We start from the raw sequence: 57,671 nt of genomic DNA, 5'->3' as shown, positions 1-57,671 counted from the left end.
GCCCGACGTGGTGCTCACCCATCCCACCGAGGACCCGTACAACGGCGACCATCCGGCCGCCAACCGCATGGCCCTGGAGGCGCGCGTCCTCGCGCAGACCATCGGCTACCCCGGCCCCGGCGAGATCATCGGCGCCCCGCCGGTCTTCTACTTCGAGCCGCACCAGCCCGAGATGAGCGGCTTCAGGCCCGAGGTGCTCCTCGACATCACCGAGGTGTGGGACACCAAGCGCAAGGCCATGGAGTGCCTCGGCGCCCAGCAACACCTGTGGGACTACTACACCGACCTCGCCGTCCGCCGCGGCGTCCAGCTCAAGCGCAACGCCGGCCCGAACCTGGGCCTCGCCCACCGGACCATGGCCGAGGCGTACATGCGCCCCTACCCGCAGATCGCGAAGGAGCTGGCGTGAGCGAGCCGAGGTGCGGCGGAGGCCGGCGGCCCGCGGAGCGAGACGGAAGGGGCACCCGGCCGCGGCGGAACCGAGGCGGAGCCCCGCAGAAGGAGGACGTATGAGCGGCGTGATCGTCACCGGCCCGCCGAAGGCGGAGCTGAAGGACGTCGACGCGCTGGCCGGCCACGGCGTGGCGACGGTGAGCGAGGCCATGGGCCGCACCGGCTTGCTGGGACCGGGGATCCGGCCCGTCCAGCAGGGCGTACGGGTCGCCGGCACCGCCGTCACCGTGCTCAGCTGGCCCGGCGACAACCTCATGATCCACGCTGCTGTCGAGCAGTGCGGCGAGGGCGACATCCTGGTCGTCACCACCACCTCCCCGTGCACGGACGGCCTGTTCGGCGAACTGTTCGCCACCGCGCTGAAGCGGCGCGGGGTGCGCGGGGTCGTCGTGAACACCGGCATCCGCGACACCCAGGAATTGCGCGACATGGGCTTCGCCGCCTGGTCCCGCGTGGTCTCCTCGCAGGGCACGGTCAAGGCCACCGGCGGCTCGGTCAACGTGCCGATCGCCATCGACGGCCAGGTGATCCGCCCCGGTGACGCGATCCTCGCCGACGACGACGGGGTCGTGGTCGTCCCACGCGAACGCGTCGCCGAGACGGTACGCAGGTCCGAGGCTCGCGAGGCCAAGGAGGCCGCCACCCGCGCGGCCTTCCTCGGCGGCCAACTCGGCCTGGATCGCTACGGGTTGCGGGACCGGCTCAAGGAACTGGGCGTCGAGTACCGGACGTTCGAGGAGTACGCGGGGCACGAGGGAGTGTGGTCGTGACCGAGGAGGTGCCCTGTCTGCTGATGCGGGGCGGCACCTCCAAGGGCGCCTACTTCCTCGCCGCCGATCTGCCCGCCGAACCGGCCCCGCGCGACGACCTGTTGCTGCGGATCATGGGCAGCCCGGACGAACGGCAGATCGACGGACTCGGTGGCGCGCACCCGCTCACCAGCAAGGTCGCCGTGGTGTCCCCGTCCGCCGACCCGCGGGCCGACGTCGACTACCTCTTCCTCCAAGTCGCCGTCGAGCGACCGGAGGTGAGTAACCGTCAGAACTGCGGCAACATCCTCGCCGGCGTCGGTCCGTTCGCCGTCGAGCGGGGACTGGTGCCGGCGGGGGAGGAGTCGACCTCCGTCCGCATCCGCATGGTCAACACCGGCGACCACGCCACGGCGACCTTCCCCACCCCGGGCGGCCGGGTCGACTACACCGGCGACGCCGAGATCTCCGGGGTGCCGGGGACGGCCGCGCCCGTGGTGATCGAGTTCCCGGCGGGCGCGCGGAACCTGCTGCCCACGGGGAGCGTGCGGGACGAGATCGACGGCGTGCCGGTGACCTGCGTGGACAACGGCGTGCCGACCGTCCTGATCGCCGCCACCTCCCTGAAGGTCACCGGGTACGAGTCGCCCAAGGAACTGGAGGAGGACCCGGCGCTGGCCGACCGGCTGCACCGGATCCGCCTCAGGGCCGGCCGGCTCATGGGCCTGGGCGACGTCTCCGACACCACGGTGCCCAAGCTCACGCTCCTCGCCCCGCCTCGCGAGGGCGGCGCGGTCACCACACGCACCTTCATCCCGGCGCGGTGCCACCCCTCGATCGGGGTGCTCGGTGCGGCCGGCGTGGCCGCCGGCCTGCGGATCGAGGGCGGCGTGGGGGCGGATCTGGCGGAGGTCACCCCCGGCAGCGACCGCATCCGCCTGGAACATCCCACCGGCTTCCTGGACATCGAAAGCAGCCTCGGGGCCACCCCCGACGGCCTCCCCTGCGCCCGCCGCACCGCCGTGGTGCGGACGGCCCGCAAGATCTTCGACGGCACCGTCCTCCCCAGGGCCGCCGCACTACCCCGAGGAGGTCACCGATGACTCCGCCGCTCGGCGACATCGCGCACATCGGTCACACCCAGCTGTTCACCCCGGACCTGGACGCCGGCGTCGCCTTCTTCACCGACTACCTGGGCCTGACGGTCAACGGCGAGGACGGCGACACCGTCTACCTGCGGACCTTCGACGACTACGAGCACCACAGCCTGGTCCTGACCGCCCGCGACCGGCCCGGCCTGGGCCGCCTCGCCCTGCGCACCTCCAGCGAGGAGGCCCTCCAGCGCCGCGTCCGGGCCAACGAGGAGGCGGGCGGCACCGGAAAGTGGGTCGAGGACGAGCCGGGCCTCGGCAGGCTCTACGTCACCACCGACCCGGACGGCCATGAGCACGCCCTGTACTGGGAGAGCGCGCACTACCGGGCCCCCGAGGAGCTGAGGCCCGCGCTGAAGAACCAGCCGCAGGCCAAGCCCAACCGGGGTGTCGGCGTACGGCGGTTGGACCACATCAACTTCCTCGCCGCCGACGTGCTCGCCAACGCCGAGTTCCAGCAGACCGTGCTCGGCGCCCGGCCCACCGAGCAGATCCGGCTGGACAGCGGGAAGATCGCGGCGCGCTGGCTGACGTACACGAACAAGTCGTACGACGTCGTCTACACCTCCGACCGGACCGGCAGCGAAGGGCGGCTGCACCACATCGCGTTCGCGACCGACACCCGCGAGGACATCCTGCGGGCGGCCGATCTCGCCATCGACACCGGTGTGTTCATCGAGACCGGGCCGCACAAGCACGCCATCCAGCAGACGTTCTTCCTGTACGTCTACGAGCCGGGCGGCAACCGGATCGAGCTGTGCAACCCGCTCACCCGGCTGGTGCTGGCGCCGGACTGGCCGCTGGTCACCTGGACCGAGGAGGAGCGCCGGAAGGGGCAGGCCTGGGGCCTGAAGACCATCGAGTCGTTCCACACCCACGGGACACCGCCGGTGGCCTGAGCCGCGCAATGTCTTCCTCCCCTCCCCCTCCCTCGGCCTCGAGGGGAGGGGGAGACGGTCGGCGCCCCGCTTTCTCGGAGGGGGACGTCCCGTACCGGGAGCAGGCAGTCGCTAGTGCCGGGTGCGGACGCCGTCCAGGGCGATCGACAGGACCCGCTTGCGCTGGGCCTCGTCGTCGAAGGCCGTCGCGGTGATGCCCGCGACCATGCGCAGCAGCTCGACGAAGTCCATGTCGGCGCGTGCCTCGCCGGCGCGCTGGGCGCGTGCGAAGAGCGGGCCGCCGGCGGCGTACAGGGAGTCGCGGCAGGCCGCGATGATCTCGGACTCGTCGTTGAGGGCCTCGCGGACGGCCCGCTTGGTGACCATGTAGCCCGCGAACCGGTCCAGCCAGGCGGTCAGGGCGTCCCAGGGCTCCTGGTCCGCGACCTCTTCGGCGACCCGCACCAGCGTGTTCACCTCGTCCGCGTACACGGTCTCGAAGAGGTGGCGCCGGGTGGGGAAGTTCCGGTACAGCGTGCCGATGCCGACACCCGCCCGCCGTGCGATGTCCTCCAGCGCGGCCTCGGCGCCGTGCTCCGCGAAGGCCTCGCGGGCGGCGGCCAGGAGGGCGTCGTAGTTCCGGGCGGCGTCCTTCCGCGTCGGCCGACGGGACGCGACGATCTCGCTGACGAGGAACGACTGGGCGGTCACGACGTCTCCCAGAGGTTGAAACGGAGGTTCGCCTCCGTTCCGGGTTGAAGCGGAGGCGTGCCTCCGTTAGAGTGGAGGCACGCCTCCACTTTATCAGTCGAGGCGTACCCCTGCCCTTTCCGCGACCGCTTCCCATGAGGCTCCGGCCGCACCCAGTGCTCGGAGAGGCTCTCCATGCCCCGCACTTCCACCCGCCTCACCTTCGCGGTCCTCGCGACCGGTGCCGGCGTGTTCGCCATGCTGCAGTCGCTGATCGCGCCGGCCCTGCCGACCGTCCAGCACGCACTGCACACCTCGCAGTCCACCGCGACCTGGGTGATGACGGCGTATCTGCTGTCCGCGTCGGTCTTCACCCCGATCCTCGGCCGCGTCGGTGACCTGATCGGCAAGAAGCGCACCCTGGTCGCCGTCCTGACCGTCGTGCTGGCCGGCTGTCTGCTCGCCGCCCTCGCGCCGACCATCGGTGTGCTGATCGTCGCCCGGGTCGTGCAGGGCGTCGGCGGCGCCCTGCTCCCGCTCTCCTTCGGCATCGTCCGGGACGAGTTCGCCTCGTCCGAGGTGAGCGCCGGCATCAGCAACCTGTCCGCCGTGATCGCCGCCGGTGGCGGGGTCGGCCTCGTCGCGGCCGGGCCCATCGTCTCCGCGCTCGACTACCGCTGGCTGTTCTGGATCCCCGTCGCCGTCGTCGCGCTCACCGTGCTCATCGCCCTGCGTTACGTCCCCGAGTCACCCAACCGGGCCGAGGGCAGGGTCGGTTGGCTCGGTGCCGTGCTGCTGTCGGCGTGGCTGGTGGCCCTGCTGCTGCCGTTGAGCCGGGCGGGACAGTGGGGCTGGGGCTCGGCCCGCGTGATCGGCCTGTTCGCCCTCGCCGCCGTCCTGTTCGCCCTGTGGCTGTTCGCCGAGGCCCGCTCCCGCTCGCCGCTGATCGACCTGCGCGTCATGCGGCTGCCCGCGGTGTGGACGACGAACACCGTCGCGCTGCTCTTCGGCGCGGGCATGTACGCCCTGTGGTCCTTCCTGCCCGCCTTCGTCCAGACGCCGAGCTCGGCCGGGTACGGTTTCGGCGCCGGCGTGACGGCCTCCGGACTGCTGATGCTGCCGATGCTGGTGGCGATGTTCTGCTCCGGCGTCCTCGGCGGCCGGCTGGAACCCGTGGTCGGCGCGAAGGCGCTGCTGGCGACCGGCGCCGCGCTCGGTGCGCTGGCCCTCGCGTTCCTCGCCCTCTGGCACGCCGCGCAATGGCAGGTCGCCGTGGTCGCGGGCGTGTTCGGCCTCGGCATCGGACTGGCCTTCGCCTCGATGGCCAACCTGATCGTGGGCAGCGTCCCGCCCGAGGAGACCGGCGCCGCGACCGGCATGAACGCCAACATCCGCACCATCGGCGGCTCCATCGGCGCCGCCGTCACGAGCGTCCTGGTCACCGGCCGGCTCCAGCCCTCCGGCCTGCCCTACGGCTCCGGCTACACCCACGGCTTCACGCTGCTCGCGGTCCTGTGCCTCGCCGCCGCCCTGGCCGCCCTGCTGGTGCCGGTCCGCCGGGCCACTCGCGTCACGGCCGCCGCACGCGCCACGAACGAACCGTCGAACGCCGCGAGGCCGACCGCCGTACGCGGCTGACGTCCGCCCCCGTCACGTCCATGAGGTAGGGTTTACCTGCGTGTTCCCGCGGTTCACCCGCGGGGGAGACACCGGGACGTGGCGCAGCTTGGTAGCGCACTTGACTGGGGGTCAAGGGGTCGCAGGTTCAAATCCTGTCGTCCCGACGGTGTGAAGGGTCCTCACAGACGGATGTCTGTGAGGACCCTTCGTCGTTCCCCGAGGGGCGTGCCCAGTCGCTGCCGGTGGTGCGGCAGCGGCCCGGCGTTCGCCAGTACGGCGGCACAGGCGGCGTCGGCCGCGCAGACCGGGCCGGGGTACCGCAGCAGCCCAGAGGGACGTCCGGCCGGGTCTCGTCCCTGCGGTGCTACAGCGCGGGATGGTGTGGTCGCCGAGGGTCGCCCAGGGGAGCCCCAGGCGCGGCGGCCGCTCCTCAGGCCTCGCGGGTCGAGGGCCGTGGCCACGGCGGCGAGCGCGGCGGCCGCCCCGTCGCGGAACGTGCGGCCCTCGGCGGTGAGTTCCAGAGGGGGCGTGGAACGGCCGACCAGCCGGGCGCCCAGGTGCTGTGCCGGCCGGCGCAGGGTGCGGGGGAGCGCGGGCTGGGCCAGATGGGGGCGGGCGGTGGTGCGGGTGGCCGTGGAACACGGGCCTGACCGGACCGGGGAGGACCACCTCGTGGACGCCCTCTTGACGCCGTCCCGCGGGCGATCGACACTCCAGACGGGAATCCTAGTGAACAGGTAGGGAATGATGAGGCGTCTGGAGCCGGCCATCGGCCGAGTGAGCCGTACCTCGCGGCCGTCGCCCCTGCTGACCTCCCGCCGTCACATCGATCTCCAGCGCGTGTGCAGCGCGATGAGCCGCCTCGGCTGAGCCCGGCCCGCTCCGCGCCTCGCGCCCCGGTCCGCCCCGGGGCCCCGCCTGTCCTGGTCCGACGTCACTTCCGCCGCGTGAACGTCCGCGCGCCCATCCCGGGGAGATCCATGTCCGTCACACCGCTCGCCCCTGCCTCCGCCCCGCAGTCCGCCGCCGCGTTCCGGGGCCGGATCGGCCAGGACGCGCGCAGCGGGCACTACGCCGTGCCGCGCCGCTACCGCCTGCACCTGTCGCCGTCCTGTCCGGACGGACTGCGCATCGCCGTCGTGCACGCACTGCTCGGCCTCGACGACGCATGCCCCGTGACGCTCCTGGACGCGGTCCCCGACTGTCCCGACGGCGGCCACTCCGCGCTGCGCCCGCTCTACGAGGCCAGCGCGCACCGCTACCGCGGAGCGGCCGTCGGGCCGGTGCTCAGCGACGACTGGTCGGGACGCATCGTCAGCACCCACGCCCCGGACATCTCCCGGGATCTGGCCCGGCACTTCGGCGCGGACCGCCCGGCCCTGTACCCGTGCGGCGCGGAGTCCGAGACCGAGGCGGTCGAGCGGCTGTGCGCGCAGGACATCGAGCGGGCCGCGCAGGAGGCGGGCTCCGCGGGCGCCGACCCGGGCACACGCGCCGCGGCGCTCGAACGGCTCCTGGAGACCCTGGAGTCCCTGGAACGATGGCTCGTCGGACGCACGTACCTGATCCGGGATCAGATCACCGCCGCAGACGTCGAGTTGTGGGTGACGCTGGTCCAGCTCGACACCGTGCACCGCCACCACCTGGACGCCTCGGCCGTGCAGCGGATCGCCGACCACCCCGCCCTGTGGGCGTACGCCCGCCGCCTGGCCGCGCACCCGGCCTTCGGCCCGCAGCTGGACCTCGACGGCATCGCCCGCCGCCACCACGCCCGCTGTCAGGGCCTGGAGGCCGCGGGTTCCGCGGTGCAGATCCTCGACTGGGCGGCACACTCCGGCCGCGCTCGCTGACGTTCCACCTGATGGACCGGCGTTGACAGACGCCGGGCCAACTGGCTTCACTTACGGCACTCTTGGCCCCGAAGGGCCTTCGACACCCCGAGAACAGCGATGGTGACGGACATGTACGCAGCTCCCAGGACGGCCCCGCGCCGCGCCTCGAGCCGCGTACTGCCGTACGCCCGTCTCCTCGTCGCCGACCGGACCGTCGACCTCCTGCGTGTGAACAGCGCACTGTGTACCGCACCGGGCCGCGCCCGCTGTCGGGGCTGACACCTTTCCTCCGCAGCCCCCCGCGTTCCTGACGAACACCGCCCGAGCGGTGTGCCGTTGTCCGCCCAGCCCCCCGGTTCCCGTGCGTCCCCGCGTACACGCCCGCCGTAGAACGGCCGTCGTGACCGCGGCGTGAGCACCCGCGTCCGGGGGAACCAGACCTGCCGGAGCCCTCCATGAGCCAACCTCCAGGCGTCGCCGTGTCCGTCGCCGAAGCACCGCCGCCTCCACCCGATGTACCGTCAAGACCCCTGACCGCACAGCGAGTTCTGCCGCTGCGACGCCCCGGCCGCTGGATCGCCACCGCGGTCGTGCTGGTCCTCGCGGCCCAGTTCGTCCACGGACTGGTGACCAACCCCTTCTACCAGTGGGACCGGTTCGGCTACTGGTTCCTGCGCCCGACGATCCTCGACGGTCTGCTCATCACCCTCGAAGTCACCGCCTACAGCGCCGTGTTGGGCCTGGTCGGCGGCATCGTCCTCGCCCTCGCCCGGCTCTCCAGGAGTCCCGTGCTGCGGGCGGTCAGCTGGACCTACATCTGGGCGCTGCGCTCCATTCCGCTCATCGTCATCCTGCTCTTCCTCTACAACTTCAGCGCCCTGTACCAGACACTCAGCGTGGGTGTCCCGTTCGGCCCGGCCCTCTTCACCTTCGACGAGTCCCGGCTCGCCACCGACATGGTCGTCGCCGTCATCGGCCTGAGCCTGAACCAGGCGGCCTACGCGGCCGAGGTGGTCCGCGGCGGCATCCTCTCCGTCGACCAGGGGCAACACGAGGCGGCCGCCGCGCTCGGACTGCCGAAGACCTACCAGTTCCGCAGAATCGTCCTCCCGCAGGCCCTGCGCTCCATCACCCCCAACTACGTCAACCAGCTCATCGACCTGGTCAAGGGCACCTCCCTGGTCTTCTACGTCTCCCTGCTCGACCTGTTCGGCACCGCGCAGACCATGGGCGCCACCTACCCCGGCGACATCGTGCCGCTGCTGCTGGTCGTGACCGTCTGGTACCTGATCCTGACCACCGTCGTCTCCGTCCTGCAGTTCTACGTCGAGCGGTACTTCGCCCGGGGCGCCACCCGCACCCTGCCGCCGACCCCGGCGCAGCGGCTGCGCACCGCGCTCACCGACTTCCGCGCCCGCGTCCGCAGGGAGGCCGCCGTATGACCACCGAGACGGTCTCGACCGTGCCCGCAGCCGTCGAGGTGCACGACGTGCACAAGTGGTACGGCGCCCACCGGGTCCTGGACGGTATCGACCTGACCGTGCGGCCCGGCGAGGTCACCGTGATCCTCGGCCCGTCCGGGTCCGGCAAGTCCACCCTGCTGCGGGTCATCAACCACCTGGAGAAGCCCGAGATCGGGTACGTCAGCGTCAACGGCGAGCTGATCGGCGTACGCCGGCAGGGCGGGCGCCTGAAGGAGCGACGCGAGCGGACCATCCTGAGCCAGCGCGGCCGCATCGGGTTCGTCTTCCAGAACTTCAACCTCTTCCCGCACCTGACCGTGCTGGAGAACGTCGCCGCGGCCCCCGTCGCGACCGGCAGGCTCGACCGGGCCGGGGCCCGCGCACTCGCCGGTGAACTCCTGGAGCGGGTGGGTCTCGCCGACAAGGCGACCGCCTACCCGAGGCAGTTGTCCGGCGGGCAGCAACAGCGCGTCGCCATCGCCCGCGCGCTCGCGCTGCGGCCCGGCGTCATCCTCTTCGACGAACCCACCTCCGCGCTCGACCCCGAACTCGTCGGCGAGGTCCTCGCCGTCATCAAGGACCTCGCCAAGAGCGGCACCACCCTGGTGATCGTCACCCACGAGATCGGCTTCGCCCGGGAGATCGCCGACCGGGTCGTCTTCATGGACGACGGCCGGATCGTCGAACAGGGCCCGCCGTCCGAGGTCCTGGACGCACCGCGGCACGAGCGAACCCGGGACTTCCTCAGCAAGGTCCTGTGACCCGGCAGGGCCACACGACCCCTCTCACTCACCATCCACACCTCTCACGACTAGGACAGCCATGCCCATCCAGCACTCCCGCCGTACCCTGCTGCGCGGCCTCACCGCGGCCACCGCCGTCACCGCCCTCGCCGCCGGGCTCACCGCCTGCGGAGGCGAGAGCGACGCCGCGACCACGACCGACGCCGCCGGCACCGTCACCGTGGGCCGGGTGTCCAACGGCGCCGCCACCGAGACCCACATCAAGGTCGCCGAGGTGAAGTCCATCAGCGCCCAACTCCCGGACGCCGTCAAGAAGAAGGGCACCCTGGTGATCGGCTCGGGCATCCTGCCCTCCGGCAGCTCGCCGCTCGGGTTCATCGGCAGCGACCAGAAGACGCTCACCGGCTCCGAGCCCGACCTCGCCAGACTCGTGGCCGCCGTCCTCGGGCTGAGAACCGAAGTACGCACGTCCACCTGGGAGAACCTGTTCATCGGCATCGACAGCGGCAAGGTCGACGTCGGCTTCTCGAACATCACCGACACCGAGGAGCGCAAGCAGAAGTACGAGTTCGCCTCCTACCGCAAGGACGACCTCGCCCTGGAGGTGAAGAAGGACAACTCCTGGAACTTCGACGGGAACTACGAGAGCCTCGCCGGCAAGACGGTCTCCGTCGGCAACGGCACCAACCAGGAGAAGATCCTCCTCGAGTGGAAGGCCAAGCTCGCCAAGGAAGGCAAGAAGCCGCTCACCGTCAAGTACTTCCAGGAGAGCAACAGCCTCTACCTGGCGCTGAACAGCGGCAAGATCGACGCCTACTTCGGCCCCAGCCCCAACCTCTCCTACCACGCCGCCAAGACCGCGAACACGCCCCAGGCGACCCGCATCGCGGGCCAGTTCTCCGGCGCCGGCGAGTCCCTCCAGGGGCTGATCGCCGCGACCGCCAAGAAGGGCAGCGGCCTCGCGAAGCCGGTCGCCGCCGCGATCAACTACCTGATCGAGAACGGCCAGTACGCGCAGTGGCTCAAGGCCTGGAACATCTCCGGCGACGCCGTCGCCGAGTCGGAGGTCAACCCGCCCGGCCTGCCGCTCACCAACTCCTGATCTTCGGTCGCCGCCACCGAGCCCTGGGCGCCGTACGCCCCGGGCCGGTGTCCCCGTACGGATCTCCTGGAAGGCACCCCCTCGTGTCCCCTTCTTTCGGCTCTCCCGTCTCTCCCGGTTCCCCCGGTTCTTCTGATTCCCCCGCCCTGCACCTGGCCGTCGCCCTCGACGGCACCGGCTGGCACCCGGCCTCCTGGCGCGAGCCGGTGGCACGTCCCCACGAGCTGTTCACCGCGCGCTACTGGGCCGACCTGGTCACCGAGGCCGAGCGCGGACTGCTCGACTTCGTCACCCTGGAGGACGGACTCGGCCTCCAGTCCTCGGCCTTCGACGGGCTGGACGGCCGCACCGACCAGGTCCGCGGCCGCCTGGACGCCGTGCTGATCGCGTCCCGGGTCGCGCCCCTCACCCGGCACATCGGCCTGGTGCCGACCGTGGTCGCCACCCACACCGAGCCGTTCCACCTCTCCAAGGCGATCGCCACCCTCGACTACGTCAGCACCGGCCGCGCCGGACTGCGGGTGCAGATCGCGCCCCGCCCGGACGTGGCCGACCACTTCGGGCGCCGCACCCTTTCGCCGCTGAGCCTGGGGGAGTTGCGGAGCCCGGCCGGACAGGCACGCGTCAGCGACCTCTTCGACGAGGCCGCCGACTACGTCGAGGTCGTCCGCCGGCTCTGGGACAGCTGGGAGGACGACGCGGAGATCCGGGACGTCGCCACCGGCCGCTTCATCGACCGCGACAAGCTCCACTACATCGACTTCGAGGGCCGCCACTTCAGCGTCAAGGGCCCGTCCATCACCCCGCGCCCGCCGCAGGGCCAGCCCCTCGTCACCGCCCTCGCGCACCAGACCGTGCCCTACCGGCTGGTGGCCCGCCAGGCCGACATCGGGTTCGTCACCCCGTTCGACACCGGCCAGGCCAGGGCCATCGTCGCCGAGATCCGCGCCGAGCAGGAGACAGCGGGCCGCGCCGACCAGCCCCTCCACGTCTTCGGTGACCTGGTGGTCTTCCTCGACGACGACCCGGCCGAGGCCACGGCCCGCAAGGAGCGCCTGGACGCCCTCGACGGCGCCGAATACACCAGCGACGCGCGTGTCTTCACCGGCACCCCCGCCCAACTCGCCGACCTCCTCCAGGAGTTCCAGTCGGCAGGCCTGACCGGCTTCCGGCTGCGCCCCGCCGTCCTCGGCCACGACCTCCCGGCCGTCACCGAGGGCCTGGTCCCCGAACTCCAGCGCCGCGGCGCCTTCCGCACCGCCTACGAGGCCGACACCCTGCGCGGCCTGCTGGGCCTGCCCCGCCCCGCCAACCGCTACGCCGCCGCCTGAGCAGCCGGAAGGACCGAGCATCACCATGACCAAGCCGCTGAAGCAGATCCATCTGGCCGCCCACTTCCCGGGCGTCAACAACACCACCGTGTGGAGCGACCCCGCGGCCGGCAGCCACATCGAGTTCAGCTCCTTCGTGCACTTCGCGCGGACCGCGGAACGCGCCAAGTTCGACTTCCTGTTCCTCGCCGAGGGGCTCCGCCTGCGGGAACAGGGCGGGAAGATCTACGACTTGGACGTCGTGGGCCGGCCCGACACCTTCACCGTCCTGTCCGCCCTCGCCGCCGTCACCGAGCACCTGGGCCTGACCGGCACCATCAACTCCACCTTCAACGAGCCCTACGAGGTGGCCCGCCAGTTCGCGAGCCTCGACCACCTCTCCGGCGGCCGCGCCGCGTGGAACGTCGTCACCTCCTGGGACGCCTTCACCGGCGAGAACTTCCGCCGCGGCGGCTTCCTCCCGCAGGAGGAGCGCTACTCCCGAGCCAAGGAGTTCCTCGCCACCGCGAACGAACTCTTCGACTCCTGGCAGGGCGACGAGATCCTCGCCGACCGGGCGACGGGACAGTTCCTGCGCGACGCCAAGGCCGGCTCGTTCGTCCACACGGGCCAACACTTCGACATCCACGGCCAGTTCGACGTCCCGCGCTCCCCGCAGGGCCGCCCGGTCATCTTCCAGGCGGGCGACTCCGACGAGGGCCGCGAGTTCGCCGCGTCGAGCGCCGACGCCATCTTCAGCCGGTACGCCACGCTGGAGGGCGGCCAGGCCTTCTACACGGACGTCAAGAAGCGCCTCGCCAAGTACGGCCGCCGACCCGACCAGTTGCTCATCCTGCCCGCGGCGTCCTTCGTCCTCGGCGACACCGACCAGGAGGCCGAGGAGATCGCCAAGGAGGTGCGCCGCCAACAGGTCAGCGGGGCCACCGCCCTCAAGCACCTGGAGTTCGTCTGGAACCGGGACCTGTCCTCCTACGACCCGGAGGGCCCGCTCCCCGACATCGACCCGGACGTCAGCGCGGACCACATCTCCAAGGGCCGCGCGCAGGTCCGCATGTACCGCGACCCGCTGGCCACCGCCCGCGAGTGGCGCGAGCTGGCCGACGCCAACAACTGGTCCATCCGTGACCTCGTCATCGAGTCCGGCAACCGGCAGAACTTCGTCGGCTCCCCGGCGACCGTTGCGAGGACCATCAACGACTACGTCCAGGCCGACGCCAGTGACGGCTTCATCCTCGTCCCCCACATCACCCCGACCGGCCTCGACGTCTTCGCCGACAAGGTCGTTCCGCTGCTCCAGGAACAGGGCGTGTTCCGCACCGAGTACGAGGGGCCGACACTGCGGGACCACCTCGGGCTCGCCCACCCGGACCAGTCACCGGCTGAGCAGCGGGCGGCGTCGTGAGGCCCCCGCCTCCACGCTGACCGCGCCCCGCTCGGACCCGCTGTCGGAGGGGGCTCGGGGCCAACTCCGGGCGGGCCGCGCTACCGGATCACCCACAACGCGGCGCCCCAGCAGGCGGCGAGGAACACGGCGAGGGTCCCGGTCGCCACCGCGTTGCGTGCCGTGGCCGTCGCGGCGCAGGCCTCCCCGGCCGCCCGCAGCCTGCGCCCGACGCCGAGGAACACCGCACAGGACCCCGCGCACAGCCCCGCCGCGACCGGCAACAGCCACAGGACCGTCACCAGGAGATCCCGCAGCTCATCGCCCGACCCGGCGTCCGAAGCAAGCATGGGCGGATCCTAGGCCCTGTCGTCGACGACCGCGAGCGGTGGCGCCGACGACTCCGCCGTACTCCCGTGTCGGGGAACGCCGTATGGCCGGCGATCGTCTCCCTCCCCCGAAGGTGACGATCGCCGGCCATCCCCCGGCGCCGGACAGTGGACCGGCATCGCCCGTGTGCGGCCTGTATGTGCTGTCACCAGCACATGACCGCGGTTTCCCCCGAACCCCACGCGGAGTACAGGCGCACACGGACGAAGTAGCGGCGACCCTTGACGAGTCGGGCCCTGACGGTGGCATTGTGCGGCGCCCCGCCGTCGTCGTGGCCGGCGAGGTAGCGGGGTTCCCCGTCCCGCTCCTCGAAGACCACCACGACGGTGTCGGCGTCGCCGAAGGTGCCCACGGTGTACTCGCGGGTCTCCGGCGGCTCGACGATGAAGTCGGCCTGGTCGCCCGGTCCGAGACCGAGCGGAGCCGAACGGAACGGCACCAGCGCGGGCGACCGCGACGGGCCGGCCGACGGGTACCAGCGCAGGGCGTACTCCTTGTCCGAGGGCGAGAGCGTACCGGGCGGGTTGAGACCCGCGCGGTACTGCTCCGGCTCCAGGATCAGCCCCGCCGAGAACGGATACTCCATGATCGACTGCGGGTCCCAGGAGGAACCGTTCACCTCACGGACGTCCAGCTTGCGCAGGATGTTGACGTACGTCCGGTCCCGGGTCCAGTGGTTCGGCGGGCCCGCCAGATCGGCGTAGACGGCCTCCTCGTCCCAGTGGATCCCCGCGAACGGGTTCTGGTGCTCGTGGTGCATGCCGAGCGCGTGCCCGATCTCGTGCAGGGCCGTCCCGCGCTCCCCGGGCGCGGTCAGGTCCCAGCCGAAGTTCATGGTCCGCTCGTGCAGTCCGACCCGCAGCGCGTCCCTGCCCACGGTCGACCAGGAGCCGTCGCCGAACTGGAACCCGACGCGCAGTTCCGCCTCGCCGCGGGTGGCGACCTCGGTGAAGGTGACGCCGATGCCCAGGTCCTGCCACTCCTGGAAGCACCCGCGCACGACGTCCTGCTGCTCCTTCGCGCCGACCCACGACACCCGCCGGGTCGCCCCGCTGCCGGGTACCGCGATCACCGAGGCGTCGGACTCGCCGTCGAAGAAGTAGTAGTGCAGGACGGTGTTGTTGACCCACATCCGGCTTCCGCCGATGAGCGCACTGAGCCTCTCGGCGGCCAGCCCCGGTGTGAAGACGGGAGCCGGCTGCTGCGCGAGGGAGCAGTAGCGGGAGGTCATGCGCCAAGAGTGCCGTCGGTGCGCCATGGGCGCCTGAGTCGAGGGCTACTCAAGTCCCTGTGTATCAGGGGTGAGTACTCGGGCTCTTGTTGTCGTGACGACTTTCGAACGCGCTGCGAAGACCCTGGAACTGCCCTGGCCGTTCACCGGCCGGGAGGACGAACTGGAGCTGATCCGCCGGTCCTCGGCCGCCGGTCACCACGGCATCGTGGTGACCGGCCCGGTGGGCTGCGGCAAGACCCGGCTCGTCACGGAGGCCGTCCGCGGCACCGACTGCGCCAGGGTCGCCGGGACCCCCGAGACCCGGCACCTCCCCTTCGCCGCGTTCGCCCACCTGCTGCCCGAGCCGGTCTCCCTGCACCGCGCCGTCCAACTGCTCTCCGCCGTACGGCTGTTGCTGGTCGACGACGCGCATCTGCTCGACGACGCCTCGGCCGCCCTCGTGCACCAGCTTGCGGTGCACGGCCGCACCCGGCTGCTGGTGGTGGCCGCGGACGGCGCCCTCGTCCCGGGCGCGGTCTCCCGCCTGTGGACGGGTGAACTGCTGCCCCGACTCGTCCTGGAACCACTGCCGTACGAGGAGACGGCCCAGCTGCTGGCCGCGGGCGCCGGGGGCGGGCTGGAGCCGCTCACCGTGAACCGGCTGCACCGTCTGTGCCGGGGTGATCTGCGGCTGCTGCGGGAGCTGCTCACCGCGGTGCGCGAGGGCGGGCTGCTCCGGCGGCTGCCGGGGGCGGACGCGTGGGCGTGGCGGGGGCCGGTGCCGGTGACGGCGACCGTGCGGGAGCGGGCGGGCTGCGTCCTGGACCGGCCGCGCCGCGAGGAGCGCGAGGTGCTCGAACTCCTGGCGTTCGCCGAGCCGTTGGCCCCCCACATGGACGACTTCGACCTGCGGGCCCTGGAGGACCTGGAGGCCGAGGGTCTGGTGCGCGTCGACGACCACGGTGCCGTATGCCTCGCCCACCCGCTGCACGGTCCCGTCCTGCGGGCGGCGGCCGGGCGACTGCGGGCGCGGCGGCTCGCCCGGACCCCGGAGCAGTGCAAGGCGGCCCTGGAGGAGGAGGCGGCCGAGCTGTCGCGACGGATGGAGCGGGCCGATGTGACGAGGTCCTGCGCGCCCGTGGGGGAGTGGCTGGTGGCCGAGGGCGAGCCGGTGCCGGCCTGGTACGGGGCCGTGCGAGCGCGGTTCGCCCGGCTGCGGGGAGAGCTGCGGGAGGCGGCGGCCTGGGCGCGGGAGGGGCTGCGCCACGCTCCGGGCGACACCTCCTGCCGTGCCGAACTCGCCCTGGCCGCATTGCAGTCCGGTGAGGTCACGGACGCCGGGGCGGACACCGGACCCCAGACGGCGGCCTGGCACGCGGCCGCCCGCGGGGACCTCGACACAGCGCTCGAAGCGGTCGGCCGCACCTATGACGCCGTACGTCTGGGCACACCCGGCAGGTGGGCCGACACGGTGTCGGGGGAGCACGGTGACGACGTCACGCGCGAGGGCGGGCCCGAGCGGACCCGGCATGCCGACATGCGCGCGCCGGGAGACGGGCCGCGGTGGGGCGACGACGGCGACGTCCGGCAGGCGCGCGGTCCGCGGAGGCCCGGTCTCCACGCCGGACATCGTGCCGACGCGACGCGCCCGTGGACGAGCCGGCCCCGGCCCGGGCCGACGTGTTCGCCCTGCACGCCGACGCGCTCGCCCGCGGTGACGGGGCCGCCCTCGACCGGGTGGCCGAGCGGCTGGAGGAGCGCGGGTTCGTGCTCTTCGCCGCCGAGGCCCGCGCCCAGGCCGCGCACGCCCATCGCGACCCGAGTGCCGCGCGGACCTCACGTACCCGGGCGGTCGCGCTGGCCCGGCGCTGCCAAGGCGCCCGGACCCCGGCCCTGTCCGGTCTCGTCCTCGGTGAACTCACCGCCCGCCAGCGGCAGATCGTCACCCTCGCGGCCGCCGGCCTCAGCAACCGGCAGATCGCGGAGAAGCTGACCCTGTCCATCCGTACCGTCGGCAACCACCTCTACAGCGCGTACGCCCGACTCGGCGCGGGCGGCCGGGGCGCACTGCCCTGGCTGGTGGAACTCCCCGACGCCCAACCGGCCTGAGCCGGTCCCGTACCGGCGGTCTGACCCCCGTGACCGGGGGAGGGGTCAGGCCGCCACCCACGTCAACCGCGACGCGCCGGGCCGACGCCCGGCTCCGGTCCAGGCTCGCCCCCGCTCGCCCTCACGCGCCCCCGAATGCCGAGAACGCCCACCCCGTCGCCTGGTGGGTGGCGTCTCCCGGTAGGGCCGCTCGCGCGTCGCGCAACGCTTCCGCGAGGGAGAGTCCGGTGTCGAGTCCCTTGTGCAGTGCGAGCATCAGCGGCACCACCGCGGCGTCGTTGACGGGTGCCGTGCACGCCACCACGCCCGCTGTGCCCAGCGGCAGCAGCGCGGTGACCAGGCCGAGCAGCTCGTCGGCGCCGACGGAGGCGAAGCGGGCGGTGTCGCAGCAGGACAGGATGATCCGGTAGGGGCTGCGGTCCAGGCGCTCGAGGTCGTGCACGATGAGCGGCCCGTCCGCCATCCGCAGCGACGAGAAGAGCGGGCTGTCGGCCCGGAAGGTGCCGTGCGCGGCGATGTGCGCGAGGGCCGCCCCGTCCAGCTCCTCCAGTACCCGCGGCACCCGCGCCTCGTCGTCCTCCAGGACCGTGGAACCGCCGTACCGGTCCGCCAGTTCGGACACCTCCGCGCCCTCGGTCGCGAGCCCCGGCCCGCGCACCAGCACCTGGCGCCCGCCGGGCGGCGGCTCGGTCTCCCGCGCGCGCAGCCAGCCGCTCGCCGACGGCGACACGCTGAGCACCCGCTCCCGCAGTGCCGGCAGCAGCGCCCACGGCACCCGGTGCAGCCGGGCGGGGGGTACGACGACGACCGGTCCGGAGCCGAGCTGCGCCACCGCCGGACCGAGCAGCAGCTCCTGAAGTCGGCGCCCCGCCTCCAGCACCAGTGGAAGGCGCGCCTCCGCCCCGGGGTGGGCCAGCCGCCGCAACCCCGCCTGCACATGCTCGGCCTCGGTCTCCGCGTCGGCGAGCCGACCGGCCTCGAACCGCCGCACCCGCCCCTGCCCGCACAGCAGGACCTGGACCCTCCCGTCCAGCACGACGAGCTCGACGAGCCGTACGTCGTCCCCCAGCCGCTCCAGCAGCCGCGTGGGGTCGAAGCGGGTGCCGTAGCCGGGCACGTCCCCACGGATGTGCAAGGTCCGGGAACGTATCTCCCGTTCCAGACGGCGCTGTTCGCGCTCCAGCGCCGGTATCGGGCGGCCCTCCATGCGGGCCTCCTCCGCGCGGGCGGCGATCTCCCGGAACGCGGTCAGGTCGCCCAGCAGGGTCGGATCGGCGGGCGGCCGGGTGGGCGGCGTGGACAGCGCGGTGGCCCGCCAGCGCTCGCTCCACACCAGCAGCCGGCGCGGACCGGAGCCGAGACTCGCCCGCTGCGCCAGCGCGGCGAGTTCCGCGCCCTGGGCGGTGGCCCGCGCCCGCAACTCCGCTGCCCCCAGCGTCATCCGGTGGTCGTCGAGCACGTCCAGGCCGCGCCGGCACGCCTCCAGCACGCCCCGTCCCGACCCGGCGGCCCGGGCCCTGAGCGCCTGTGCCGCCCACCCCGTCATACGGGCCAGCGGCGGACCGCTGCGCCGGCTGCGCGCGGCCACCGCCAGATGGCGTTCGGCGTCGGCCGTCCACCCCAGGTCGAGCGCGATCCGGCCCGCGAGCAGCGAGGCCTCCGGAGCCGCCGGCGCCCCGAACGCGGCCAGTCGGTCGGCCACGTCGGCCGCGTCCGCGACCAGGCGCCCGGCGGCGCGCCCGGCGGCGACCCGTGCCTCGATCAGCACCAGCCGGGCGTGCGTCTCCCACCACGGGCGCCGCTGCCCGGCGAACAGCCGCACCGCCAGCGCGGCCCGCGCGATCGCGGTGTGCGGATCGCCCGCGAGCCGGGCCGCCCGCGCCGCGGCCAGCAGCAGCTCCGCCTTGCGCGTGGACTGCCCGCCGATGCGGTCCAGCACCCCGATCGCCGTGTCCGCCTCGGCCAGCGCCTCCGGGGCGAGCCCGGCGGCCATCAGCACCTCGCAGCGCCGGATGTAGAGCATGAAGGACGGCGTGCCGAGCTTGGCGTACCGCTCCTCGGCCTCGTCGAGCAGCCGGAGCGCCACCGGGATATCCCCGGAGCGGAAGGCGGCCAGGCCCCGGCTCTCCACCACGTCCGCCTTGTCGTGGTCCTGGCCGGTGGTGTCCCACAGCGTCTCCGCGGCCGTGAAGTCGGCGTCCGCCCGCTCCACCGCGCCGAGCGCCAGATGCACGGTCGCGCGGAGCGTCAGCGCGCGTGCCGTCCAGATCACGTCGTCCGCCTGCCGCAGCACGGGGATGGCCCGGCGCACGTCCACCAGCGCCTCCTGGTGCAGACCCAGCACCCAGGAGGCGAAGGCCCGTCGGAACAGGACGCGCGCGCGGGTGTGCCCGCTGCCGATCGCGACCCCGCGCTCCAGCGCGGCCAGGCCCTGCCGGGTGCGCCCCGCGTGCACCAACGCCACCCCGAGCGCGGCCAGTACATCGGCCTCGCGGTCCGCGGACTCCGCGCGCGCCGCCAGATCGCGGGCGCGCCGCAGATGCTCCAGCGCGATCCTCAAGTCCCCCCAGTCCCGCTGCCAGATGCCGATGACCTGGTGGGCGACGGAGGCGTGCAGCGGTGAGGGATCGGAGCCGAGTACCTCTTCCGCCCGCGCCAGCGCCTGGTGGGGGGCGGCGAACACCATGGGCAGCAGTTCGAGAACCGGGTCGCTTCTCGCCGTCACTCAACGGATGGTAGTCGTCCGGGTAGTGCGCCACACAGGTTTGGCGCTGTATCAATCAACGGCCCCGCGACTCTGACTGACGACCGCCGCCCCTGTGGGAGGACACGCCATGGCACCACAGCGATTCCACGAGCAGTTCGACCAGATCCAGCGTTCCATGCCCGACGTCGCCCTGGCCCTGGGGCCCGACGACTCGGCCGAGTTCATCTACGAGAAGGGGGTGGTCCTCGCGCGCGACGGCGAGGAGGCCCGGCTCGTCGAGGACACCGTGCGCGACCACTTCACCGCCGCGACCGGGCTGAGCGGCGACGAGGTGCGCCGGGCCGGCCCGGAGACCAACCGCTCCGGCATCACCCGCATCCAGGTCGGCGACCCCGGCCACGGCGACCGGCGCGCCGACCGGGCCGTCGCCAACGCCCTGCGGGTCATGCGCGAACCGGAGGGACGCGCCGGGCGCCGTCTGGTCAGCCGCAACCACGTGGTGACGATCGCCGTCAACTCCTGTCCCGGTGACGAGCCGGTGCCCGCCCCGCTCAACCGGGGCACCAACCCGGCCCCCGCCGAGGCCGGGCACGACGCGGACACCGCCGTGGACGTCCTGGTCATCGACAACGGCCTCACCCACGACTACTCCCTGGTCTCGCTGCTCTCCCACGTCCAGGGCGACCTGCACGGCACCGAGACCGACGAACACGGCAACCTGATGCAGTACGTCGGCCACGGCACGTTCATCGCCGGGATCCTCGCGTCCGTCGCGCCGAACACCAACATCACCGTGCGCAACACCCTCAACGACGCGGGCGCCATCCTCGAATCCGACTTCGGCGAGGCGCTGTTCGCCGCCGTCGACGAGGGCGGCTGGCCGGACATCATCAGCCTGTCCGCCGGCACCTCCAACGGCCGCACCGACGGTCTGCTGGGCGTCGACGCCTTCATGCGCGAACTGCGGCAGCAGCGCACCCTGTTGGTCGCCGCCGCCGGGAACAACGCCAGCGCCACGCCCTTCTGGCCCGCCGCCTACGCCTCCCTGCCCGACTACGCGAGCTCCGTGCTGGCGATCGGCGCCCTGCGCACCGACGGCGACCACGGCGCCTGCTTCACCAACCACGGCTCCTGGGTCAGCGCCTACGCGCCCGGCGAGCGCCTCACCAGCACCCTCACCGGCTTCGACGCGCCGATCCCGTACGTCTACCAGCACTCCACGTACGACGTCTGCCGGTTCCACTTCACCTACCTGTGCACCTGCCAACACCCCCGTCACGCGGGCATGTTGAGCGAGGACGGCAGCTCCGCGAAGCCGGACCAGGTGATGTTCGACGGGTTCGCGCACTGGAGCGGCACCTCCTTCGCGACCCCTGCCGCGGCCGGCATGGTGGCCGCGCTCATGACCGCCGACAAGGAGACCGACCCGCGCACCGCCCGGCAGCAACTGATCGCGAACAACACCGAGTTCGCGGAGGTGCGGGGGGCGCACGTCGCCGCCCTCATCCCGCCGACCTGGCGCCCGAGCACGGCTGTCCAGCGGTGAGGGCCGAACTCGCCCCCGTCACGGCGTACGATGACATGCCGTACACGAGGGGTGGGGCCGTGGACCGAGCAGAAGTCGGCGCGTTGGTCCAGTCCGCCGTCGACGGCGACGCGGCGGCCTGGAAGGCGCTCGTGGAGGGGCTGAGCCCGCTGGTGTGGTCGGTCGTGCGCGCGCACCGGCTCTCCGACGCCGACGCGCACGAGGTGTACCAGACGGTGTGGTTCCGTTTCGCCCAGCATCTGGGCCGCATCCGGGAACCGCAGAAGGCCGGCTCCTGGCTCGCGAGCACCGCGCGCCACGAGTGTCTGAAGGTCCTCAAGAGCCTCAAGCGGCTGACGCCCACCGACGATCCGCAGGTGCTCGACCGGGTAAGCGACGACCGCACGCCCGAGCAGTCGGTGCTCGACTCCGAGGAGGCGGCCGTGGAGAGCGAGCGCATCCGCCGACTGTGGCAGGAGTTCGAGGAACTGGGCGATCGCTGCCGTCAGTTGCTGCGCATCCTGATGGCCTCGCCGCCGCCCAGCTACCAGGAGGTCTCCGCGGCCCTGGGCATCGCCGTGGGCAGTATCGGACCGCTGCGCCAGCGCTGTCTGCGCCGGCTGCGGGCACGTATGGAAGCAAGGGGGGCGGTGTGAGCACCGTGAACGACGACTTCGACGAAGACGCGCGGGACGGCGAGGAGTTCGACGTCGGACCGCTGGAGGAGGAGCTGCGCCGGGCCGCCGCGATCCTCGACCCGGTGCCGACCGGGCTGCGGCAACTCGCCGTGGAAGCCTTCGCGTTGCACGACCTGGACGCCCGGATCGCCGAGCTGACCTTCGACTCGGTGGTGGACGCCATCCCGGTGCGGGGCGCCACCGGCGTGCCGCGGATGCTGACCTTCCGCGCGGGCGAGGTCACCGTCGACGTGGAGGTGACCGGGCAGGAGCTGTTCGGGCAGGTGCTGCCACCGCAGCAGGCGCTGGTCGAGGTGCTCAGCGGCCCCCAGGCGGGCGCCCCGCTGACCACCGACGACATGGGGCGGTTCAGCTACGACGAACCCCCCGCCGGACCCTTCGCGCTGAGGCTGCGGACCGACGAGGGGGCCATCGTCACCGACTGGCTGACCGTCTGAGTCAGTCCCAGGTCACGGGCAGCGACCGCGGCCCGCGGATCATCGTCCTGCGGCGCCAGGGAACCTGGTCGGCCGGGATTGCGAGCCGCAGCCCCGGCAGCCGGTCGAGCAGCGTGGCGACCATGAGCTCGATCTGGAGGCGGGCGAGCATCGCGCCCGTGCAGTAGTGCGGGCCGTAGCCGAAGGACAGATGCGGGTTGGGGTCCCGGTCCAGGTCGATGCGGTCCGGGTCGGGGAAGACGGCCGGATCGCGGTTGGCGGCCAGGTAGGACACGTACACCGGCTCGCCCGCGCGGATGCGCAGCCCGCACATCTCGACGTCCTCCAGGGCGATCCGGGCGAGACCGACCGCGGTGCGGTGCGGGACGTAGCGCAGCAGCTCGTCCAGGGCGTTCGCGCGGGACTCGGGGTGATGGCGCAGCCGCTCCATCAGCTCGGGCCGCGTCAGCAGCAGGTACAGCGTCTGGCCGCAGTTGTGGGTGACGGCCTCGCCGCCGATCTGCAGGGGCGCGGCCAGCCCGACCGCCTCCTCCTCGGTGAGCTCACCCCGCCGCACGGCGGCGCCGATGAGCGCGTACACGTCGTCACCCTCGCTGGCGGCGCGCGCCCGCACCGTCTGGGCGATCCAGCCGAACAGGCCCTTCTTGGCCTCCGCGGCGGCCTCGGCACCGCCCTCGGTCGACACGATCCGCGCCGTCCAGGCGTGCACCTGCTCCCGGTCGGCGGCGGGCACCCCCATGACCTCGCTGATCAGGGCGATGGGGAAGGGTTCGAGGATCCGCTCGACGAGATCGGCGGGCGGCCCGTCCCGTACGACCCCGGCCACCAGCGGGTCGAGGATCTCCTGGGCGCGGGGCCGCAGCCGCTTCATCGCGCTCGCGGTGAACGCGCCGGCCACCGCCTGGCGCAGCCGGTTGTGCTCGGGCTGGTCGGCCCAGGCGGGGGAGCCGGGGCGTGGGGCGAAGTGCGGGGCGAGCCGGGTGACCTGGCGGTCCATCCCGGCGGTGCGGCTGAAGCGCGGATCGTTGGTGATCGCCCTGACGTCCTCGTGGCGGGTCGCCAACCACGCCCAGCCCTCGCCGTGCGGCAATCGGATACGGGTCAGCGGGCCCTCCCGCATGAGGTCGGCGAGGACGGGGTCGAACTCCGTGCCGGCCAGGTCGAGTGCGGGCCAGTCCCGTACCGGCGGGCCGGTGAGCGTGGTGGTTTCCTCGGTCATGCCACCCACCCTCGCCGCGGTGCGGGCCCGTGTCGCGCGGGAGTGCTCCAGCCGGACGTCAGCGGGAGACGGCGTCGACGAGCGCCGCGAGCGCCGTGGCGAGCCGCGCCAGCCCCGGCCCGGCGGGCCCGCCCGGCTCGCTCATGTAGGTGTCCCGGCGGATCTCCACCATCAGCGCGGCGACCCGGGGATCACGTCCGTGGAACTCCAGGGGCACGTACGTCCCGCTGAACGGGCTGTCCACCCCGGTCCGCCCGAACGCCCCGGCCTGCCCGAACGCCCCGGCCTGCCCGAACGCCTCCCGGGCGGCGGCGAGCAGTGCGGGCGGGGTGTGGAAGGCGTCGGTGCCGAGGCAGACGGGCGGCCGCGGGCCGTCACCGTGCAGCTCATAGGGCAGCGGTCGGCTGGGATACGAGTGCACATCGATGATCACAGCCCGTCCGACGGCGGCGAGCCGGTCGGCCACGGCCCGGGTCATGGCGTCGGCGTAGGGCCGGAAGTACCGCGCGACGAGCGGCTCCGGGTCGGTGTCCGCATCCCGCAGCACCTCGCCGTGCGTGGTCCGCGTGTACACGGCCCCCATCCCGACCGCGAGCATCTCCTCCCGCTCGTCCGGAAACCGCTCGGGATCGACGACCAGCCGCGACAGCCGGTTCACGAACCGCCACGGCACGACCTCCGCCCCGCCGGCCGCCGCCTCGGCGAGCTCGGAGGTGTGGGCGTCGACGATGTGGTCCGACTCCCGCTCCAGCGCCGTGTCGTCGAGCAGGATGCCCGCCCGCACGTCGGCCGGTATCTCCCGCGCCGAGTGCGGCACGTGCAGGATCACCGGGGAGGCGGCGGCGCCGGGCAGGATCTCGTAGGACGGCGTCATGCGGCGGCTCCCAGGGCGTTGTCGGTGGCGTGCTGCATGATCACAGCATGCACGCCCCCGAGGAGCGGCCGGCCGCGCGGGCGTTCCTCAGGAGCCGCCGCCCGGGAGTCGCTCGGGCCTGCCGGGAACGGCCCCGCCCCGGCCGGGCAGCTGCCGACCGGGGCGGAGTCGCGTGCGGGGGTGCGTCAGCTCAGGGACGCCAGCGCCTCGTTCCACGTGGTGGAGGGGCGCATGATCTTCGCGGCCCTGGCCGGGTCGGGCTGGTAGTAGCCGCCGATGTCGGCCGGGTTGCCCTGGACGGCGCCCAGCTCGTCGATGATCTTCTGCTCGTTCGAGGCGAGGGTCTCGGCGAGCGGTGCGAAGGCCTTGGCGAGGTCCGCGTCGTCGGTCTGGGACGCCAGCTCCTGGGCCCAGTACAGGGACAGGTAGAAGTGGCTGCCGCGGTTGTCGATGCCGCCGACGCGACGGGTCGGGGACTTGTCCTCGTTGAGGAAGGTCGCCGTGGCGCGGTCGAGGGTGTCGGCGAGGACCTTGGCCTTGGGGTTGCCGGTGGCCGTCGCGCACTGCTCCAGGGACGGCACCAGCGCGAAGAACTCACCGAGGGAGTCCCAGCGCAGGTAGTTCTCCTTGACCAGCTGCTGGACGTGCTTCGGCGCGGAGCCGCCGGCGCCCGTCTCGAACAGGCCGCCGCCCGCCATCAGCGGGACGACCGACAGCATCTTGGCGCTGGTGCCCAGCTCCAGGATGGGGAAGAGGTCGGTGAGGTAGTCACGCAGGACGTTGCCGGTGACCGAGATCGTGTTCTCGCCGCGGCGGATGCGCTCCACGGAGAGCTTCGTCGCCTCGACCGGGGCGAGGACGCGGATGTCCAGACCCTCGGTGTCGTGCTCCGGCAGGTAGGCGTTGACCTTGGCGATCAGGTTGGCGTCGTGCGCGCGGGTCTCGTCCAGCCAGAACACGGCCGGGTCGCCGGTGGCGCGGGCGCGGGTGACGGCCAGCTTGACCCAGTCGCGGATCGGGGCGTCCTTGGTCTGGCAGGCGCGGAAGATGTCGCCCTCGGCGACCGGCTGCTCGATGAGGACGTTGCCGGCCTGGTCGACCAGACGGACCGTGCCGGCCGCCTTGATCTCGAAGGTCTTGTCGTGGGAGCCGTACTCCTCGGCCTTCTGCGCCATGAGGCCGACGTTCGGGACCGAGCCCATGGTCGACGGGTCGTAGGCGCCGTTGGCGCGGCAGTCCTCGATCACGGCCTGGTAGACACCGGCGTACGAGGAGTCCGGCAGCACCGCGAGGGTGTCGGCCTCCTGGCCGTCCGGGCCCCACATGTGGCCGGAGGTGCGGATCATGGCCGGCATCGAGGCGTCGACGATGACGTCCGACGGCACGTGCAGGTTGGTGATGCCCTTGTCGGAGTCGACCATCGCCAGGGCGGGGCCCTCGGCGAGCTCGGCGTCGAAGGAGGCCTTGATCTCGGCGCCGTTCTCCAGGGACTCCAGGCCCTTGTAGATGCCGCCCAGACCGTCGTTCGGGGTCAGGCCGGCCGCGGCGAGCGCCGCACCGTGGCGCTCGAAGGTCTTCGGGAAGAACGCGCGCACCACGTGGCCGAAGATGATCGGGTCGGAGACCTTCATCATCGTGGCCTTCAGGTGCACGGAGAACAGCACGTCCTGCGCCTTGGCCTCGGCGATCTGCGCGGTGAGGAACTCCCGCAGCTGGGCCACGTGCAGCACGGACGCGTCGACGACCTCGCCCTCGAGGACGGGCACCGACTCGCGCAGGACCGTGGTGGTGCCGTCCTCGGCGACCAGCTCGATCCTCAGCGCGCCGGCCTCGGAGATCACGACGGACTTCTCGGTGGAGCGGAAGTCGTTCTGCCCCATGGTGGCGACGCTGGTCCTGGAGTCCGACGACCAGGCGCCCATGCGGTGCGGGTGGTTCTTGGCGTAGTTCTTGACCGAGGCGGGGGCGCGGCGGTCGGAGTTGCCCTCACGCAGGACCGGGTTCACGGCGGAGCCCTTGACCTTGTCGTAGCGGGCCTGGATGTCCCGCTCCTCGTCGGTCTTGGGGTCGTCCGGGTAGTTCGGCAGCGCGTAGCCCTGGCTCTGCAGCTCGGCTACGGCGGCCTTGAGCTGGGGGATCGACGCCGAGATGTTCGGCAGCTTGATGATGTTGGCCTCGGGCGTCTTCGCCAGTTCGCCCAGCTCGTGCAGGGCGTCCGGGATGCGCTGGTCCTCGGTCAGGTACTCCGGGAACACCGCGATGATGCGGCCGGCCAGCGAGATGTCCCGCGTCTGAACGGCGACACCCGCCTGCGAGGCGTACGCCTGGACCACCGGCAGGAAGGAATACGTCGCCAGGGCCGGGGCCTCGTCAGTGTGCGTATAGATGATGGTCGAGTCAGTCACCGGGTGCTCCGCTCCACGTCTGCAACATTGCTCGACATCAAGATATCTCCTGTCCGTCCGAGGCTCGACAGCGGTCCGCGCACGCTGTCCGAGAACCCGCGCATCCGCTTGCCCGTTCGACGCGTCTGATCCCGCGGTCATGCGTGGTGATCACGCCTCTTCCGACGGCCGGACCCGACCGGTCGGCCGCCCGAACGAAAGCGGACCATGAGAGATCGCGCCAGAGTGACGGGCCCCGCCGCCCTGATCGGCACCACCGCGGCCCTGATCGCGGCGCCCCCGGCACCCGCGGCCCCGCGGACCGGCACGCACGGCCCGCAGACCCTCGGCGACCCCGTCCTCCCGAGCCTGGGCAACGACGGCCACCGGGTCTCGGCGTACCACCTCGACCTCGCGTACGACGCCACGACCAGGCTCGTCGACGCGACGGCCACCCGCTTCGACAGCCAGCGCCACCTCGGCGGCGTTCTCGTCCTGTACGCGCTGAGCCGGCTGGTGGGAGAGACGGTCTTCCACCGCGTCGAGCGGACCTTCCTGGACCGCTTCCGTGACTCCTCGGCGACGACACAGGACTACATCGCCGTCGCCTCGGAGGTCGCGGGGCAGGACCTGTCGGGGTTCCTTGCGGACCGGCTCTACGGCACGAAGGCCCCGCGGATGCCGGGGCATCCGGACTGGACGGTGACGCCGGCGAGCGCGGCGCCGCGGCAGCCGCAGGCCCGCCCGGGCGGTGGCCGTCACGACAACTCGGCCACCCTGTAGGGGCGGTGGGCGGTCAGTCGAAGCGGGCGGGGGACATCTCGCCCGCGTCGAACTCCGCACCCCGCTGCTGCGGGATCACCACGGCACCCTGCTGAAGGGCCACCGTGCGCGTCGGCGCGGGGATGCGGATGCCCTCCGCGCGGTAGCGCTTGTGCAGGCGCTTGATGAACTCGTGCTTGATGCGGAACTGGTCGCTGAACTCACCGACGCCCAGGATGACGGTGAAGCCGATCCGGGAGTCGCCGAAGGTGTGGAAGCGGACCAGCGGCTCGTGGTCGGGGACGGCGCCGGTGATCTCCGTCATGACCTCGGCGACGACCTCGATGGTCACCCGCTCGACGTGCTCCAGGTCGCTGTCGTAGGCGACGCCGACCTGGACCAGGATCGTCAACTGCTGCTCGGGGCGCATGAAGTTGGTCATGTTCGACTTCGCCAGCTCCCCGTTGGGGATGACGACCAGGTTGTTGGAGAGCGCGCGAACGGTCGTCTGACGCCAGTTGATGTCCTCGACATAGCCCTCCTCGCCGCTGCTCAGCCGGATGTAGTCGCCGGGCTGGACGGTCCTGGAGGCGAGGATGTGGATGCCCGCGAAGAGGTTGGCGAGGGTGTCCTGGAGGGCGAGCGCGACCGCCAGGCCACCGACGCCCAGGGCGGTGAGCATCGGCGCTATGGAGACGCCCAGGGTCTGGAGCACGACCAGGAAGCCGATCGCCAGGACCAGCACGCGCGTGATGTTGACGAAGATCGTGGCCGAGCCGGCGACACCGGGGCGCGACTGGGTGACGCTCCGCATCAGGCTCGCCACCAGCCGGGCCGCCGCCACCGTGACCACGAAGATCAGCAGCACGGTCAGGACCTGGTTGGTGGTGCGCTGGGTCGTCTTCGTCAGCGGCAGTGCCGCCGCGGCGACGGCGACGCCGCCCGCGATCGCCGCCGCGGGCACCACCGTCCGCAGCGCGGCCACGATGACGTCGTCACCGCCCCACTTGGTGCGATCGGCGTGCTTGCCCAGCCACTTGAGCAGGATGCGCAGCAGGAATGCGGCAACCAGGCCCGCGACCACGGCGATTCCGGGGACGACCAGGTCGTCCATGGTGAGATCCCGTTGAAATGCAGTCACATTGCCACCTGTTCGACATTGCTGGACGATCGAGCGCGTCGGCCCTGGCGGGGCCCCGGCCGACGCGACCGCTCATCCTGCCGTATCCGGCACGGGAGTTCGCAGACGGCCCGGACGCCGACGCTCCTTCTCAGACGATTCCCTCGGCGAGCTCCGCCTGGTCACGGTCGGAGCCGTAGGCCGCGGCGGTGGGCGTCCCGTACGAACGGCGGGCGGCGTACCACCACACCGTGGCCAGGGCGAGGACGACGGCGAGGGCGACGGAGGCGTAGTTCATCGTGTCGACCGTCACCGGCGACACCTGCGGCAGACAGAACAGCACCGTGACGAACGCCACCCACACGACCGCGATCCAGCCGATCGGCCTGCTCCACCGGCCCAGGCTCCACGGACCCGGCTGGAAACGGTCGCCCGCGCGCAGCCGCAGCAGGATCGGGATGGCGTAGGCGGGGGTGATGCCGATGACGTTGATGGCGGTGACCGCGGCGTACGCCGTCGCCGAGTACAGGGACGGCAGGGCGAGCAGGCAGGCCGCCGTCACCGACAGCCACACGGCGGCGACCGGGGTCTGGGTGCGGCCGCTGACCTTGCGCCACAGGGCCGAGCCGGGCAGCGCCCCGTCCCGGCTGAACGCGAACACCATGCGGCTGGCGGCGGCCACCTCGGCGTTGCCGCAGAACAGCTGGGCGACGATCACCACGACGAGCAGCGCGCTCGCACCGTCCGTGCCGAGGCCGTCCAGCAGGATCTGCGCGGGCGGTACCCCGGTGTCGGTGGCCCGGGTGGCGTCGTAGTCCTGGATGGCGAAGGTCAGACCGGCGAGGAGCACGAAACCGGCTATCCAGGAGACCCAGATGGAACGGACGATGCCCTTCGCCGCCGACACCGAGGCGTTGGAGGTTTCCTCAGACAGATGGGCGGAGGCGTCGTAGCCGGAGAAGGTGTACTGGGCGAGCAGCAGGCCGATGGCCGCCACGTACAGCGAGTTGGACCAGCCGGTGTCGTTGACGAACTCGGTGAAGACGAAGGACGGGGACTGGTGGTGGTCGGGGACGATCGCCAGCGCGCCGACGATGAGCGCGACGCCGGCCAGGTGCCACCACACGCTGATCGAGTTCAGGACGCTGACCAGGCGCACCCCGAAGAGGTTCAGTACGGCGTGCAGCAGCAGGATCGCCACGAAGATCAGCATCGTCTTCTCCGGCGTCGGCTCGAACCCCCACTGGAGGTTGGCGAAGGCGCCCGCGAACAGCGCCGCGCCGTAGTCGATGCCGGCGATGGCGCCCAGCAGACCGAGCAGATTCAGCCAGCCCGTGTACCAGCCCCAGCGGCGGCCGCCGAGCCGGTCGGCCATGTAGTACAACGCACCGGACGTCGGATAGGCGCTGGTGACCTCGGCGAGCGCCAGGCCCACACAGAGGACGAACAGACCGACGCCGGCCCAGCCCCACAGCATCACCGCGGGACCGCCGGTGCCCAGGCCGAACCCGTACAGGGTCATGCAGCCGGACAGGATCGAGATCACCGAGAAGCTGATCGCGAAGTTGCCGAAGCCGCCCATGCGGCGGGCGAGGACCGGGCGGTAGCCCAGTTCGCGCAGGCGCCGCTCCTCGTCGTGCGCGGGGTGGCCGTCGGTGGTGCGGGACATGTGAACCTCCGGGACGGGTGGACTCTCACGCGGGGCGGCAGCGCGCCCTGGCCTGGAGGAAGAACTCCACGGCCTGGGCGGTGTCGCCCTGATCGGGGGTGCGGTACGCCCAGGGCAGCGGCGTCCAGTACGGGCCGAGCGCCTCGAACACCCGGTCCGCGTCGGCGAACTGGAGGGCGCCCCACAGGGCGTGGGCGAGATGGTTGAGGTCCAGCGGGGACCGCTCGGCGGCGAAGGTCTGCTCGAACCAGGCATACAGCGCGCGCTTCGCCTCGCGGGTGGCGTCCTCGGCGACCCAGTGCAGGTCGAGGGCGGCGTCGCGGCCGCCGGAGCGCCGGTAGCGCTCGACCCGGACGTACAGCGGCAGGACGTGGAGGGCGGAGCCCGGGGGAGCGGTGTCGGCGGCCCAGTGCGCGTAGCCGGCGGCCTCGGCCAACCGCCCCGAGGTGCCGTGCTCGGAGAGGAACTGGAGCATCCGGTGGTGGGCCTCGCGGTTGTACGGGTCGCGCTTGTCGGCCTCGGCGAGCAGTCCCCACGGGCCCGGCGGCAGCATCGGCCCGGGCGGCGGCACCCGGTGCTCGGCCCGCCGCCGCTCCCGGTCGAGGCGGGCCAGCGCCAGCAGGCACACCCACGGGACGGGGTCATCGGGGGCGGCCCGGGTCGCCGCGTAGCTCGCCTGCCAGGCCTCCCGCCACAGGTCGAGGGTGCGTAAGTGGTCCTCCCGGTGCGCCCGCAGGGCCCGTTCCACGGTGACCCTCGCGTGCATCACGGCGGCCGGGACGCTGTGCGGCTCCTCGTCGAGCCAGGCGCGCACCACGTCGGTGCCGGCCGCGGCGGTGGCGAGGACCTGGGTGCGCTGGGTCCACTGCCACCAGGCCGTGGTCTCGGTGAGCAGCCGGCGCATCGACATCCAGCGTCCGGTGCGTAACTCCTGGAGGGTGGCGCGCAGTGCGGTGTCGTGTCCTGCGGGGTCGTAGGCGGGTCGTGCTCCGTCTCTGGCCATCAGTCCCCCGCCCCGGGCAGCGGGTGGGTCCTGGCGGCAGGGTGGAGTAACAACAGCCCTCCTCTGGGCGGCGGTCGAGAAGCTCGATTCGGTCGCGGCGGTCACTATAGAGGCGGAGGTTCCGCCTCTTCGGCGGTTTCCCGATCTTTTCGAACTCCTTTCCGCACTCAGCGAGTTGACCTGCACGAGTCGTGCTTGACGTCGGGTGGCGGACGGCGGCAGGCTGTCGCCCTGTGATCGCCGGGGGGCCGCTGCGAGCGTCCGAGCAACGCTCCGGCGAACCGTCCTGGGGAGGGGCTCGATGACAGGTCCGGTGCTCGCCGTCGACCAGGGCACATCCGGCACCAAGGCCCTCGTCGTCTGCCCCGAACGCGGTGTCATCGGCAGCGGCTTCGCCGAGGTGCGCCCGCGCCATCTGCCCGGCGGCCTGGTCGACGTCGATCCCGAGGAGCTGTACACCTCGGTTCTGGACGCCGGTCACCGTGCCCTCGCCGAGGCCGGTGAGCCCGTCGTGGCGCTGGGCCTGGCCAACCAGGGCGAGACCGTGCTCGCCTGGGACCCGGACACCGGCCGCCCGCTCACCGAGGCCCTCGTCTGGCAGGACCGCCGCGCGGAGTCCGTCTGCGCGGAACTCGCCCCGCACGCCGACGAGTTGCGCGACCTCACCGGCCTCCCCCTGGACCCGTACTTCGCCGCGCCGAAAATGGCCTGGATACGCTGCCACCGCACCCGTGAGGGCCTCGTCACCACCACCGACGCCTGGCTTGTCCACCGCCTCACCGGCGCCCTCGTCACCGACGCGGCCACCGCCGGCCGCACCCAGCTCCTCGACCTCGACCAAGCCCGCTGGTCGCCCCGCGCCCTGGACCTGTACGGACTCGCCGACGAACGGCTCCCGAAGGTCGTCGACAACGCCGGACACATCGGCACGACCAAGGAGTTCGGGCCGGAGATCCCGCTCACCGGTCTCGCCGTCGACCAGCAGGCCGCCCTGCTCGCCCAGCGTGTCACCGCGCCCGGCGACGCCAAGTGCACCTACGGCACCGGGGCGTTCCTGCTCGCCCCCACCGGCGACACCCCGAGCCGGGGAGACTCCGGGCTGGTCAGCTGTGTGGCCTGGCGGCTCGCCGGGCGCGCCCGTTACTGCCTCGACGGGCAGGTGTACACCGCCGCCTCCGCCGTGCGCTGGCTCACCGACCTCGGCGTGATCAGGGGCGCCGCCGACCTCGACGCGGTGGGCGCCACCGTGCCGGACAGCGGCGGCGTCACCTTCGTCCCCGCGCTGGCCGGACTCGCCGCCCCCTGGTGGCGCGGCGACCTGCGGGGCTCGCTCACCGGGCTGGGCCTCGACACCGGCGCCGGCCATCTGGTGCGCGCCCTGTGCGAGGGCATCGCCGCCCAGGTCGCCGAACTCGCCGACGCCGCAGGTGCCGACCTGGGGGCACCCTTGGAGACGCTGCGCGTGGACGGCGGCCTGACCCGCTCCACCCTCCTCCTGCAGACCCAGGCCGACCTGCTCCAACGCCCCGTCGAGGTGTCCGCCCTGCCCGACGCGACCGCGCTCGGCGTCGGCGCGCTGGCCCGGCTCGGCGCCGAGCCCGCACTCACGCTCGCCGAGGCGATGCCCGACCGGAAGCCCGCCGCCGTGTACGAACCGCGGATCACCGCCGAACAGGCCGCCGAACGCCGAGGCGCCTTCCGCGCCGAGGTCACCGCCCTGCTCCACCGGACGCCCGCATGACGGTCACCACGCACGGCCCTCTGCCGGTCACGCGGTACGACGTGGCGGTCGTCGGCGCCGGGGTCGTCGGCTGCGCGATCGCCCGTGAACTCGCCCGGTACCCGCGGCTGCGGGTCGCCCTCGTCGAGGCGCAGGACGACGTCGGCCAGGGCACCTCCAAGGCCAACACCGCCATCCTGCACACCGGTTTCGACGCCGTGCCCGGTTCGCTGGAGGGCCACCTCGTCCGCGAGGGGTACCGCCGACTCGCCTCGTTCGCCGCCGAGTCCGGCATCGCCGTCGAACACGTCGGCGCCCTCCTGGTCGCCTGGGACGAGGAACAGCTCGCCGCCCTGCCCCGCCTCGCACAGAAGGCGGAACGCAACGACCACCAGGACACCCGACTGCTCGGGAGAGCCGAACTGTACGCACGGGAGCCACACTTGGGCCCCGGTGCCCTCGGCGCCCTGGAGGTCCCCGGCGAGAGCATCATCGACCCCTGGACGACGACTCTGGCGTACGCGACGCAGGCGGTCCGGCACGGAGTGGACCTGCATCTCAACTGCCGTATGGACCAAGGGCTTTCGGGCACCACTCGGGGACCCCTGCACGCCCGATGGGTGATCAACGCCACCGGCCTCCACGCCGACACCCTCGACCGCCGGGTCGGCCACGCCGACTTCACCGTCACCCCGCGCCGCGGCCAGCTCATCGTCTTCGACACGTTCGCCCGGTCCCTGGTCCGGCACATCCTCCTGCCCGTGCCCACCGCGCTCGGCAAGGGCGTCCTGGTGGCCCCCACCGTCTTCGGCAACGTCCTGCTCGGCCCCACCGCCGAGGACCTCGACGACAGACACGCCACGCAGTCCACCGCCGAAGGCCTGTCCCTGCTGCGCGAGAAGGGCCGCCGCATCCTGCCCGCGCTGCTCGACGAGGAGGTCACCGCCGTCTACGCAGGGCTGCGCGCCGCCACCGAGCACGACGACTACCGCATCCGCGTCCACCCCGAGCGGTCCTACGTCACCGTGGGCGGCATCCGCTCCACGGGGCTCACGGCCTCGCTCGCCATCGCCGCCCACGTCACGGAACAACTGGTGGAACACGGGCTGGAGTTGGGCGCCTCCCGCGACCTGGATCCGGTCCGCATGCCCACCCTCGGCGAGGCCTTCCCGCGCCCCTACCAGCGCCCCGACCTCATCGCCGCCGACCCGGAGTACGGCACCCTGGTCTGCCACTGCGAACGCGTCTCCCGAGGAGAGATCCGCGACGCCCTCACCAGCACCGTCCCGCCCGGCAGCCTCGACGGGCTGCGCCGCCGCACCCGGGCCCGGGCGGGCCGCTGCCAGGGCTTCCACTGCGGCGCCGCGGTCCGGGAACTGTTCGAGCGCGCGGGACCCCGCGCCGAGCCGAGCCGAGCCGACGCGAGGGGGCGGGCCGGTGACGCGCGAGGGGGCGGACCGATGACGCGCGAGGAGGCCGGCCGATGATCCGCGAGGTCGACGTGCTCGTCGTCGGCGCCGGTCCCGCCGGACTCGCGGCCGCCGCCCGCCTCGCCGTCGCCGGGGCCGGCCGGGTCGAGGTGCTGGACCGGGAGCGGCAGGCCGGGGGAGTGCCACGGCACTGCGCCCACGGCGGCTTCGGCACCTGGCTGCACCCGCTGACCGGCCCCGCGTACGCGCGGCTGCTCACCGACGCCGCCGCGCGGACCGGAGCGGTCGTCCGGACCGGAGTGACCGCCCTGGACTGGACGGGCCCCCGCGCGCTGGCCACGGTCGGCCCCGACGGCCCCGAGACCCTCACGGCACGGGCGGTGGTCCTGGCCACCGGCGCCCGCGAACGCCCCCGTGCCGCCCGCCTGGTGCCGGGCACCCGACCGGCCGGCGTCTACACCACCGGTGAGCTCCAGCAGGCCGTGCACCTGTACCGGCAGCGGATCGGCACCCGGGCGGTGATCGTCGGAGCGGAGCCCGTCTCGTACGCGGCCGCCGACACCGTACGGGCCGCTGGGGCCGCGGTCGTCGCCCTGGTCACCGAGTCGGACCGGGCCCGGATCGCGCGGATCCGCGCGGCGGACGCCCGACTGCGCGGGCGCCTTCCCCTGCTCACCCGGACCACCGTCACCGAACTCCTCGGCCACGGACGGCTGTCCGGCGTCCGCGTCCGCCACCGGGACGGGCGTACGACCGTCCTCGCCTGCGACACCGTCGTGTTCACCGGCGACTTCGTGCCCGAGCACGAGCTGGCGCGGCGCGGCGGCCTGACCCTCGCCCCCGAGACCTCACGGCCCGGGGTGTTCGCCGCGGGCGGGCTGCTGCACCCCGGACAGAGCGCCGTCGAGGCCGCCCGCGCCGGCGCGCGGGTCGCCGTCGCCGTCGAGAGGTTCCTGAACGACCCGTGCCGGGCCGCTCCCCAGGCGAACGGGGTCAGATGACCTTCATCCGCACCAGGGCCCCGAGCGTCAACGCCCCCGGCAGCAGCGGAAGCCACACCGTGATGATCCGGTAGGCGAGCACCACGGCGGTGGCGACCGCCGCCGGACCGCCCGCCGCCACCAGCGCCACGACCAGCGCCGCCTCCACCGAACCGATCCCGCCCGGCGTCGGCACCAGAGCCACCGCGACCGTCGCCGCGAGATACGCCACCGCCATGTGGAGCGGCGGCACGGCCAGCCCCAACGCCTGCCCGACGGCGGCCAGTCCGGACGCCTGCAACGCGGGGAAGGCGAGCGAACCGCCCCACAGGGCGAACGCCCGCGCGGGTCGGGAGTGCACCTCGCGCGCCTCGGCCAGCGCGGTGTGCAGGAACGAGGTCACGGTGGTGCGCACCCGTCGGACGAGGACGAGGACGGCCGCCGCCACGAGCAGCACCAGACCGAGGGCGGGCAGCAGCGCGGCGACCGCGCCCTCGGGCAGGAGGGGGCCGAGGCTCAGCGCGTCGGGAAACGCGATGAGCAACGCGGCCAGCAGCCCCAGCCGGCCGATCGACTCCGCCAGCAGGTACAGCGCCAGTGCGGCCGAGGAGCGGGCCAGCGGCAGTCCGCACACCGTCATGAAACGGAGGTTGACCGCGCTCGCGCCGAGACCGGTCGGCAGCAGGTGGTTGGCCGCTCCGGCCGCGAACTGGGTGGCCAGCAACCGCCCTTTGGGCAGCCTCTCGACCACCGCGCCCTGTCGGGTGCAGGCGGCCGCGACCCAGGTCAGACAGGTCGCGCAGACCGCGACCAGCAGCCAGGGCCACTCGGCCGAGCGCAGATGGCGAAAGCCCGCGGCCAGGACCGAGCGGTGCTCCACGGCGACGACCGTGACGAGCAGCAGCGGCAGCAGGCACAGGATCTGCCGGATCCCGCGGGCGGGAACGCGGCGGGGGCTCACGTCCGAAGAGGTTTTCCCCGCCGTTCCAACGTCGGGTTGCGGCAGGGCGGCGGGAGCATTGCGTACGGTCATCGGTTCCTTCGAGCGGGGGGACATCCAAGGAGTGTTGACCTCAACAACGCTTGAGGTCGTACGTTCGCTCCCATGAGCATGGAAACCACAGCCTGGACACAGCTGCAGAGCGTGATGCACGCCGAGCAGGAGACCCGCCCCCTCGCCCGCGCGACACTGCGCCGCATCGGCGCCTTCGCCCGGCCGCACCGCGCCCGCATCGCGAAGTTCGTGGTGCTCGGGGTGGCGACCGCGCTGCTCGCCGTCGCCACCCCGGTCCTCGCCGGACACGTGGTGGACGCGATCGTGACGGGCGACGACGAGGGCACCGTCGTACGCCTCGCCCTGCTCATCGCGCTCATCGCGGTGGCCGAGGCGGCCCTGGGCATCCTCGGACGACGGCTGTCGGCGACGCTCGGGGAGGGGCTCATCCTCGATCTGCGGACGGCTGTGTTCGATCATGTGCAGCGCATGCCGGTCGCGTTCTTCACACGCACACGTACGGGAGCGCTCGTCTCCCGACTCAACAACGACGTCATCGGCGCCCAGAGGGCGTTCAGCAACACGCTCTCCGGAGTCGTCAGCAACCTGGTCACCCTGCTGCTCACCCTCGCCGTGATGCTCACCCTCTCCTGGCAGATCACGCTCCTCGCGCTGGTCCTGCTCCCGGTGTTCGTGATCCCGGCCCGCCGGATGGGCACCCGGATGGCCCGGATGCAGCGGGAGGCCGCCGCGCTCAACGCGGCGATGGGCACCCGGATGACCGAGCGCTTCTCGGCGCCCGGCGCCACGCTGGTCAAGCTGTTCGGCCGCCCCGAGCAGGAGTCCGAGGAGTTCGCGGCCCGCGCCCGCCGGGTCGCCGACATCGGTGTGCGCACGGCCACCGCCCAGTCGGTGTTCATCACCGCCCTCACCCTGGTCTCCGCCCTCGCGCTGGCCCTGGTCTACGGCCTCGGCGGCTGGTTCGCGCTGCGCGGCTCCCTGGAGCCCGGCGCGGTCGTCTCCCTCGCCCTGCTCCTGACCCGGCTCTACGCCCCGCTCACCTCCCTCGCCGGCGCCCGCGTCGAGGTGATGAGCGCCCTGGTCAGCTTCGAGCGGGTCTTCGAGGTGCTCGACCTCAGGCCCCTGATCGAGGAGAAGCCGGACGCGCGGGAGCTGCCCGAGGGCCCGGTCGCGGTGGAGTTCGACAACGTCCGCTTCGGCTACCCGGCCGCCGACAAGGTCTCCCTCGCCTCCCTGGAGGAGGTCGCGGCCCTGGACACCCGGGGCGGCGACGAGGTCCTCAAGGGCATCTCCTTCCGCGCGGAACCGGGCCGGACCATCGCGCTCGTCGGTACCTCCGGCGCCGGCAAGTCGACCATCGCCGCACTGCTCCCGCGCCTGTACGACGTCGACGAGGGCGCCGTGCGCGTGGGCGGCACCGACGTCCGCGACCTGACCGCCCGTTCGCTGCGCGCCACCGTGGGCATGGTCACCCAGGACGGCCACCTCTTCCACGACACCGTCCGCGCCAACCTGCTGCTGGCCCGCCCCGAGGCGACCGAGGCCGAACTGAGGGACGCCCTGCGCCGCTCCCGCCTCGAAGCCCTGGTGGACTCCCTGCCCGACGGCCTCGACACGGTCGTCGGCGAGCGCGGCTACCGCCTCTCCGGCGGTGAACGCCAGCGCATGACCATCGCCCGGCTGCTGCTGGCACGTCAACGCGTGGTCATCCTCGACGAGGCCACCGCCCATCTCGACAACACCTCGGAGGCGGCCGTCCAGGAGGCGCTCACCGAGGCCCTCGAAGGCCGCACCGCCGTGGTGATCGCCCACCGGCTGTCCACGGTCCGGGCGGCCGACCAGATCCTGGTGGTCGAGGCCGGGCAGATCATCGAACGGGGCACGCACGAGGAGCTGTTGGCGGCCAACGGTCGCTACGCCGAGCTGTACCGGACCCAGTTCGAGGAGCGGCCCGGCGACGTCGCGGAGGTCGAGGCGGTGGCGTAGGACATTCCCACGCGGCACGTCAACCCCGCAGGTTCACACAAAGACCGACAACATCATTGCCCCACTCGGATCGACAACCTAGTGTGCGTTCGGTTTCCCAACAGCACCCCACAGAACCTGACGCTCACTCACACAGTGCCCCACGCACTGTCGTTCCGAGGAAGGCCACGGTCATGCCGCACTTTCCCGTGATCCCCGTCAGCCGCCGCCGACTGCTGGAGGGCGGGGCCGCCGTCCTCGGCGCGCTCGCCCTGCCCGGCTCGCCCGCCGCCGCCCACGCGGCCGACGCGCCGACCGCCACCCCGGAGTGGAACGGCAACATCGCCGTCTTCCGGCTGGGCTCCGAGCCGCCGCACACCACGCTCATGCCGTACGCCGACGTCGGGCAGGCCCTGGCCGCCGACCGCACCCGCTCCCCGTACCGGCTCAGCCTGGACGGCACCTGGAAGTTCGCCTACGCCGACCGCCCCGACGACCGCGACCCCGACTTCCACCGCACCGACGTCGACGACAGCGACTGGGACACCATCCCGGTCCCCTCCGCCTGGCAGCTGCACGGCTACGACCGTCCCATCTACATCAACATCACCTACCCCTGGTGGGGCCCCAACGGGCTCGGCGAGGAGGCGCAGCCCCCGGCCGCCCCCACCCGCCGCAACCCCGTCGGGCAGTACCGCCGGACCTTCACCGTCCCGCGCGACTGGTCGGGCCGGCGGACCTTCCTGCACTTCGAGGGCGTCAAGTCCGCCCACTACGTGTGGATCAACGGCACGCTGGTCGGCTACCACGAGGACTCCTACGACCCCGCCGAGTACGACATCACCGACCACCTCAAGGCCGGCACCAACCAGATAGCGGTCGAGGTCTACCGCTACTCCGACGGCGACTGGCTCGAGGACCAGGACATGATCCGGCTGAGCGGCATCTTCCGCTCGGTCTACCTGTACTCCACCCCCGCCGTGCACCTGCGCGACTTCCGCCTCGACACCCCGCTCGGCGACGACTACCGGACGGCCGCCCTGGCGGTCACCGCCCATGTGCGGGACTACGGCGGGAAGGGCGCCGGACGCTACTCCGTCGAGACCCAGCTCTACGACCCGAGCGGGCACCCGGTGTGGTCCCGGCCACTGGTGGGGACCGTCGCGCTCGGCTCCGGCGAGGAGGCCGCCGTCGAGGCCGAGCGGGCCGTGCCCCGCCCGCGGCTGTGGTCGGCCGAACACCCCGACCTCTACACGGCGGTGCTCCGGCTGCGCGACCCCGCGGGGAAGGTGATCGAGACCCTCTCCCACCGGGTCGGCCTGCGCGAGTTCGCGCTCCGGGACGGCCTGATGCGCATCAACGGCCGACCGGTCTCCTTCCGCGGCACCAACCGCCACGAGATGCACCCGGTCCGCGGCTCGGCCCTCACCCGCGCGGACATGGTCGAGGACATCCGGATCATCAAGCGCCTCAACATCAACAGCGTCCGCACCTCGCACTACCCCAACAACCCGCAGTGGCTCGAACTCGCCGACGAGTACGGCCTGTACCTCGTCGACGAGACCAACCTGGAGACCCACGGCATCCGCGGTGAGTACCCGGGCAACCACGCCGACTGGACCGCGGCCTGCGTGGACCGCGCCCGGAACATGGTCCACCGCGACAAGAACCACGCCTCGGTGGTCATCTGGTCGCTCGGCAACGAGGCGGGCGGCGGCAGCACCTTCAACGCCATGTACGACTGGATCGCGTCCTACGACACCACCCGCGTCGTCCAGTACGAGGGCGACGACCGACCGGGCATGAGCGACATCCGCTCCGAGATGTACGACAGCCCCTCCCGCGTCGAGGCCCGCGCGAAGGACACCACCGACACCCGGCCGTACGTGATGATCGAGTACTCGCACGGCATGGGGAACTCCAACGGCAACTTCAAGAAGTACTGGGACATCGTGCGCCGCCACGACGTCCTCCAGGGCGGCTGGATCTGGGACTTCGTCGACCAGGCCCTCGCCTGGCCCACACCGACGCGCAAGCGGTTCACCGAGGCCGGGCCCGCCGCGCTCCAGGGCGAGATCCAGGCCGCCGGCGGCACCTTCACCCGCGCCGAGGGCATCTCGGGCGGCACCGTCTTCGCCCGCGACCCGGGCCTGGACCTCACCGGCTCCCTCACCGTGGAGGCGTGGATCACCCCGCACGTGACCGGCGGCCACCAGCCGATCCTCGCCAAGGGCGACACCCAGTACGCCCTGAAGCAGACGAACAGGAACCTGGAGTTCTTCATCCACGGCGGCGGCCAGTGGGTGAGCGCGAGCTGGGCGCTGCCGGCCGACTGGACCGGGCGCGAACACCATGTCGCGGGCGTCTTCGACGCGGACGCGGGCACCATGACCCTCCATGTCGACGGCGCGGTCCGGGCCACCCGCACCACCACCCGGCGCCCGGAGAACAACACCGCCCCGCTGGCCCTGGCCACCGATGTCGACAACCCCACCCGGGAGTTCAGCGGCACCGTCCGGCGGGCCCGCGTGTACGCCCGCGCGCTCGGCGCCGCCGAACTCGCCTCGGGCGGACGCGGACCCGGCGACGACGGCGTGCGGTTCTGGTTCGACGCGGCCACCGTGGACCTCTCCGAGCGGCGGCCCCGCGACAGGACCTTCTACGCCTACGGCGGCGACTGGGCCGACAACCCCAACGACGGGGCCTTCTCCGGCGACGGCATCGTCACCGCCGACCGCGGCCTCACCGGCAAGTCCGCCGAGGTCAAGCAGGTCTATCAGGCGATCAACGCCAGCTGGGCGGACGCCGGTTCGGGGAGGGTGACCCTCACCAACGAATACCTCTTCACCAACCTCCGCGAGTTCGACGGACGATGGCGGCTCGTCGCGGACGGCAAGGTCCTGCGCAGCGGGCAGCTCAGCCACGCTCAGCTGGACGTGCCGCCCCTGTCGAGCAAGGACGTCACGGTGCCCTTCAAGGTGCCGCCCCGCCCCGCCCCGGGCACCGAGTACTTCCTCCACCTCTCCTTCACCACCAGGGAACCCACCCGGTGGGCCAAGGCGGGCTTCGAGGTGGCCAAGCAACAGCTCACCGTCGACGCGGGCGTCCCGCCCGTGATCCCGGCGCCGCTGGCAGGCGTCCCGGCCCTGCGCTTCGAGGACGGTGAGGCGTCGGTGACCGTCACCGGCAAGGGCTTCTCCCTCACCGTCGACAAGAAGAGCGGCCTCATCACCTCCTACCAGGCCTCCGGCAGCCGGCTGATCGCCTCCGGTCCGGCGCCGAACTTCTGGCGGGCGCCCACCGACAACGACCGGGGCAACGGCCAGCACCTGCGCAACCAGACCTGGCGCGACGCCGGCGCGAACCGCCGGGTCACCTCCGTCCGCGTGCGCGCCCTGCGGGACCGGGCCGTCGTGATCGAGGTCAGCGGCACGCTGCCCACGACCACCGAGTCGGCGTACACCACCACCTACACGGTCTTCGGCAACGCCGAGATCAAGGTCGACAACACCCTCCACCCGGGCGCCGCCTCCCTCCCGTACATCCCGGAGGTGGGCATCCTGCTGTTCCTGCCCGCCCGGCTGGAGAAGGTGCGCTACTACGGCCGGGGCCCGGAGGAGAACCACTGGGACCGTGCCGACGCCACCGACGTGGGCCTGTACTCCGGCACCGTCACCGGCCAGCGGACCTCCTATCTGCGCCCGCAGGAGAGCGGCAACAGGACCGACGTCCGCTGGTTCGCCCTCACCGGCGGCACCGGGCCCGGCCTGCTCGTCTCCGGTGAACCTCTTCTGGAGGTCAACGCCTCCCACTTCACCCCGGAGGACCTGTCGGTGGGCGTGCGCCACGACTACCAGCTGAACCCGCGTGCCGAGGTCGTCCTCAGGCTGGCCCACCACCAGATGGGCGTCGGCGGCGACGACAGCTGGGGCGCCCACACCCACGACGAGTACAAGCTGTTCGCGAACCGCGACTACGCCTACACCTACCGGCTGCGGCCGTTGCCGGACCTGGGCGGGGCGACGGCGGCGCACCGCAGGCCCACCGGCCTGGAGTGAGGCGGCCCGACGGAACACCACGGTGGCGGGGCTCGGTTCCGGTGTGCGGCCGGGACCCGGCGCCCCGGATCGCGCCCGGCATGACAAGCTGTGCTTCCCCACCCCGAACCCAGGAGGCCCCCATGACCGCAGAGCCCGCATCCCCGGACAATTCGGAGCCGGCTGCCGCCGAGACGTCTCCTCTGGCGCCGGACGAGAACGGCAACTACGACCTCAAGCGCAAGTTCCGCGAAGCCCTGGACCGCAAGCGCGGTGTCCAGGCGGACGCCGCCGATGTCGCCGCCAACCCCGACGCGTCGAAGGTACGCGCGGCCCACGGCCCGGCTTCGAGCCAGCGCTCCTTCCGGCGCAAGAGCGGCGGCTGAGCCGACCGGTCGACGTAGTCGACGGCCCGGGGGGACGCCGGCACGCCCGGCCGGCGTCCCCCCGGGCCGTCCGCATCACTCCGTCGAGAAGTGTCAGCAGAAGTCGAGCTGATCCGTAGGCGAATGGTTGTACGCTTCCGCCACCGCCCTTGACCTGCACTTCGGCCGACGCGACGTGTGCGGGCTCCGAAATGCGAACGGCCGGTTTTCCGCAACTCTCCTCCAGAGTGTCAGTGATGGTCCGTACCCTCGACGCCATGGAGGGGAACGAGCGGAAAGTCCCAGACGGGGAGGAAGCCGACGCTGAGGCATGGCAGCGGTTGGGTGCGTACGCGTACCTCAGCGCACCTGAGCGCCTGGAATACATCGCGGTGATGCGGGTGTTCTGCGGCACATTGCTCGCCGACCTTTCTGTACCGGACCTGCTTGCAAAGCTGGCCGAGAAGGCTGGCCCGGGTGCGGCGCTGGACGCGGAGACGCTCACCCGCAGGCTCGAAGAGCTCGTGCGCTGGGGCAATCTGCTGCGCAGCACGCATGCCGTCAAAGCAACCAGCATCACCGAGTACCAGCGCTCGCGGTCGCGCTACCAGCTGTCCAAGCTGGGGGAGCGCGTGCAGCGGGGCGCGGACGAGGTGCTGGCCGGGGCGGACGCGGCACGTGAGGTGAGCAGCGAGCTGCTGGTCCTTGTCGACCGTGGACTGCGCGAGATCGCCGCCATGGCCGCGGCGCCGGGTGGTGCCGATCCGCAGCAGGCGCTGGAGCGGATCAGCACGCTCTTCGTGCAGTTCGCCGAATTCGCCGAGTCTGTCCGGGACTTCTACGCCTATCTGGGCCAGGTGCTGGCGCGCTACGACCTCGACTCGGCCGAGTACCAGGGGTTCAAGGAGCTGCTGCTCGACTACGTGGAGGCCATCACCGAGGACGTCTCCTTCAGGGCTCCGCGCATCGCGGCCCACCTGGACTTCATCCGGCCCCACCTGCCCGGGTTGCTCGCCCGAATCGACGCGCACGCGGCGGGCATGGGAGCACTCGCCGACGGGCTTCCCGAGACGCGGGTGCAGCGCAGCCGCGGACGGGACCTCGCGGACTGGGAGGGGCTGCGCGAGTGGTTCACCGACACCGGAGGCCACTCCAGCCAGGTGGATCAGCTCAGGGACGCCACCCTGCGGGCCCTGCAGTCGCTGCTCGCCAATGCCAAGCGCATGCTGCGTTCGGCGTCCGGTGAGATCTCCCGTCGCAACGACCTGCTGCGGCTCGCAGCCTGGTTCGACGCGGCGGAGCCGGAAGAGGCCCACGACCTGGCGGTCGCCGCCTTCGGGCTCTACGGCGCGCGCCACTTGGGGGTGGCACCGGACCCCGACCGGTCCGTGCCGGCGTACGTGAGCTGGTGGACAGGACCCGTGGTGGACGTGCCGGTGGCGCTGCGCGAGCGCGGCAGCAGGGCCGCGCGCGGGCGGGCCGCGGCGGCCGAGGACCACTCCGCACACAAACGTCACCTCATGGAGCAGGCGCGGCAGCAGGCCGAGGCCCGGCGGGCGGCCGCCGACGAACTGCGCAGCTCCTCGGGCAGGTTCGACCAGGTGCGCCTCAGTGCTCCGGCCATGCGACTGCTCCTGGAGCTCCTGACGACAGCCCTCGGCAACGCCGGGCTGCTCAGGGACGCCCGCGACTTCCTGCTCGACGGCGCGCAGGCGGAGGAGGTGGACCTCCACATCCGGCTGACCGCGTGGCGCACACCCGGGCGGTCTACCGTCCTGCGATCGGTGGACGGAGACCTGACAGCGGACGATCTCTCGCTGGCCGTCGAGAGCCTGGCCACCGACAGTGCGTCCGCGCCGACGATGGGGGAGGCGAGTGCCTGATGCGCTTGCCCTCCGCACACGATGTGGCGCTCGCAGCCGAGCGCCGCACCGCAGCCCGGCTCCTGCTGGCCCACCCCCTGGTCACCAGCACCGGGCCGCACAGCGACACCTTTCCCCTGGTCCGCCGCCACGCCGACTGGCTGGCCCAGCGCTTCCAGCAGGTGTTCGGATACCGCCTGCTGGTGGAGGCCTCGTACGCCCGGCTGTTCAAGGCAGGCCTCGGCCCAGGCTCGGGACACCGCCTGGAACGACTCTCGACCGGAACACCGTTCAGCCCCCGCGCGTACGCCTATCTGGCTCTCGCGCTGTCGGTCCTCGTCACCGCACCGGAACAGCTGCTGCTCTCCCAACTCGTCGCGGACCTGCGGGCCGCGGCCGTCGACGCCGGCATCGAGATCGCCAACACAGGGCGGCAGGCCGAGCGGCGGACCCTCGCGGCCGCTCTGCGGCAACTCGTCGACTGGGGCGTCTTGGTGGAGACCGAGGGGCATGTGGCGGCCGTCGCTGAGGAACGGTCAGGGGAGGCGCTGCTGACCGTGGACCGCGAGATAGCGCGGGCCGTCGTCGCCGGCCCGCTCGCCCAGAGCCGCAACGGCGCGGACCTCGTGCGCCGGGCTGCCGACCCCGGCTTCGGAGGGCCACGTACGTACGTCCGCAGGCGTCTCGTCGAGACCCCCGTCGTCCACCTAGACGACCTCACAGACGCCGAGCGTGAATGGCTGCGTACCCGGCAGCGGCGCGAGGCGCAGGCGTTCTCCGAACTGCTCGGCCTGGAAGCGGAGATCCGCGCCGAGGGCATCGCCCTGGTCGACACCGAGGACGAACTCACCGACCTGCACCTGCCGGGCACCGGCACGGTGGCTCAAGCCGCGCTGCTTCTCGTGGAGCGGCTGGTCGACCGGCTGCGGCCCGAAGAGCCCGGCCATCCGGCGGTCGGCGGACGCCTGATCATCGGCGTCCCCGTCCCCGAAGGCATGCTGCCCGTACTCCTCGACGAACTCATCGAGGAGTACGGCAGGCGGACCAACTGGCAGCGCGGCCACCTGGAGGACCGGGAGGGATTCCTCGCGGCCGTACTCGATCTCCTCCGCCGGATGCGGCTGATGGCTCCCGCCGGGCCTGTGCGCGCGGACGGCCACGGCCTGCCCGAGGGATACGAGCAGACGGTGGCCGACGGGCGCTCCGTCACCGATGTCTCCCAGGCGCGGGGTCAGGACCGTCCCGGCGGCCGTTGGATTCTGCTCGCCGCGGCCTCCAGGTACGCCACCACGGTGGCGGTCAAGCCCCGTACCGACCAGTCCCCAGCGGACGACGTCTTCGAGGAGTCGCCCCGATGAACCGCCCGCCGACACCGCACCGTTACCGATTGCACCGCGCGGGCATCCGGAACGTCTGGCAGTACGACGAGCAGGAGTTCGCCTTCGGCGAAGGCCGTCTGCTGCTGCGCGGCAAGAACGGCGCCGGCAAGTCCAAGGCCCTGGAACTGCTGCTGCCCTACCTCCTCGATGGCGACGCCCGTGCGCTGGACGCCACCGGAACCGGACGCACCACCCTGTCTTGGTTGATGCTCGACGGCATCGAGCAGACCAACCGGCTGGGCTACCTGTGGCTGGAGTTCGCGCGGACGGACGAGCAAGGGAACGACCACCATCTGACCGTCGGCGCGGCCATCCGCGCGTCCCGGTCGACCAAGACGGCGAAGCCGTTCTTCTTCACCACCCGACTGCGGATCGGTGAGGACCTCGACCTCGCCCCCGCCGGGCGCCCTCTCCCCATCGACCAGCTCAAGTCGCTCGTCGGCTCGGAGAACGTCACCGACCGTGCCGTCGAGCACCGGGCCAGGGTCGCCCGCGAACTGTTCGGACTCACCGACGCGGCGCGCTACCGCAACCTGCTCCACCTGCTGCACAGGCTGCGCCGTCCCACCATCGGCGACCGCATCGACTCCGGCGGACTGGTCTCGGTCCTCGCCGAGACCCTGCCCGCTCTGGACGACGAGGTCGTGGAGAAGGTGGCCCGCAGTCTGGACGACCTGGACTCCGTGCGGGCCTACCTCGGACGCCTCGAACGCACCGACCAGGCGCTGCGCACCTTCCTCACCGACTACCGCGGCTACCTGCACGGGGCGCTGCGCAGCCGCACGGACCTGGTGACCGGCGAGCTGGAGCAGCTGATGGAGCACCGCAGGTCCGCCGGTGACGCGGCGCGCAGGGCGGAGGGGCTCCGCGAGCGCGAGCACGAACTGGACGCCCGCATCGACACCCTCACGAGCGAGGCGGGTGCCGCCGAGACGGACCTGGCCGCCCTGCACGCCAGCGCCGGATACCGCAGCCTGCGGGAACTCGGAGAGAAGCGCACCACGGTCACCGCGCTGCACAGCGCGGCCGCTACCGCCTTCAAGGCCGTCCGTAAGGCGCACAGCAACCAGGAGGAGGCGGGGCGGCGTCTCACCTCCGAGGCCCGGCGGCTCGGTGAAGAGCTGGTCGAACTCAGCACCATGCACGGCGAGTTGGTACGGGAAGCCGAGCGGTCCGGGATCGACCCCGTGCACCTGGGGGAGCCCGTGGCGACGCCCGTCGCACCGGTCACGCCCGCTACCACGGCCGAACTGACCGCTCCGGAAGGCGACTTCCACCTGGTACGGCACAGTGAGGTGCTGGCGGTCGACACCGAGACCTGCACGAGTGCGCTGCAGGCCTGGGACGCCCGACTCGACGTCGCCCAGCCGGTGATCAGGAACCGCGTCAGGTTCGTCACGGAACTGGGCGCCCTCATCGAGCGGTCGAGTCAGGCTCAACGGCAGGCGGACGAGGCCGACGCCGCCCGCGAACGTCTGGAGGAACAGGCGGACCATGCGCGGACCCGGGCCGACTCTCGCCGGCAGGAGACTGCGCGTGAGTCGCAGGCGTACGCCCTCGCGGTCCGAGACTGGAGCGAGCGGCTGCGGACCTCCACCGGGGCGTCTTTGGATGCCGTGCCGGCCCTCGTCGCGCATGACCCTGCCGATGGTCCGCTGCCCGCGCAGACCCCCGACGAGGTGGCCGAAGCGGCCCGGTCGGCCGTCGACCCGTGGCTGGCGGAACGGGGCGCGGAGCGTGACGACGTCGCCTTGGCCGTCCGTGAACTGGAGGCAGAACAGGCCCGCCTGCGGCGCCGGCGTGAGGAATGGGAGAGCCGCACCGATCCCGAGCCTCCGCCCCCGCCTCACCGCACGGCTCCCCGCACGTCTGGCACCGGAGCGCCCCTGTACCGGCTGGTGGATTTCGCCCACGACCTGGAGCCGGACGCGCGGGCAGGCCTGGAGGCCGCGCTGGAGGCGAGCGGCCTGCTCGACGCCTGGGTGCGGGCGGACGGCGTGGTCCTCGACCCGATCACCCATGACACCCTCCTGGTCCCCGGAGCGCCCGTGGCCGGGGTGACGCTCGCTCGGGTGTTGCGGGCCGTTGCCGCCCCCGACACCGGAGTGACGGCGGAGCAGATCGAGCGCGTGCTCGGGGCGGTGGCTCTGGCCGGGGCCGGGGTCGGCATCAGCGATGCCGGGCCGGTGGGCGAGGTGGCGGAGGCGGGGTCACACACCGTGATCGGTACCGACGGCTCCTGGAGGCTCGGCATCGCCCACGGCCGCCACACCAAGGAGTCCGCCGAGTACGTGGGCGCGGAGGTGCGTGCGGAGACACGCCGCCGCGCACTGGCGGAACTCGACCGCGAACTAGCCGAACTGGAAGGCGAGTTGGAGGAACGCCGACATGGCCTGCGGATCCTCGCCGAGCACCGCGATCGGATCAGCGACACCCTGCGCCGGCCGCCCTCGGCACGTGGGCTGACGGATGCCTGGGCCCGTACCACCGAGGCCGGGCGCACCGCGGAATCCCTCGCCTCGCAGGCGTCCGCGGCAGCCCGCGAAGCGGATCAGGCGCGTGCCCGCGCGGTCGCCGCCCGGCGCGAGACCGAGGCGGCGGCGAGTGCCCAGGACCTCCCCGCGGACCCCGCCGCGCTGGAAACGGTGCGTCAGGCCCTGGACCGCCTCGGGCAGGGTACGCAGCGGCTTCGCCGACGCGTGCGCACGGTCCTGTCCGCGGCCGACGGCCACCGGGGCGGCCGGACGGACTGGGAGCGCGCCGAGTCCGCCCGCCGGGAGGCCGAGTCGGACTACGCCGAGCCGCTCGGCCGCCTGGAGACCGCCCGCCGAACCGTCCAGGCCATGGAAGAGGTCCTCGGAGCCACGGAGCAGGAGATCCTCGCCCGGGAGGCCGCGGCGACGCGCCGTCTGGAGTCCACAGGACGCCAACTCCCGCATGTGCGAAGGGACCTGGCAGAGGTACACGACCTGCGTGTACGGGCGGAAGAGGACGAGAGGGCGCGGCGCGAGACACTCGCCGGCCAGGAGGCCGAGGTGCTGGCCTGCGGCAGGCGACTGCGTACGGCCCTTTCGACGCCGGGCGTGCTGAGAGGAGCGGGTCTCGACCCCGACGCGGATGCCGCGGCTCTGCAATCCCCGGACCCCCTCCACCACGACGTGCGCGAGCGCATCGCAGCCCTGCGCCTGCTGACCGACTCCGTGCGTCGCGGCCTGGACGCCGAACGCCGCGACGTCTCCGACACGACCCTCCTCAACCGCCACACAGACCTGCGTGACCAGCTCTCCGGCGGCTACGACGCGACGATCGAGGAACACGACGGCATCAAGCTGTGCCGGCTCGTCGACGACCACGGACCGCACGACATCGCCGCGGTCGGCGAGCGCATCGCGGCCGAGGCCGCCGAGGCCCGTGACCGTCTGACGGAGCGCGAACGCGAGGTCTTCCAGCGCTTCCTGACGGGAGAGCTGGGCGACCACCTGTCCTCGCAAGTACTGGCCGCAAGCGCCCTGGTCGCCGCCCTTAACAACACCCTCGCCACGGTCCGTACGTCACACGGCCTGGGCGTCACCCTGGACTGGAAGCTGGCGGACGGTGTCGAAGCCGATGTCAAGGCGGCCGTCGACCTTCTGCGCAGCCCGTCCGGGCTGCGCACCCGTGAGCAGTCCGAGCAACTTCGCGACGTCCTCCAGCGCCGTATTGAGGACGCCCGCCGCGCCGACCCGGCAGCCGGTTATGCGGCCCACCTGCGCACCGCCCTGGACTACCGCGACTGGTTCGTCTTCACCCCCTGGGTGGTGAGCGACGCGGCACCGGGAAGTCGCCGCAAATTGTCCGGCCGCACCGGTCTGAGCCAAGGCGAACAGCGGGTCCTCTCCTACCTGGTCCTCTTCGCAGCGGCGGCAGCGCACTTCACCGGCCTCGCCGACACCGCCCCGCAAGCACCTCGCCTGATTCTTCTCGACGACGCGTTTGCCAAGGTGGACGAGCCGACGCACGCCCGCCTCGGCCGCATCCTGGTCGACCTCGACCTCGACTTCGTTCTCACCAGCGAGCGACTGATCGGAAACTGGCCCGACGTGCCGTCCCTCCACATCTACGAGTGCCTGCGCGACCCGCATGTGCGGGGCGTGGCCACGCTCCACTACACGTGGAACGGGCGGCAGCGGAGACTGATGTCGGTATGACGGGGACCGAACGAACCGACGAACACCCTCCGGCTAGCGAAGCCCTCGCTTTTCTCACCCGGCCGGGCCTCACCCGCCTCTGGACGGCGGCACGGACCCGGCTCGAACGCAACGGCCTCCAACCGGCCGGAACCATCAGGCTCGAGCACCTGGAGGCGCAAGAGCGCGAGGCACTGTCCCTTCTCCTGGCTCGACCGATCACCGGCCGCACCGCTGTGATCCGCCTGTCGGACCTGGACATCCGCCTGCGCGCCACCGCGGTCGGACGGGGCCTGGCCTCGACGCTGGAGGAACTGGGTCCGTCCCTGACAGACCGGCGAGCGATCCGCGCCGCAGCTGAGGCCGGGCGAGCCAGCGTGTGGGCGGCGGTTCAGACCGAGCTGGAAGCCACGTCGTTGTCGGCTCAGCCCTGGACTGCACAGTGGCTGGAGGAGACGCGACGTGGCGGCGCAGTCGCCCGCCAGGATCCGAAGACTGCGGTGACTGTTATCGCCCAGGCCGTACAGATCCTGGCGATGCTCTTCCCCGGCCCCGGCCCCGGCCCACGCCCCACCCTGGCCACCTGGGGCCGCGGCGAACTGGCCACCCGTGCCACCGGCTCGGCCCACGGCCTGGACGACGGCACGCTGCTGTCCCGGTTGGTCCTGCGGGGCATCGCGGCGGCGCACAGTGTCGTGCCACCAGCGGATGCGCCCGCGCGCCGGGCCCTGTGGCGCATGGCCTCGGTCACCCCGGACGAGGTGTCCAGCACGGTGCTCACGTATGGCCTGCGCCCCACCGGTGACACCTGGCAGGAGGCGGCCCTGCGCGAGCGTGCCGACCACCACATGGAATCCCACGTGACTCTCCGCGAACTACGCATATTGAGACTGGAGATGCCGCCCGGCACCCTCCTGCACGTCTGCGAAAACCCACACGTGGTTGAAGCGGCGGCCGACACTGGCCGTACGGCGCCCATGGTCTGCACGTCGGGGAGCGCGACGACGGTCGTTCTCACACTCTTGGACGCGTTGGCGGCGTCCGGCTGCACCTTCGTCTATCACGGTGACTTCGACTGGCCTGGCATCGCGCTGGCCAACCGGATCACGCATCGGTACGGAGCCGAGCCATGGCGTATGCGAGCGGCCGACTACGAGTATCTAGCGACCCGCACGCAGATGCGCGGCACACCGCAGATCGCCCTCACGGGAGCCCCTACGGAGGCGGTGTGGGACGCGGAACTGGCCCCCACGATGAACGCCCTGGGCATCGCCCTCCACGAGGAGGCGGCGCTCGATCTGCTGTTGGAGGACCTCGGGTGATGGCTCGGGCCGGGCGGCGGCCTGACGCGGGGAAACGGCCGGTGTGGGCCGCCCCGGTGAGAGAAGGTCAGATGGTCAGCCCACCTGCCGACAGTTGATCACTCATGTCGCTCGCCAACCCCTTGCCCGAAGTGTCGGCCGTGGTGAGCAGCTCCTCGAAGGCACGGAGGCGACGGAACGTCTCGGCATACGCCATCTGCTGTTCAAGGGGGAGCTGGAGGACCTGGAGACGCCGGATGTCGACCCTCGACGAGCTCGAGGCGTGGGTGCCTGCCTGGCGTCCGTTGGCCGGCGCGCGCAGACAGCCGGCGAGGAAGTGGGCTTCGAGCTTGTCCGCATCCACGCGCAGGACGTAGAGCTGAGGGCCCAGGGCCATCGCCGGTCCTTCGTGGACCCACGCCTTGAAGGCTCGAGCCACTCCGGCGATCACGACATCACCCTCCTCGGCCACGGCTGGGGCCGAGCCGGTGGGAACCACCCCGCCGGGAGTGCCGTCGTGCAGAAGGTCGGCGATGGTGAGGAGCGGCAGGGCGGCCCCGCGAGCCGTTGCGATCGACTCTGGCGGCTGCTGGCCGGCGCGCAGTGTCAGGGCCCCGGCTTTGACGAGGTCCCCCACCGTCGTAGTGGTCGGTGAGGTCCCGGCCTCGAAGTCGAGTGCGGACAGATGCCGCGCATGATCGGCCAGATCGGCCAGAAACGACCCGAACTCATCCCACTTGCCGGCGAGTTCCTTACGGGAGGGCTCGGCTGTCGCAGCGGTGTAGCGCCCCGGGGTGACGTCCACCTCGTCGTCGAGAAGGTCGAGCAGGGGGACACGCGCGGCGCCCTCCGGCGGCTGCCGGTCCACCTGGTCGAGGGTCGCCATCGCGTCGAGGACGAACGAACCGAGGCCGTTCCAGTCGGGGCTCGGCTCGCGCGTTCCCGGCCTGGCGAAACGTGTGGCGTCCACTAGGAGGGCGTCCTGGCTCGGGGCAGCGGCCGCAGGGTCGTCCGGCGCCGTGCGGAGGATCCACAACTGGAGTGACACGCTGTGCGGTTGGGCGCTACCGGGAGGCAGGGAGACGACCGCGCGGAGAACTCCTGTGCGCAGCAGCGAGCCGCGGATACGGCGGCCCGCTTTGCGTGACGCGACGGCCGGCGGAAGGACGACCACGGCGGCTCCACCCGGCTTGAGGTGGGAGAGCAGGTGCTGCACCCAGGCCAGTTCGGGCTCGGTGCGAGGAGGCAGGCCGTGCGTCCAGCGCTGGTCGGTGGCGAGTTCCTCGTAGCCCCAGTCGCGTTCGTTGAAGGGGGGGTTGCACAGTGCGATGTCGGCTTTCGCTCCGGGGAAGGGGTCGTCCCGCAGCGCGTCGGCGGTGGCGATCCGTGTTCGTATGCCACGGTCCTCCGCGAGGAACTCGAGCCGGCCGGTCGTCAACGCGGCCAGCGCCGGGTCTTTTTCACATGCGAGCACCTCCAACCCTGGGCTGTCGTACTCCCGCGTGGCCGCGGCGGCCAGGTGTCCGGTACCGCACGCCGGATCGAGGAGGGTCAGCCCGTCGTGTGTCGGGCCGAGGCGGACGGCGAGGGCGATCCGGGCCATCAGCGCGGCGAGTTGCGGCGGCGTGGTGCTGAGCTGTCGGACATGGGTGTCCAGCCACCGTTGCAGCAGGAACTCGAAGGTTTCGCGCGGTCCCGCTTCGCGTCCTACCTTCGCCGCCTGGGACACCAGGTCCCGGGCCTGCGCGGAGAGTTCGGGATAAGTGATCCGCGCCCTGGGGGAACGCATCCGGCGAGCCGCCTCGGCGATGGCCAGCCCCGACTCGTTGCGGCTGCCGAGCGCCTCGAAGCGCGGCCAGAGGAGTTCCCGGCCGCCGATGTCCCTGAGCTTGCCGTTGTCCCGCAGCCACTGCTCGACCTCTGCCAGTGAGAACTGCGGACTGACGTCGGTGCCCCCGATCCGGGTGGGGAAGGAGTCGTGGCGGCGCCGCCAGTTGCTCACGGCGGCTCGACCCACGCCGGCGATCCGGGCGATCTCGGCCAGGCTGACGGGGACGGCGTCATGGGCACTCATGGTTCAGTCTCCGAGGTACTTGGCGGCAAGCTGGTCGGCGTTCCCGGCGGCCGTTCATACGGGGCAGGCTACTACCCTCATTGACTTTGTTCACAGCGTGTACGTTCCATCTGGTTGTGTAGTCAGTGTGGAGGTCGGCGAATATGTGGAGTCTCACCCCGGGAATGGTGATCCATGACCGCTATCGGCTGGAGTCGGTACTGGGCCGGGGAGTGATGGGACAGGTGTGGCAGGGGCGCGACCTGCCTCTTGACCGGCCCGTCGCGGTGAAAACCGTCGCCACGCAACTGCTGGCCGTGGCGAGCAGCCGCGACGCTGCACTGACACGGTTCGGCAGGGAGGCGCGGGCCGCCGCGCGTCTCGACCATGCGAACGTCGCCACGGTCTTCGACGCGTCGATCACGGACGACACGTGCTGGCTGGTGATGGAACTGATCGACGGCACCACGCTCGAGTACCTCTTCGATCAACAGGAGGACGGTCGGTTTGACGTCCCCACGGCGACTGCCGTCGCCGCCCAGCTGTGCGCGGGCCTGTCCGCGGTCCACGCGGCCGACCTGGTGCATCGCGACCTCAAGACGCAGAACGTCATGGTCCGCCGCGACGGCGTCGTCAAGATCCTCGACTTCGGCCTGGTCAAACTGCTCAGTGACACCGACCCGCGGCTGACGACGACCGGCGAAGGCGTCGGCAACCTCATCTGCGCCTCTCCCGAGCTGCTGGCCGGCCGGGACCGGCTCGATGGCCGCAGCGACCTGTACGCCGTGGGCTGCCTGCTGCACCACATGCTCACCGGCGCGACGCCCTTCCCCACGGATCAGCCGGCGCTCCTGGCCTCCCACCACCTTGCCTCGCCCCCGCCTGTCGTCGCCGACGCGGGGGTTCGGGTGCCCGGGGATCTTCAGGACCTGATCACGGCCCTGCTCGCCAAGCGGCCGGACGACCGCCCCACCTCGGCGGCCGAGGTCTACGCCGGCCTCGCGCCCCACCTGCCGGAGCCGGCCCCCGGGCTGGCCGTCGAACGGACTCCGCCCGAGGACCCGCGCCGCCCCTTCCTGGTTCCCCAGGGCCCGATGCCCCTGTGAACGCCGGTGTCACCGGGTTCCGTGAGTGAGCTGCGATCGTTGTAGCCCGCACTTTTTCGGTCACATGCGGCCCAGGAGTCTCGTGACCGGTGACAGAATGGCCCGGTCGGCCGGGGTGCCGTGACGCCCCCGGCCGCGGGTGGCGGCGGCGGGCGCGGCAGGCGCCGGAACTGAGGGCGGGGCGCGATGCGGCGGAGCCTTGGGCGGTACGAGCTGACGCACGAGCTCGGCCGGGGCGGGATGGGCGTCGTCTGGGCGGCCCACGACCGCGACCATCATCGCGAGGTCGCCGTCAAGCTCCTCGCCACCCGTGGCCGTGGCTTCGAACTGAGCACGCTGGAGCGGCGGTTCCTGCGCGAGATCCGCCTGACCGGTCGCCTGCGGCATCCGGGCGTCCCCGCCGTCCACGACCACGGCAACCACGAAGGTGAGCTGTATCTGGTCATGGATCTCGTCCCGGGCCGCGCCTTGGACGCCGTCCTCAAGAACGACGGCCCCCTGCGCGTCGAGCAGGCGGCGGATGTGGCCCGCCGCGTGGCCGAGGTGTTGTCCTACGCCCACGGTCAGGGGGTCGTGCATCGCGACTTGAAGCCGTCGAACCTGATGCTGACTCCCGACGGGGAGGTCAAGGTCCTGGACTTCGGGGTTGCCGCGGCTCTGGAGCCCCAGCCCGGCGAGACCCGTTTCACCGCTGCCAACGCCACTCCCGGCACGGTTGTCTACATGGCACCGGAGCAGGCCGTCGGTCTGACCGTGCCCGCGAGCGACCTCTACTCGCTCGGCTGCGTCCTGTACGAACTGCTCAATGGCGCTCCCCCGTTCACGGACGCCAGCCCCTTCATGCTGTACCACCGGCACGCCAACGACCCCGTCCCGCCGCTCGCCGACCGTCGCCCCGGCGTACCGGACGGCCTGCGGACGCTAGTCGAGCGGCTGCTGGAGAAGAAGCCCGAGGACAGGCCCGCCTCCGCTGAGGAGGCGGCCGCTCTGCTCACCGCCTGGGCACCCCGACCGGCTTCTGGCGCCGGGATTACGCTCACTCACCCGCGACTGGCCGAGCTGGCCGCCTTGCGCCGGGCGGGACGTCCGGCCCGAGCTCTGGAGGAGTACCGCGAGCTGTTGGCCGTCCCTGGCCTCGACCGTGCGGGCACGCTCGCCGCCCGGGCCGGAGCCGCTCTGTGCGCGGGGTCGCTCGGCCGCACCCGCGAGGCCCTGGACCAGCTGAAGTCAGTCCTTGCCGAACAGCGCAGCCTGCTCGGGCCCGGCCACCCCGCCGTGCTGGATACCCGCTACGAGATCGCCGTCCTGCTGATCCGCACCGGGGAACGGCACGCCGCCGAGGAGCTGCTGCGCCGCCTGGCCGACGAGGAGGAGACGGTCTTGCCCGAGTCCGACGCCGGGCACGGACGGAGCCGGAAGCTGCTGGAACGACTGCGCCGCATGAGCTGAGGACCGCCAGGGGGTACGAACCGCTGCCTCGATAAATCGTGAACTCTGTTCACAGGCGATGGCGCGTGTTAGCCTGCCGTCACGTCGTTCCGGAGGGGAGACAGCACACGGGACACTGTCTACGGACGACGGCAGGTGAACACCGAGGGGAACAGCGCTCATGACGCCAGCAGCTCAGCGCGAGACCGAGCGGACGGCGGCACAGCCGCTTCCCGAAGAAGGGAACCTCGTCGAGGTGCGCGGCCAGTCCTGGGTGGTGGCCCGCGTCGAGCCGCCCCCGGCCGCGTCCGACGGCGCGGAGAACCGGCGCCCCGCGACGCTGGTCCACCTCCAGTCCGTCGCCGACGGCCGCTTCGGCGACACCCTCTCCGTGATCTGGGAGGTCGAGCCCGGCCGCCGCGTCCTGCCCGCCGGCTCCCTGCCCGACGCCTCCACGGGCTCCTACGACTCCCCGAACCGCCTCGCCGCGTTCCTCGACGCCGTCCGCTGGTCCGCCGTCGCCTCCGCTGACGGCAAAACCCTCCAGGCCCCGTTCCGCTCCGGCGTCGCCGTCGAGCCGTACCAGCTGGAGCCGGTCTCCCGGGCGGTCGGCGCGCCCCGCGTCAACCTCCTCCTCGCCGACGACGTCGGCCTCGGCAAGACCATCGAGGCCGGCCTCGTCGTGCAGGAACTCATGCTGCGCGGCCGGGCTCGCCGCACCATGGTCGTCTGCCCGGCCGGTCTCACCCTCAAGTGGCGCGACGAGATGGCCGAGAAGTTCGGCCTTGAGTTCACCATCGTCGACTCCGAGCACTGCGCCCGCCTGCGCCGCACCCACGGCACCGCCGCCAACCCCTTCCGGGTCCACCCGCTGACCATCGTCTCCCTGCCCTGGCTGCGCGGCCAGAAGGCCCAGCGCCTCCTCGACGAGGTCATCGGCGCCCCCGAGGCGAGCTCCGACGGCGAGCACAAGCGCTTCTTCGACCTGCTCGTCCTCGACGAGGCGCACCACGTCGCGCCCGCCGCGCCCAAGCAGGTGTACGCGGTCGACTCCCAGCAGACCAAGCTGATCCGGCGGCTCGTCCCGCACTTCGAGCACCGTCTCTTCCTCTCCGCCACCCCGCACAACGGCTACCCCGAGTCGTACACGGCGCTCCTGGAACTCCTCGACCCACAGCGCTTCATTCGCGGCCCGCAGGGCCCTGACAAGGAAGCCCTCAAGGACGCCGTCGTACGACGCCTGAAGTCGACGATCACCAACGTGGACGGCACGCCCCGCTTCCGCACCCGCAAGACCCTCGAACTCTCCGTCGACTACACCCCGCAGGAACGCGAGATCCACCACCTGCTCGGCTCCTTCG

Annotated in this window: 41 protein-coding genes, 1 tRNA gene and 2 pseudogenes (2 of these 44 cut by a window edge); 32 read left to right on the top strand and 12 right to left on the bottom strand. The window is 72.2% G+C overall.

The window, feature by feature from the left end; translation table 11 throughout:
• The 4 genes from ACZ56U_RS19215 to ACZ56U_RS19200 form a co-directional block, all read left to right on the top strand.
• Nucleotides 1–409, top strand: partial view of a PIG-L deacetylase family protein gene (locus ACZ56U_RS19215; protein WP_469085185.1) — the 3' portion only. It extends 341 nt beyond the left edge of the window; the window shows 409 of its 750 coding nt (coding positions 342–750); its start codon lies off the left edge, out of view; it ends in the stop codon at nt 407–409.
• A gap of 100 nt (nt 410–509) precedes the next feature.
• Nucleotides 510–1,223 (top strand): 4-carboxy-4-hydroxy-2-oxoadipate aldolase/oxaloacetate decarboxylase, encoded by a 714-nt coding sequence (locus ACZ56U_RS19210; protein ID WP_469085184.1) that lies wholly within the window; start codon nt 510–512, stop codon nt 1,221–1,223.
• 23 nt (nt 1,224–1,246) lie between these two features.
• Nucleotides 1,247–2,305, top strand: coding sequence for a 4-oxalomesaconate tautomerase (locus ACZ56U_RS19205; RefSeq protein ID WP_469085446.1), 1,059 nt, complete (start codon nt 1,247–1,249; stop codon nt 2,303–2,305).
• The gene (locus tag ACZ56U_RS19200; protein WP_469085183.1) at nt 2,302–3,252 is read left to right on the top strand and encodes a VOC family protein; all 951 of its coding nucleotides are present in this window, start codon (nt 2,302–2,304) and stop codon (nt 3,250–3,252) included. The genes ACZ56U_RS19205 and ACZ56U_RS19200 overlap by 4 nt, the downstream gene beginning before the upstream one ends.
• Nucleotides 3,253–3,363: 111 nt before the next feature.
• On the opposite strand, the gene ACZ56U_RS19195 is transcribed toward ACZ56U_RS19200, so the two are convergent.
• On the bottom strand, nt 3,364–3,942 hold the full coding sequence (locus ACZ56U_RS19195; protein ID WP_469085182.1) for a TetR/AcrR family transcriptional regulator: 579 nt from the start codon (nt 3,940–3,942) through the stop codon (nt 3,364–3,366).
• Between the two features lie 174 nt (nt 3,943–4,116).
• Between ACZ56U_RS19195 and ACZ56U_RS19190 the strand changes: the two genes are divergently transcribed.
• The 9 genes from ACZ56U_RS19190 (at nt 4,117) to ACZ56U_RS19150 (ending at nt 13,414) form a co-directional block, all read left to right on the top strand.
• Nucleotides 4,117–5,559: an MFS transporter gene (locus ACZ56U_RS19190; protein WP_469085181.1), complete on the top strand. Its 1,443-nt coding sequence runs from the start codon at nt 4,117–4,119 to the stop codon at nt 5,557–5,559.
• A gap of 72 nt (nt 5,560–5,631) precedes the next feature.
• A tRNA-Pro gene (locus tag ACZ56U_RS19185) sits at nt 5,632–5,705 on the top strand.
• 580 nt (nt 5,706–6,285) lie between these two features.
• Entirely contained in the window at nt 6,286–6,411 is a 126-nt protein-coding gene (locus ACZ56U_RS19180) for a putative leader peptide (RefSeq protein ID WP_391235015.1), read from the top strand.
• A 110-nt stretch (nt 6,412–6,521) separates the two neighbouring features.
• Nucleotides 6,522–7,391 carry a glutathione S-transferase C-terminal domain-containing protein gene (locus ACZ56U_RS19175; protein ID WP_469085180.1) on the top strand — a complete coding sequence of 290 codons (870 nt, stop codon included), beginning with the start codon at nt 6,522–6,524 and terminating at the stop codon, nt 7,389–7,391.
• Nucleotides 7,392–7,828: 437 nt separating this feature from the next.
• Complete coding sequence (locus tag ACZ56U_RS19170) at nt 7,829–8,815, top strand: amino acid ABC transporter permease (RefSeq protein ID WP_469085179.1); 987 nt, start codon at nt 7,829–7,831, stop codon at nt 8,813–8,815.
• Nucleotides 8,812–9,597, top strand: a complete 786-nt coding sequence (locus ACZ56U_RS19165; RefSeq protein ID WP_469085178.1) for an amino acid ABC transporter ATP-binding protein — start codon at nt 8,812–8,814, stop codon at nt 9,595–9,597. Before ACZ56U_RS19170 ends, ACZ56U_RS19165 begins: the two co-directional genes overlap by 4 nt.
• A gap of 61 nt (nt 9,598–9,658) precedes the next feature.
• A complete protein-coding gene (locus ACZ56U_RS19160) occupies nt 9,659–10,681 on the top strand; it encodes an ABC transporter substrate-binding protein (protein ID WP_469085177.1) in 1,023 nt (340 codons plus the stop codon).
• 83 nt (nt 10,682–10,764) lie between these two features.
• Nucleotides 10,765–12,012 (top strand): LLM class flavin-dependent oxidoreductase, encoded by a 1,248-nt coding sequence (locus ACZ56U_RS19155; protein ID WP_469085176.1) that lies wholly within the window; start codon nt 10,765–10,767, stop codon nt 12,010–12,012.
• Between the two features lie 25 nt (nt 12,013–12,037).
• Nucleotides 12,038–13,414: an NtaA/DmoA family FMN-dependent monooxygenase gene (locus ACZ56U_RS19150; protein ID WP_469085175.1), complete on the top strand. Its 1,377-nt coding sequence runs from the start codon at nt 12,038–12,040 to the stop codon at nt 13,412–13,414.
• Nucleotides 13,415–13,494: 80 nt separating this feature from the next.
• Here ACZ56U_RS19150 and ACZ56U_RS19145 read toward each other — a convergent pair whose 3' ends face one another.
• Entirely contained in the window at nt 13,495–13,743 is a 249-nt protein-coding gene (locus ACZ56U_RS19145) for a hypothetical protein (RefSeq protein ID WP_469085174.1), read from the bottom strand.
• Nucleotides 13,744–13,928: 185 nt separating this feature from the next.
• Nucleotides 13,929–15,014, bottom strand: coding sequence for a beta-glucuronidase AbsR1 (gene absR1 / locus ACZ56U_RS19140; protein ID WP_469085173.1), 1,086 nt, complete (start codon nt 15,012–15,014; stop codon nt 13,929–13,931).
• A 94-nt stretch (nt 15,015–15,108) separates the two neighbouring features.
• Here absR1 and ACZ56U_RS19135 point away from each other — a divergent pair, with 94 nt between their 5' ends.
• Nucleotides 15,109–16,989: a hypothetical protein gene (locus ACZ56U_RS19135; RefSeq protein ID WP_469085172.1), complete on the top strand. Its 1,881-nt coding sequence runs from the start codon at nt 15,109–15,111 to the stop codon at nt 16,987–16,989.
• Entirely contained in the window at nt 16,890–17,105 is a 216-nt protein-coding gene (locus ACZ56U_RS19130) for a response regulator transcription factor (protein WP_469085445.1), read from the top strand. The genes ACZ56U_RS19135 and ACZ56U_RS19130 overlap by 100 nt, the downstream gene beginning before the upstream one ends.
• A 121-nt stretch (nt 17,106–17,226) precedes the next feature.
• Here ACZ56U_RS19130 and ACZ56U_RS19125 read toward each other — a convergent pair whose 3' ends face one another.
• A complete protein-coding gene (locus ACZ56U_RS19125) occupies nt 17,227–19,791 on the bottom strand; it encodes a CHAT domain-containing protein (protein WP_469085444.1) in 2,565 nt (854 codons plus the stop codon).
• 148 nt (nt 19,792–19,939) lie between these two features.
• On the opposite strand from ACZ56U_RS19125, the gene ACZ56U_RS19120 reads away from it, so the two are divergent.
• Genes ACZ56U_RS19120 through ACZ56U_RS19110 form a run of 3 tightly spaced genes read left to right on the top strand, consistent with a single transcriptional unit; the run spans nt 19,940 to nt 22,472 of the window.
• Nucleotides 19,940–21,358, top strand: coding sequence for a S8/S53 family peptidase (locus ACZ56U_RS19120; protein ID WP_469085171.1), 1,419 nt, complete (start codon nt 19,940–19,942; stop codon nt 21,356–21,358).
• A gap of 59 nt (nt 21,359–21,417) precedes the next feature.
• Entirely contained in the window at nt 21,418–21,993 is a 576-nt protein-coding gene (locus ACZ56U_RS19115; protein ID WP_469085170.1) for an RNA polymerase sigma factor, read from the top strand.
• A 5-nt stretch (nt 21,994–21,998) separates the two neighbouring features.
• Entirely contained in the window at nt 21,999–22,472 is a 474-nt protein-coding gene (locus ACZ56U_RS19110; protein ID WP_469085443.1) for a hypothetical protein, read from the top strand.
• Between the two features lies 1 nt (nt 22,473).
• Here the strand turns inward: ACZ56U_RS19110 and ACZ56U_RS19105 are convergent, their stop codons facing one another.
• From ACZ56U_RS19105 to ACZ56U_RS19095, 3 genes are all read right to left on the bottom strand, one after another.
• Nucleotides 22,474–23,691 (bottom strand): cytochrome P450, encoded by a 1,218-nt coding sequence (locus tag ACZ56U_RS19105; protein WP_469085169.1) that lies wholly within the window; start codon nt 23,689–23,691, stop codon nt 22,474–22,476.
• Between the two features lie 58 nt (nt 23,692–23,749).
• Nucleotides 23,750–24,565, bottom strand: coding sequence for an N-formylglutamate amidohydrolase (locus tag ACZ56U_RS19100; protein WP_469085168.1), 816 nt, complete (start codon nt 24,563–24,565; stop codon nt 23,750–23,752).
• A gap of 185 nt (nt 24,566–24,750) precedes the next feature.
• Nucleotides 24,751–26,970, bottom strand: coding sequence for an NADP-dependent isocitrate dehydrogenase (locus tag ACZ56U_RS19095; RefSeq protein WP_469085167.1), 2,220 nt, complete (start codon nt 26,968–26,970; stop codon nt 24,751–24,753).
• Between the two features lie 438 nt (nt 26,971–27,408).
• Between ACZ56U_RS19095 and ACZ56U_RS19090 the strand changes: the two are divergent.
• Nucleotides 27,409–27,732 (top strand): annotated as a pseudogene (locus ACZ56U_RS19090) (M1 family peptidase); the annotation flags it as partial.
• Between the two features lie 13 nt (nt 27,733–27,745).
• On the opposite strand, the gene ACZ56U_RS19085 reads toward ACZ56U_RS19090, so the two are convergent.
• From ACZ56U_RS19085 to ACZ56U_RS19075, 3 genes are all read right to left on the bottom strand, one after another.
• Nucleotides 27,746–28,825, bottom strand: a complete 1,080-nt coding sequence (locus ACZ56U_RS19085; RefSeq protein ID WP_469085442.1) for a mechanosensitive ion channel family protein — start codon at nt 28,823–28,825, stop codon at nt 27,746–27,748.
• A 157-nt stretch (nt 28,826–28,982) separates the two neighbouring features.
• Nucleotides 28,983–30,500 carry an amino acid permease gene (locus tag ACZ56U_RS19080; RefSeq protein WP_469085166.1) on the bottom strand — a complete coding sequence of 506 codons (1,518 nt, stop codon included), beginning with the start codon at nt 30,498–30,500 and terminating at the stop codon, nt 28,983–28,985.
• Nucleotides 30,501–30,525: 25 nt separating this feature from the next.
• Nucleotides 30,526–31,503, bottom strand: a complete 978-nt coding sequence (locus ACZ56U_RS19075) for a hypothetical protein (RefSeq protein ID WP_469085165.1) — start codon at nt 31,501–31,503, stop codon at nt 30,526–30,528.
• A 301-nt stretch (nt 31,504–31,804) separates the two neighbouring features.
• On the opposite strand from ACZ56U_RS19075, the gene ACZ56U_RS19070 reads away from it, so the two are divergent.
• From ACZ56U_RS19070 to ACZ56U_RS19060, 3 genes and pseudogenes are all read left to right on the top strand, one after another.
• A complete protein-coding gene (locus ACZ56U_RS19070; protein ID WP_469085164.1) occupies nt 31,805–33,244 on the top strand; it encodes an FGGY family carbohydrate kinase in 1,440 nt (479 codons plus the stop codon).
• Nucleotides 33,241–34,710, top strand: a complete 1,470-nt coding sequence (locus ACZ56U_RS19065) for an FAD-dependent oxidoreductase (protein ID WP_469085163.1) — start codon at nt 33,241–33,243, stop codon at nt 34,708–34,710. The genes ACZ56U_RS19070 and ACZ56U_RS19065 overlap by 4 nt, the downstream gene beginning before the upstream one ends.
• A pseudogene (locus ACZ56U_RS19060) lies at nt 34,707–35,609 on the top strand (FAD-dependent oxidoreductase); the annotation flags it as partial. The gene ACZ56U_RS19065 and the pseudogene ACZ56U_RS19060, both read left to right, overlap by 4 nt.
• 37 nt (nt 35,610–35,646) lie before the next feature.
• Here ACZ56U_RS19060 and ACZ56U_RS19055 read toward each other — a convergent pair.
• Nucleotides 35,647–36,564, bottom strand: a complete 918-nt coding sequence (locus tag ACZ56U_RS19055; protein ID WP_469085441.1) for a lysylphosphatidylglycerol synthase transmembrane domain-containing protein — start codon at nt 36,562–36,564, stop codon at nt 35,647–35,649.
• A gap of 180 nt (nt 36,565–36,744) precedes the next feature.
• On the opposite strand from ACZ56U_RS19055, the gene ACZ56U_RS19050 reads away from it, so the two are divergent.
• The 7 genes from ACZ56U_RS19050 to ACZ56U_RS19020 all read left to right on the top strand — a co-directional run bounded on the left by ACZ56U_RS19050 (nt 36,745) and on the right by ACZ56U_RS19020 (nt 51,744).
• A complete protein-coding gene (locus tag ACZ56U_RS19050; protein WP_469085440.1) occupies nt 36,745–38,634 on the top strand; it encodes an ABC transporter ATP-binding protein in 1,890 nt (629 codons plus the stop codon).
• A 173-nt stretch (nt 38,635–38,807) separates the two neighbouring features.
• On the top strand, nt 38,808–42,671 hold the full coding sequence (locus ACZ56U_RS19045; protein WP_469085162.1) for a glycoside hydrolase family 2 TIM barrel-domain containing protein: 3,864 nt from the start codon (nt 38,808–38,810) through the stop codon (nt 42,669–42,671).
• A gap of 122 nt (nt 42,672–42,793) precedes the next feature.
• Complete coding sequence (locus tag ACZ56U_RS19040) at nt 42,794–43,036, top strand: DUF5302 domain-containing protein (protein WP_469085161.1); 243 nt, start codon at nt 42,794–42,796, stop codon at nt 43,034–43,036.
• A 236-nt stretch (nt 43,037–43,272) separates the two neighbouring features.
• The gene (locus ACZ56U_RS19035; protein WP_469085160.1) at nt 43,273–44,898 is read left to right on the top strand and encodes a TIGR02677 family protein; all 1,626 of its coding nucleotides are present in this window, start codon (nt 43,273–43,275) and stop codon (nt 44,896–44,898) included.
• Complete coding sequence (locus ACZ56U_RS19030) at nt 44,898–46,235, top strand: TIGR02678 family protein (protein ID WP_469085159.1); 1,338 nt, start codon at nt 44,898–44,900, stop codon at nt 46,233–46,235. The genes ACZ56U_RS19035 and ACZ56U_RS19030 overlap by 1 nt, the downstream gene beginning before the upstream one ends.
• Nucleotides 46,232–50,443: a TIGR02680 family protein gene (locus ACZ56U_RS19025; protein WP_469085158.1), complete on the top strand. Its 4,212-nt coding sequence runs from the start codon at nt 46,232–46,234 to the stop codon at nt 50,441–50,443. Before ACZ56U_RS19030 ends, ACZ56U_RS19025 begins: the two co-directional genes overlap by 4 nt.
• Nucleotides 50,440–51,744, top strand: a complete 1,305-nt coding sequence (locus ACZ56U_RS19020; protein ID WP_469085157.1) for a TIGR02679 family protein — start codon at nt 50,440–50,442, stop codon at nt 51,742–51,744. Before ACZ56U_RS19025 ends, ACZ56U_RS19020 begins: the two co-directional genes overlap by 4 nt.
• A 67-nt stretch (nt 51,745–51,811) precedes the next feature.
• On the opposite strand, the gene ACZ56U_RS19015 is transcribed toward ACZ56U_RS19020, so the two are convergent.
• Nucleotides 51,812–53,797, bottom strand: coding sequence for an N-6 DNA methylase (locus tag ACZ56U_RS19015; protein WP_469085156.1), 1,986 nt, complete (start codon nt 53,795–53,797; stop codon nt 51,812–51,814).
• A 164-nt stretch (nt 53,798–53,961) separates the two neighbouring features.
• Here ACZ56U_RS19015 and ACZ56U_RS19010 point away from each other — a divergent pair, with 164 nt between their 5' ends.
• The 3 genes from ACZ56U_RS19010 to drmD form a co-directional block, all read left to right on the top strand.
• Nucleotides 53,962–54,882, top strand: a complete 921-nt coding sequence (locus ACZ56U_RS19010) for a serine/threonine-protein kinase (RefSeq protein WP_469085155.1) — start codon at nt 53,962–53,964, stop codon at nt 54,880–54,882.
• 186 nt (nt 54,883–55,068) lie between these two features.
• Entirely contained in the window at nt 55,069–56,331 is a 1,263-nt protein-coding gene (locus ACZ56U_RS19005; RefSeq protein ID WP_469085154.1) for a serine/threonine-protein kinase, read from the top strand.
• A gap of 160 nt (nt 56,332–56,491) precedes the next feature.
• Nucleotides 56,492–57,671: the beginning of a DISARM system SNF2-like helicase DrmD gene (gene drmD / locus ACZ56U_RS19000; protein WP_469085153.1), read on the top strand. The gene runs 2,066 nt beyond the window's last position; the window shows 1,180 of its 3,246 coding nt (coding positions 1–1,180); its start codon is at nt 56,492–56,494; its stop codon lies off the right edge, out of view.

Source organism: Streptomyces sp. NPDC034103, from assembly GCF_055575395.1.
This window is presented reverse-complemented; position numbering and strand designations above follow the sequence as displayed.

What these genes read in the sequence shown, in the direction of transcription:
- ACZ56U_RS19210 (WP_469085184.1), top strand. Translation starts at nt 510, where the DNA reads ATGAGCGGCGTGATCGTCACCGGCCCGCCGAAGGCGGAGCTGAAGGAC.
- ACZ56U_RS19205 (WP_469085446.1), top strand. Translation starts at nt 1,247, where the DNA reads ATGCGGGGCGGCACCTCCAAGGGCGCCTACTTCCTCGCCGCCGATCTG.
- ACZ56U_RS19200 (WP_469085183.1), top strand. Translation starts at nt 2,302, where the DNA reads ATGACTCCGCCGCTCGGCGACATCGCGCACATCGGTCACACCCAGCTG.
- ACZ56U_RS19190 (WP_469085181.1), top strand. Translation starts at nt 4,117, where the DNA reads ATGCCCCGCACTTCCACCCGCCTCACCTTCGCGGTCCTCGCGACCGGT.
- ACZ56U_RS19180 (WP_391235015.1), top strand. Translation starts at nt 6,286, where the DNA reads ATGATGAGGCGTCTGGAGCCGGCCATCGGCCGAGTGAGCCGTACCTCG.
- ACZ56U_RS19175 (WP_469085180.1), top strand. Translation starts at nt 6,522, where the DNA reads ATGTCCGTCACACCGCTCGCCCCTGCCTCCGCCCCGCAGTCCGCCGCC.
- ACZ56U_RS19170 (WP_469085179.1), top strand. Translation starts at nt 7,829, where the DNA reads ATGAGCCAACCTCCAGGCGTCGCCGTGTCCGTCGCCGAAGCACCGCCG.
- ACZ56U_RS19165 (WP_469085178.1), top strand. Translation starts at nt 8,812, where the DNA reads ATGACCACCGAGACGGTCTCGACCGTGCCCGCAGCCGTCGAGGTGCAC.
- ACZ56U_RS19160 (WP_469085177.1), top strand. Translation starts at nt 9,659, where the DNA reads ATGCCCATCCAGCACTCCCGCCGTACCCTGCTGCGCGGCCTCACCGCG.
- ACZ56U_RS19150 (WP_469085175.1), top strand. Translation starts at nt 12,038, where the DNA reads ATGACCAAGCCGCTGAAGCAGATCCATCTGGCCGCCCACTTCCCGGGC.
- ACZ56U_RS19145 (WP_469085174.1), bottom strand. Translation starts at nt 13,743, where the DNA reads ATGCTTGCTTCGGACGCCGGGTCGGGCGATGAGCTGCGGGATCTCCTG.
- absR1 (WP_469085173.1), bottom strand. Translation starts at nt 15,014, where the DNA reads ATGACCTCCCGCTACTGCTCCCTCGCGCAGCAGCCGGCTCCCGTCTTC.
- ACZ56U_RS19125 (WP_469085444.1), bottom strand. Translation starts at nt 19,791, where the DNA reads ATGGTGTTCGCCGCCCCCCACCAGGCGCTGGCGCGGGCGGAAGAGGTA.
- ACZ56U_RS19120 (WP_469085171.1), top strand. Translation starts at nt 19,940, where the DNA reads ATGGCACCACAGCGATTCCACGAGCAGTTCGACCAGATCCAGCGTTCC.
- ACZ56U_RS19105 (WP_469085169.1), bottom strand. Translation starts at nt 23,691, where the DNA reads ATGACCGAGGAAACCACCACGCTCACCGGCCCGCCGGTACGGGACTGG.
- ACZ56U_RS19100 (WP_469085168.1), bottom strand. Translation starts at nt 24,565, where the DNA reads ATGACGCCGTCCTACGAGATCCTGCCCGGCGCCGCCGCCTCCCCGGTG.
- ACZ56U_RS19085 (WP_469085442.1), bottom strand. Translation starts at nt 28,825, where the DNA reads ATGGACGACCTGGTCGTCCCCGGAATCGCCGTGGTCGCGGGCCTGGTT.
- ACZ56U_RS19080 (WP_469085166.1), bottom strand. Translation starts at nt 30,500, where the DNA reads ATGTCCCGCACCACCGACGGCCACCCCGCGCACGACGAGGAGCGGCGC.
- ACZ56U_RS19075 (WP_469085165.1), bottom strand. Translation starts at nt 31,503, where the DNA reads ATGGCCAGAGACGGAGCACGACCCGCCTACGACCCCGCAGGACACGAC.
- ACZ56U_RS19070 (WP_469085164.1), top strand. Translation starts at nt 31,805, where the DNA reads ATGACAGGTCCGGTGCTCGCCGTCGACCAGGGCACATCCGGCACCAAG.
- ACZ56U_RS19065 (WP_469085163.1), top strand. Translation starts at nt 33,241, where the DNA reads ATGACGGTCACCACGCACGGCCCTCTGCCGGTCACGCGGTACGACGTG.
- ACZ56U_RS19050 (WP_469085440.1), top strand. Translation starts at nt 36,745, where the DNA reads ATGGAAACCACAGCCTGGACACAGCTGCAGAGCGTGATGCACGCCGAG.
- ACZ56U_RS19045 (WP_469085162.1), top strand. Translation starts at nt 38,808, where the DNA reads ATGCCGCACTTTCCCGTGATCCCCGTCAGCCGCCGCCGACTGCTGGAG.
- ACZ56U_RS19040 (WP_469085161.1), top strand. Translation starts at nt 42,794, where the DNA reads ATGACCGCAGAGCCCGCATCCCCGGACAATTCGGAGCCGGCTGCCGCC.
- ACZ56U_RS19035 (WP_469085160.1), top strand. Translation starts at nt 43,273, where the DNA reads ATGGTCCGTACCCTCGACGCCATGGAGGGGAACGAGCGGAAAGTCCCA.
- ACZ56U_RS19030 (WP_469085159.1), top strand. Translation starts at nt 44,898, where the DNA reads ATGCGCTTGCCCTCCGCACACGATGTGGCGCTCGCAGCCGAGCGCCGC.
- ACZ56U_RS19025 (WP_469085158.1), top strand. Translation starts at nt 46,232, where the DNA reads ATGAACCGCCCGCCGACACCGCACCGTTACCGATTGCACCGCGCGGGC.
- ACZ56U_RS19020 (WP_469085157.1), top strand. Translation starts at nt 50,440, where the DNA reads ATGACGGGGACCGAACGAACCGACGAACACCCTCCGGCTAGCGAAGCC.
- ACZ56U_RS19015 (WP_469085156.1), bottom strand. Translation starts at nt 53,797, where the DNA reads ATGAGTGCCCATGACGCCGTCCCCGTCAGCCTGGCCGAGATCGCCCGG.
- ACZ56U_RS19010 (WP_469085155.1), top strand. Translation starts at nt 53,962, where the DNA reads ATGGTGATCCATGACCGCTATCGGCTGGAGTCGGTACTGGGCCGGGGA.
- ACZ56U_RS19005 (WP_469085154.1), top strand. Translation starts at nt 55,069, where the DNA reads ATGCGGCGGAGCCTTGGGCGGTACGAGCTGACGCACGAGCTCGGCCGG.